At 73.5% G+C, this 55,392-nt stretch carries 50 protein-coding genes and 1 pseudogene (1 of these 51 only partly in view); 20 read left to right on the top strand and 31 right to left on the bottom strand.

From position 1 onward, the window contains the following. A protein-coding gene (gene aroQ / locus Q5694_RS32065) for a type II 3-dehydroquinate dehydratase (RefSeq protein WP_333937026.1) crosses the window boundary here: on the bottom strand, positions 1-217 show its 5' end (the start). Its footprint begins 257 nt before the window's first position; 217 of the gene's 474 nt are visible here — the first part of the coding sequence; the start codon lies at positions 215-217; its stop codon lies off the left edge, out of view. Positions 218-319: 102 nt separating this feature from the next. On the opposite strand from aroQ, the gene Q5694_RS32060 reads away from it, so the two are divergent. Further along, on the top strand, positions 320-1,375 hold the full coding sequence (locus tag Q5694_RS32060) for a S66 family peptidase (RefSeq protein ID WP_333937025.1): 1,056 nt from the start codon (positions 320-322) through the stop codon (positions 1,373-1,375). Positions 1,376-1,424: 49 nt separating this feature from the next. Here Q5694_RS32060 and Q5694_RS32055 read toward each other — a convergent pair whose 3' ends face one another. The 7 genes from Q5694_RS32055 to Q5694_RS32025 all read right to left on the bottom strand — a co-directional run bounded on the left by Q5694_RS32055 (position 1,425) and on the right by Q5694_RS32025 (position 10,384). Continuing rightward, the gene (locus Q5694_RS32055) at positions 1,425-2,525 is read right to left on the bottom strand and encodes a calcium:proton antiporter (RefSeq protein ID WP_333937024.1); all 1,101 of its coding nucleotides are present in this window, start codon (positions 2,523-2,525) and stop codon (positions 1,425-1,427) included. A gap of 258 nt (positions 2,526-2,783) precedes the next feature. Continuing rightward, positions 2,784-3,086 carry a hypothetical protein gene (locus Q5694_RS32050; protein ID WP_333937023.1) on the bottom strand — a complete coding sequence of 101 codons (303 nt, stop codon included), beginning with the start codon at positions 3,084-3,086 and terminating at the stop codon, positions 2,784-2,786. Between the two features lie 133 nt (positions 3,087-3,219). Next, a complete protein-coding gene (locus Q5694_RS32045; RefSeq protein ID WP_333937022.1) occupies positions 3,220-4,221 on the bottom strand; it encodes a TerC/Alx family metal homeostasis membrane protein in 1,002 nt (333 codons plus the stop codon). Between the two features lie 223 nt (positions 4,222-4,444). Next, positions 4,445-6,460 (bottom strand): TerD family protein, encoded by a 2,016-nt coding sequence (locus Q5694_RS32040; protein WP_333937021.1) that lies wholly within the window; start codon positions 6,458-6,460, stop codon positions 4,445-4,447. A gap of 73 nt (positions 6,461-6,533) precedes the next feature. Next, positions 6,534-7,112 (bottom strand): TerD family protein, encoded by a 579-nt coding sequence (locus Q5694_RS32035; protein ID WP_333937020.1) that lies wholly within the window; start codon positions 7,110-7,112, stop codon positions 6,534-6,536. Positions 7,113-7,252: 140 nt separating this feature from the next. Next, positions 7,253-9,397, bottom strand: coding sequence for an excinuclease ABC subunit UvrB (gene uvrB / locus Q5694_RS32030; protein WP_333937019.1), 2,145 nt, complete (start codon positions 9,395-9,397; stop codon positions 7,253-7,255). 114 nt (positions 9,398-9,511) lie between these two features. After that, positions 9,512-10,384, bottom strand: a complete 873-nt coding sequence (locus Q5694_RS32025; RefSeq protein WP_333937018.1) for an MHYT domain-containing protein — start codon at positions 10,382-10,384, stop codon at positions 9,512-9,514. Between the two features lie 288 nt (positions 10,385-10,672). Here Q5694_RS32025 and Q5694_RS32020 point away from each other — a divergent pair, with 288 nt between their 5' ends. Together Q5694_RS32020 and Q5694_RS32015 are read left to right on the top strand one after the other, a co-directional pair. After that, positions 10,673-11,545 carry a glycerophosphodiester phosphodiesterase gene (locus tag Q5694_RS32020; protein ID WP_333937017.1) on the top strand — a complete coding sequence of 291 codons (873 nt, stop codon included), beginning with the start codon at positions 10,673-10,675 and terminating at the stop codon, positions 11,543-11,545. Positions 11,546-11,595: 50 nt separating this feature from the next. After that, complete coding sequence (locus tag Q5694_RS32015; RefSeq protein WP_333937016.1) at positions 11,596-12,150, top strand: methylated-DNA--[protein]-cysteine S-methyltransferase; 555 nt, start codon at positions 11,596-11,598, stop codon at positions 12,148-12,150. A 52-nt stretch (positions 12,151-12,202) separates the two neighbouring features. On the opposite strand, the gene Q5694_RS32010 is transcribed toward Q5694_RS32015, so the two are convergent. Then, positions 12,203-12,631 carry a VOC family protein gene (locus Q5694_RS32010; RefSeq protein WP_333937015.1) on the bottom strand — a complete coding sequence of 143 codons (429 nt, stop codon included), beginning with the start codon at positions 12,629-12,631 and terminating at the stop codon, positions 12,203-12,205. Positions 12,632-12,835: 204 nt separating this feature from the next. Here Q5694_RS32010 and Q5694_RS32005 point away from each other — a divergent pair, with 204 nt between their 5' ends. Both Q5694_RS32005 and Q5694_RS32000 read left to right on the top strand, forming a co-directional pair. Next, positions 12,836-13,744 (top strand): pseudouridine-5'-phosphate glycosidase, encoded by a 909-nt coding sequence (locus tag Q5694_RS32005; RefSeq protein WP_333937014.1) that lies wholly within the window; start codon positions 12,836-12,838, stop codon positions 13,742-13,744. Beyond that, complete coding sequence (locus Q5694_RS32000; RefSeq protein WP_443040982.1) at positions 13,741-14,751, top strand: carbohydrate kinase family protein; 1,011 nt, start codon at positions 13,741-13,743, stop codon at positions 14,749-14,751. Before Q5694_RS32005 ends, Q5694_RS32000 begins: the two co-directional genes overlap by 4 nt. A gap of 64 nt (positions 14,752-14,815) precedes the next feature. Here the strand turns inward: Q5694_RS32000 and Q5694_RS31995 are convergent, their stop codons facing one another. Further along, positions 14,816-15,607, bottom strand: coding sequence for a methyltransferase (locus tag Q5694_RS31995; protein ID WP_333937012.1), 792 nt, complete (start codon positions 15,605-15,607; stop codon positions 14,816-14,818). A 401-nt stretch (positions 15,608-16,008) separates the two neighbouring features. On the opposite strand from Q5694_RS31995, the gene Q5694_RS31990 reads away from it, so the two are divergent. Continuing rightward, complete coding sequence (locus Q5694_RS31990; RefSeq protein WP_333937011.1) at positions 16,009-17,136, top strand: magnesium and cobalt transport protein CorA; 1,128 nt, start codon at positions 16,009-16,011, stop codon at positions 17,134-17,136. 45 nt (positions 17,137-17,181) lie between these two features. Here the strand turns inward: Q5694_RS31990 and Q5694_RS31985 are convergent, their stop codons facing one another. Continuing rightward, positions 17,182-17,610 (bottom strand): CBS domain-containing protein, encoded by a 429-nt coding sequence (locus Q5694_RS31985; RefSeq protein WP_333937010.1) that lies wholly within the window; start codon positions 17,608-17,610, stop codon positions 17,182-17,184. 235 nt (positions 17,611-17,845) lie between these two features. Next, the gene (locus Q5694_RS31980) at positions 17,846-18,487 is read right to left on the bottom strand and encodes a uridine kinase (protein WP_333937009.1); all 642 of its coding nucleotides are present in this window, start codon (positions 18,485-18,487) and stop codon (positions 17,846-17,848) included. Positions 18,488-18,655: 168 nt separating this feature from the next. Here Q5694_RS31980 and Q5694_RS31975 point away from each other — a divergent pair, with 168 nt between their 5' ends. The 3 genes from Q5694_RS31975 (at position 18,656) to Q5694_RS31965 (ending at position 21,681) form a co-directional block, all read left to right on the top strand. Beyond that, positions 18,656-19,354 carry a DUF2293 domain-containing protein gene (locus tag Q5694_RS31975; RefSeq protein WP_333937008.1) on the top strand — a complete coding sequence of 233 codons (699 nt, stop codon included), beginning with the start codon at positions 18,656-18,658 and terminating at the stop codon, positions 19,352-19,354. 251 nt (positions 19,355-19,605) lie between these two features. Then, on the top strand, positions 19,606-20,085 hold the full coding sequence (locus tag Q5694_RS31970) for an anthrone oxygenase family protein (protein ID WP_333937007.1): 480 nt from the start codon (positions 19,606-19,608) through the stop codon (positions 20,083-20,085). Positions 20,086-20,190: 105 nt separating this feature from the next. Then, the gene (locus tag Q5694_RS31965; protein WP_333937006.1) at positions 20,191-21,681 is read left to right on the top strand and encodes a glutamate synthase subunit beta; all 1,491 of its coding nucleotides are present in this window, start codon (positions 20,191-20,193) and stop codon (positions 21,679-21,681) included. Between the two features lie 174 nt (positions 21,682-21,855). On the opposite strand, the gene Q5694_RS31960 is transcribed toward Q5694_RS31965, so the two are convergent. Then, a complete protein-coding gene (locus Q5694_RS31960) occupies positions 21,856-22,341 on the bottom strand; it encodes a carboxymuconolactone decarboxylase family protein (RefSeq protein ID WP_333937005.1) in 486 nt (161 codons plus the stop codon). A 46-nt stretch (positions 22,342-22,387) separates the two neighbouring features. Between Q5694_RS31960 and pdxR the strand changes: the two are divergent. Next, positions 22,388-23,799 (top strand): annotated as a pseudogene (gene pdxR / locus Q5694_RS31955) (MocR-like pyridoxine biosynthesis transcription factor PdxR). 24 nt (positions 23,800-23,823) lie between these two features. Here the strand turns inward: pdxR and Q5694_RS31950 are convergent. From Q5694_RS31950 to Q5694_RS31940, 3 genes are all read right to left on the bottom strand, one after another. Continuing rightward, entirely contained in the window at positions 23,824-24,636 is an 813-nt protein-coding gene (locus tag Q5694_RS31950; protein WP_333937004.1) for an SAM-dependent methyltransferase, read from the bottom strand. A 93-nt stretch (positions 24,637-24,729) separates the two neighbouring features. After that, positions 24,730-24,984 carry a DUF397 domain-containing protein gene (locus Q5694_RS31945; RefSeq protein ID WP_030246665.1) on the bottom strand — a complete coding sequence of 85 codons (255 nt, stop codon included), beginning with the start codon at positions 24,982-24,984 and terminating at the stop codon, positions 24,730-24,732. Further along, entirely contained in the window at positions 24,985-25,845 is an 861-nt protein-coding gene (locus Q5694_RS31940; RefSeq protein ID WP_333937003.1) for a helix-turn-helix domain-containing protein, read from the bottom strand. It lies immediately after the preceding gene. 211 nt (positions 25,846-26,056) lie between these two features. Here Q5694_RS31940 and Q5694_RS31935 point away from each other — a divergent pair, with 211 nt between their 5' ends. The 3 genes from Q5694_RS31935 to Q5694_RS31925 all read left to right on the top strand — a co-directional run bounded on the left by Q5694_RS31935 (position 26,057) and on the right by Q5694_RS31925 (position 29,491). After that, the gene (locus tag Q5694_RS31935; protein WP_443040981.1) at positions 26,057-26,887 is read left to right on the top strand and encodes an ATP-binding protein; all 831 of its coding nucleotides are present in this window, start codon (positions 26,057-26,059) and stop codon (positions 26,885-26,887) included. Continuing rightward, positions 26,884-27,318 carry a hypothetical protein gene (locus tag Q5694_RS31930; RefSeq protein WP_333937001.1) on the top strand — a complete coding sequence of 145 codons (435 nt, stop codon included), beginning with the start codon at positions 26,884-26,886 and terminating at the stop codon, positions 27,316-27,318. Before Q5694_RS31935 ends, Q5694_RS31930 begins: the two co-directional genes overlap by 4 nt. Before the next feature lie 208 nt (positions 27,319-27,526). Continuing rightward, a complete protein-coding gene (locus Q5694_RS31925; protein WP_443040980.1) occupies positions 27,527-29,491 on the top strand; it encodes an ABC transporter ATP-binding protein in 1,965 nt (654 codons plus the stop codon). An 8-nt stretch (positions 29,492-29,499) separates the two neighbouring features. On the opposite strand, the gene Q5694_RS31920 is transcribed toward Q5694_RS31925, so the two are convergent. From Q5694_RS31920 to Q5694_RS31910, 3 genes are all read right to left on the bottom strand, one after another. After that, the gene (locus Q5694_RS31920; RefSeq protein ID WP_333937000.1) at positions 29,500-29,682 is read right to left on the bottom strand and encodes a hypothetical protein; all 183 of its coding nucleotides are present in this window, start codon (positions 29,680-29,682) and stop codon (positions 29,500-29,502) included. A 155-nt stretch (positions 29,683-29,837) separates the two neighbouring features. Beyond that, positions 29,838-30,527 (bottom strand): DUF899 domain-containing protein, encoded by a 690-nt coding sequence (locus Q5694_RS31915; RefSeq protein ID WP_333936999.1) that lies wholly within the window; start codon positions 30,525-30,527, stop codon positions 29,838-29,840. A 108-nt stretch (positions 30,528-30,635) separates the two neighbouring features. Further along, the gene (locus Q5694_RS31910; protein ID WP_333936998.1) at positions 30,636-32,000 is read right to left on the bottom strand and encodes an amidohydrolase; all 1,365 of its coding nucleotides are present in this window, start codon (positions 31,998-32,000) and stop codon (positions 30,636-30,638) included. 134 nt (positions 32,001-32,134) lie between these two features. On the opposite strand from Q5694_RS31910, the gene Q5694_RS31905 reads away from it, so the two are divergent. Further along, the gene (locus Q5694_RS31905; protein WP_333936997.1) at positions 32,135-33,097 is read left to right on the top strand and encodes an endonuclease/exonuclease/phosphatase family protein; all 963 of its coding nucleotides are present in this window, start codon (positions 32,135-32,137) and stop codon (positions 33,095-33,097) included. Positions 33,098-33,133: 36 nt separating this feature from the next. On the opposite strand, the gene Q5694_RS31900 is transcribed toward Q5694_RS31905, so the two are convergent. Further along, positions 33,134-35,119, bottom strand: coding sequence for an FUSC family protein (locus tag Q5694_RS31900; RefSeq protein ID WP_333936996.1), 1,986 nt, complete (start codon positions 35,117-35,119; stop codon positions 33,134-33,136). Positions 35,120-35,274: 155 nt separating this feature from the next. After that, positions 35,275-36,051, bottom strand: a complete 777-nt coding sequence (locus Q5694_RS31895) for a nucleotidyltransferase domain-containing protein (RefSeq protein ID WP_333936995.1) — start codon at positions 36,049-36,051, stop codon at positions 35,275-35,277. Positions 36,052-36,204: 153 nt separating this feature from the next. Here Q5694_RS31895 and Q5694_RS31890 point away from each other — a divergent pair, with 153 nt between their 5' ends. After that, positions 36,205-36,606 carry a RidA family protein gene (locus Q5694_RS31890; protein ID WP_333936994.1) on the top strand — a complete coding sequence of 134 codons (402 nt, stop codon included), beginning with the start codon at positions 36,205-36,207 and terminating at the stop codon, positions 36,604-36,606. A gap of 37 nt (positions 36,607-36,643) precedes the next feature. Here the strand turns inward: Q5694_RS31890 and Q5694_RS31885 are convergent, their stop codons facing one another. The 3 genes from Q5694_RS31885 to Q5694_RS31875 all read right to left on the bottom strand — a co-directional run bounded on the left by Q5694_RS31885 (position 36,644) and on the right by Q5694_RS31875 (position 39,430). Further along, a complete protein-coding gene (locus tag Q5694_RS31885) occupies positions 36,644-37,345 on the bottom strand; it encodes a uracil-DNA glycosylase (RefSeq protein ID WP_333936993.1) in 702 nt (233 codons plus the stop codon). 82 nt (positions 37,346-37,427) lie between these two features. Further along, on the bottom strand, positions 37,428-38,762 hold the full coding sequence (locus tag Q5694_RS31880) for an MFS transporter (protein ID WP_333936992.1): 1,335 nt from the start codon (positions 38,760-38,762) through the stop codon (positions 37,428-37,430). Continuing rightward, complete coding sequence (locus Q5694_RS31875) at positions 38,759-39,430, bottom strand: ArsR/SmtB family transcription factor (protein ID WP_333936991.1); 672 nt, start codon at positions 39,428-39,430, stop codon at positions 38,759-38,761. The genes Q5694_RS31880 and Q5694_RS31875 overlap by 4 nt, the downstream gene beginning before the upstream one ends. A gap of 125 nt (positions 39,431-39,555) precedes the next feature. Between Q5694_RS31875 and Q5694_RS31870 the strand changes: the two genes are divergently transcribed. Both Q5694_RS31870 and Q5694_RS31865 read left to right on the top strand, forming a co-directional pair. Beyond that, positions 39,556-40,278, top strand: a complete 723-nt coding sequence (locus tag Q5694_RS31870) for an RNA-binding S4 domain-containing protein (RefSeq protein ID WP_333936990.1) — start codon at positions 39,556-39,558, stop codon at positions 40,276-40,278. A 152-nt stretch (positions 40,279-40,430) separates the two neighbouring features. Continuing rightward, positions 40,431-40,706: a DUF6343 family protein gene (locus tag Q5694_RS31865; RefSeq protein ID WP_333936989.1), complete on the top strand. Its 276-nt coding sequence runs from the start codon at positions 40,431-40,433 to the stop codon at positions 40,704-40,706. Between the two features lie 14 nt (positions 40,707-40,720). Here Q5694_RS31865 and Q5694_RS31860 read toward each other — a convergent pair whose 3' ends face one another. The 4 genes from Q5694_RS31860 to rpsA form a co-directional block, all read right to left on the bottom strand. Beyond that, the gene (locus Q5694_RS31860) at positions 40,721-41,101 is read right to left on the bottom strand and encodes a tetratricopeptide repeat protein (protein ID WP_333936988.1); all 381 of its coding nucleotides are present in this window, start codon (positions 41,099-41,101) and stop codon (positions 40,721-40,723) included. A gap of 50 nt (positions 41,102-41,151) precedes the next feature. After that, complete coding sequence (coaE, locus tag Q5694_RS31855; RefSeq protein ID WP_333936987.1) at positions 41,152-41,829, bottom strand: dephospho-CoA kinase; 678 nt, start codon at positions 41,827-41,829, stop codon at positions 41,152-41,154. Between the two features lie 132 nt (positions 41,830-41,961). Further along, positions 41,962-42,900 carry a PAC2 family protein gene (locus Q5694_RS31850; RefSeq protein WP_333936986.1) on the bottom strand — a complete coding sequence of 313 codons (939 nt, stop codon included), beginning with the start codon at positions 42,898-42,900 and terminating at the stop codon, positions 41,962-41,964. A gap of 152 nt (positions 42,901-43,052) precedes the next feature. Next, on the bottom strand, positions 43,053-44,546 hold the full coding sequence (gene rpsA, locus Q5694_RS31845) for a 30S ribosomal protein S1 (RefSeq protein WP_114251453.1): 1,494 nt from the start codon (positions 44,544-44,546) through the stop codon (positions 43,053-43,055). Positions 44,547-44,861: 315 nt separating this feature from the next. Here rpsA and Q5694_RS31840 point away from each other — a divergent pair, with 315 nt between their 5' ends. Together Q5694_RS31840 and hrpB are read left to right on the top strand one after the other, a co-directional pair. Further along, entirely contained in the window at positions 44,862-45,722 is an 861-nt protein-coding gene (locus Q5694_RS31840; protein ID WP_333936985.1) for a class I SAM-dependent methyltransferase, read from the top strand. A gap of 83 nt (positions 45,723-45,805) precedes the next feature. Then, positions 45,806-48,322 (top strand): ATP-dependent helicase HrpB, encoded by a 2,517-nt coding sequence (gene hrpB, locus Q5694_RS31835; protein ID WP_333936984.1) that lies wholly within the window; start codon positions 45,806-45,808, stop codon positions 48,320-48,322. A gap of 89 nt (positions 48,323-48,411) precedes the next feature. Here hrpB and Q5694_RS31830 read toward each other — a convergent pair whose 3' ends face one another. Further along, entirely contained in the window at positions 48,412-50,184 is a 1,773-nt protein-coding gene (locus Q5694_RS31830) for a lytic transglycosylase domain-containing protein (RefSeq protein ID WP_333936983.1), read from the bottom strand. A 362-nt stretch (positions 50,185-50,546) separates the two neighbouring features. Here Q5694_RS31830 and Q5694_RS31825 point away from each other — a divergent pair, with 362 nt between their 5' ends. Further along, a complete protein-coding gene (locus Q5694_RS31825) occupies positions 50,547-51,404 on the top strand; it encodes a DUF4184 family protein (protein WP_333936982.1) in 858 nt (285 codons plus the stop codon). Here Q5694_RS31825 and Q5694_RS31820 read toward each other — a convergent pair. Both Q5694_RS31820 and polA read right to left on the bottom strand, forming a co-directional pair. Further along, complete coding sequence (locus Q5694_RS31820; RefSeq protein ID WP_333936981.1) at positions 51,373-51,978, bottom strand: hypothetical protein; 606 nt, start codon at positions 51,976-51,978, stop codon at positions 51,373-51,375. The two genes, Q5694_RS31825 and Q5694_RS31820, sit on opposite strands and share 32 nt — an antisense overlap. A 461-nt stretch (positions 51,979-52,439) precedes the next feature. Further along, entirely contained in the window at positions 52,440-55,106 is a 2,667-nt protein-coding gene (gene polA / locus Q5694_RS31815; protein ID WP_333937044.1) for a DNA polymerase I, read from the bottom strand. Positions 55,107-55,392: the final 286 nt, after the last annotated feature.

Here is a 55,392-nt window from a genome sequence, read left to right as displayed (position 1 = left end):
GCAGTCGCGCCTCGTGGATCCAGTCGACCAGCTCTCCCTCGTGGTTGGACTGCCGGAAGTCGACCGTGCCGCCGTGCGCGGCCGCCGCCTCGACGCACAGGGCCTCGACGTCGCCGAGGGTGTCGGAACCGTAGATCTCCGGCTGACGCCGGCCGAGCAGGTTCAGGTTGGGGCCGTTGAGGATCATGATCGGGGCGTTGGCCAGGGTGCGGGGCACGGTTCCTCCGGTCCGGACGGGGTCGGCGGCCCGTGGCGGACCGCTGCTCACAGCCGGTTTATCACGGTGCGCCGACGGCCCCACCGGCCGTAGCCTCCGGGCATGACGCCCGCGATCGGCCCGACCTACCCGCCCAAGCCGTCCCCGGGGGACCGCATCGCCGTGATCTCCCCCTCCTCGGGTCTGCCGGCCCTCTTCCCGCTCCCCTACGAGCTGGGGCTGGAGCGGCTGCGCACGGAGTACGGCCTGGAGCCGGTCGAGTATCCGGCGACCAGGACGATGGAGGCGACACCCCGGGAGCGGGCCGACGACGTCCACGCCGCCTTCGCCGATCCGTCCGTCAGGGCGGTCATCGCGTCGATCGGAGGCGACGACCAGATCACCGTGCTGCCGTATCTGGACCGGGAGCTGATCCGGGCCCACCCGAAGCCGTTCTTCGGGATGAGCGACAACACCAACCTGCTCGCCTTCCTGCGCACCTGCGGCATCGTCGGCTTCCACGGCGCGAGTGTGATGGCGGAGCTGGGCCGTCCCGGCGCCATGCACCCGCAGACCGCCGAGTCACTGCGTGCCGCCCTCTTCGCCTCCGGGCCGTACGAACTGCGACCCGCCGATCGGTGGCGGGACATCGACCGCGACTGGGCCGACCCGGCGACCTTCGAGGCGGAACCCGACACCCGGCCGGGGACCGGCTGGATCTGGGTGAACCCCGGCCGGGTCGTCGAGGGCCGCACCTGGGGAGGCTGTCTGGAGGTCGTCGCCTGGCTGCTGATGGCCGACCGCGAGGTCGACCACGACCTCTCCCTGTACGACGGCGGTGTACTGCTCCTGGAGACCTCGGAGGACATGCCGAGTGCCCGGGAGGTCCACTGGACGATGCGGAGCATGGGCGAGCGCGGACTGCTGGGGCGCTTCGGCGCCCTGCTGATGGGCCGGCCGAAGACCTGGTCCCTCGACCGCCCGACCGGTCGCGAGGAGGCCGCCCGGTACGCCGCCGACCAGCGCGAGGCCGTGCTGCGCGCGATGCGCGCCTACGCCCCGGACGCCACGGTCGTCCTCGACGTGGACTTCGGGCACACCGACCCGCAGCTGGTGATCCCGTACGGCGGCACCGTACGCGTGGACGGTCCGGGCCGGCGCATCACGGTCACGTACTGAGTCGCCCGCCGTCCGGTGGCGGGGCCGGGACGGGGTCTGCCGAGCCGGCCTACGGGTTGATCGCCAGCTCCAGGTAGGCCGCGAACAGCACCAGGTGCACCCCGCCCTGCAGCGGAGTGGCCCGCCCCGGCACGACCGTCAGGGAGGCCACCACCACGGTGAGGGCGAGCAGCACCATGTGCGTGGCGCCCAGGCCGAGCACCAGAGGGCCGGAGAGCCACAGGGACGCCAGGGCGACCGCGGGGATGGTCAGGCCGATGCTGGCCATGGCCGAGCCGAGGGCGAGGTTCAGGCTGGTCTGCACCCGGTCGCGGCGGGCGGAGCGCAGCGCGGCGATGGTCTCCGGGAGCAGCACGAGCAGCGCGATGATCACACCGACGACGGCGTGGTGCAGCCCGGCGGCCTCCACGCCCGACTCGATGGTGGGCGACACCCCCTTGGCCAGCCCGACCACACCGACGAGGGCGAGGCCCAGCAGCCCCAGGCTGATCAGTGCGGTACGGGCGGTGGGCGCCTCGGCGTGTTCCTCGGCGGTGATCACCTCGCCGTGCCGGGTGATCGGCAGGAAGTAGTCCCGGTGCCGCACGGTCTGGGTCGCGACGAACAGGCCGTAGAGGACCAAGGAGGACAGGGCCGCGAAGGTCAGCTGGACGGTGGAGAACTCCGGTCCCGGCTTGCTCGTGGTGAACGTCGGCAGCACCAGGCTGAGCGTGGCCAGCGTCGCGACGGTCGCCAGCGCGGCGCCGGTGCCCTCGGGGTTGAAGACGGCCGTGCCGTGCCGCAGCGAGGCGACGAGCAGGCACAGTCCGACGATGCCGTTGCAGGTGATCATCACGGCCGCGAAGACGGTGTCCCGCGCCAGCGTCGCGCTCTTGTCGCCGCCGTCGATCATCAGGGTGACGATGAGGGCGACCTCGATGATCGTGACGGCCACGGCGAGGACGAGCGAACCGAACGGTTCCCCCACCCGGTGGGCCACCACCTCGGCGTGGTGCACCGCCGCCAGGACGGCACCCGCCAGGACGAGGGTCACCAGGGCGACGACCGCCGCCGGCAGATCACGTCCCCAGGTGAGGACCAGGAGCACGGCAGCCAGCAGCGGAACCAAGGTCGTCCACCGTGCTGCGAGCGGCCTGCGCCGAACGGTCATGCGGTGATCTTCCCAGAGGCGAGGGGGCCCCGCACTCCGGTCGCGCCGGGTTCGTGACGGCCTGCCGGCCGGCTGGGGCCTGTCGTCCGGATCAGGTCGCAGGACGGTGACGGTGTTGCTCGTCGCCGGTGAGCGTGGTCCGGTGCGTGCGGCCGCAAAGCGGAGGAGGGAGTCGACGCCGAGCGTCGGGGACCGACGGCGACGCCGCAGACGTGTGTGCCGGACCGCGCGTCTGCGGCGTGAGCCGGACGGCAGGCCCTAGGTGAGGTCGCGCTCGTCCACCACATCGCAGTTGGTGTACCTCCGCTCGCCGATGCTGAGCGCGTCGAGCCGTTCCGCCATTCTGCTCGTCTCCGGGTCGTCACTGTTGCGCATGGCCTCCTCGAACGAATCGAACTCGATCAGCGCCAGGTAGCGGTGGGGCTTGTCCCGGTCCTTGAGCAGCATGCTGCGGGTGGGGCCACCGGAACGGCCGGCGTTGCGCTGCCCCGCTTCCGCGACCGTCTGCTGCATCTCCTCCAGGCGCTCCGTCTCGAAGTCGATGATCTGTACGAACTTCATGGCGTCTCCAGTCGGCCACGGCGTCCCCTGGCGGGGGAACGCGCTTGACCCCAAGCAAACACCGGGGGCGGAGGTCGGCAATTCGCCGCACTCCGCCCCCGGTGGCTGTGGTTCCCTCACGCGCAGGACGCGATCAGACGTCGATGCTGTCCTTCGTGGCGTCGCCGCCCTTGTCCTGCGCCGCCTCGGCCGCCGCCTGCTTCTTGGAGGCGCGCAGGCTGGTGATCGTCGTGACGATCAGAACGGCGCAGATCACGCCGAGCGAGACCGGAATGCTGATCTCGGGGACGTGCACCCCGGACTCGTGCAGGGCGTGGAGCACCAGCTTGACGCCGATGAAGCCCAGGATGATCGACAGGCCGTAGCTCAGGTGGACCAGCTTCTTGAGCAGGCCGCCGATGAGGAAGTACAGCTGGCGCAGACCCATCAGGGCGAACGCGTTGGCGGTGAAGACGATGTACGGGTCCTGGGTCAGGCCGAAGATCGCGGGGATGGAGTCGAGGGCGAACAGGACGTCCGTCATGCCGATCGCGAGCATCACGACCAGCATCGGGGTCATGACCCGCTTGCCGTTCTCCTTGATCCACAGCTTGGTGCCGTGGTAGCGGTCGGCCACACCGAAGCGCCGCTCGACGGCCTTGAGGAGCTTGTTCTCCTCCCACTCCTCGTCCTCCTCGTCCGCGCGGGCCTCCTGGATGAGCTTCCAGGCGGTCCAGATGAGGAAGGCGCCGAAGATGTAGAACACCCACGAGAAGCTGGCGAGGATCGCCGCACCGGCGGCGATGAAGATCGCCCGCAGGACCAGGGCGATGAGCACACCGATCAGCAGCACGCGCTGCTGGTACTGCGAGGGCACCGCGAACTTCGCCATGATCAGGACGAACACGAAGAGGTTGTCGACACTCAGCGACTTCTCCGTGATGAAGCCAGCGAAGAACTCACCGGCCGGCTGCCCGCCCCCGAAGACGAGCAGGCCGAGTCCGAACAGGACGGCCAGGACGATCCAGACGACCGTCCAGATCCCCGCCTCCTTGATGGACACGTCGTGCGGCTTGCGGCCGATGAAGAAATCGACCGCGATGAGGGCGGCCAGGCCCACGATCGTCAGGACCCATAGGGTCACGGAAACATCCACTGCGCCTCCGGCAGTCGTAACGGCAAATGTCAGCGTCGTCGCTGCCGGAGGTCTCTTCCACCCAGGATTGGGCCGACGCCCCGGGATCTGGCCTGATCCGTATTGACGGGTACGCCGCAGCAGACAGGGAGTACTCCCCTCCGTGCCGCCTACAGTACCCCAATCACCAAGAACAGGTAAAGGGGTTGGCAAAAGAAGACCCAAGTCCCCAGGTCAGAGGTCTTTACCAATGCTTGGCACGGGCCGCCGCGACCTGACTCAGGACCTGCTGGAGCACCTGGCTGCCGGGCGGCACGAGCGAAGGCTCGTAGGTCCAGGCATGGCCGACCCAGGGGTCCGCGAGATGATCGTCGGCCACCGGCGTCAGCCGCAGGAGCGAACGCCACAGCGGATCGAGCAGCGGTCCGTAGGCCGAGGACTCCTCGCGGTCGGCCACCATCATGAGGTGGACGCCGAAGGCGGGTCCCTCGTCGGCGAGGTAGCGCAGCTGGTTCACGGCGCGGTCGTCGAAGCCGTGCGGGAAGTCGTTGACGATCAGCAGCTGCTGCGCGGTGTCGAAACCGGGCGGGAGGGCGTCGGCGGCGCCGCCGCGCACGGCCATCTGCACCAGGTCGACCCGCTGGGTGAGCCGGCCCAGCACGTCCGCCACCCCGGCGGCGCCGAGCGCGGGCGGACCCGCCAGCACACCCGTCTGCACCAGCGCGGCCAAGGGCTGCGCCCCCGACCCGGCCGGGTCGATGACGTGCACGGTGAACTCACCCGCCGGGTAGACGGCCAGCAGCCGGGCCGCGTGCGCGACCGCCGTCTCCATGGCCAGGCGCCCCATCGCATGCGCGTCGGTGAGAGAACCGTCGGCGGACGGGGCCCGTCCGCTGTCGATCCACAGGCCGCGCTCCAGCGGCAGCCGGACCAGCATGGGGATCCGGATGTCCTCCGCCTCGGGCAGGTGCAGATCCCCCAGGCGCAGGGCCATGGGGATCTCCATCGGCACCCGGTAGGCGTGCCAGACGGGGCTGTCCCAGCGGGCGTACGCCGCGGGGAGGGCCGGTTCGACGACGTCGGCCTCGGCCTTGAGCTGGGCGAGGTCCCGGTCGAGGGCCTCCCTGGCCTGATCGACGAGGAGGCCGTGACGGGCTCGGGCGGCCTCGCGGGCCGCGTCACCCTGCCCGCCGATCCGGTTGCGCGGATCGGACAGGACCTGTTCGAGCTCCTTGTCCATGCGGGACTCGGCGAAGTCGACGGCGCTGCGGTAGGCGGCGGTCGTGCGGGCCAGGTCCTCGAACATGCCCCAGACCTGGTTGTAGAGCCGCTCGTCCATGGACCAGCCGGTGGCGTCGCCCGCGACGGGCCGGGCGGGCTGGCCGGGTGCGGCCGGAGGCGCGGACGGCGGGGGCGGGGGCGGCGCCGCGTTCTGCCGGCGCGGGTGGCTGTAGTCGATGGGGCCGCCGGCCGAGGGCGCGGACGGCTGGGTGACGGAACCCGGACCGGGCGGGCTTCCGGCGTACGGGTGCTGCGCGGCGGGCTCCCCCGGCCCGCCGGGCAGCTGACCGTCGTACGGGGACCTCGGAGGGACCGGGCCGGGCTGGGGCGCGGTGCCGGCCTGGTCGGGGCCGAGCGCGGGGGTCGCGGTCCGACGCGAACGGTCGCCGTCCGCGGTGCGCGGTGGCGGTGCCTGCACCGACCGCGCCAGGCCCTGGGCGACCGCCTCGTCGATGTCGGCCGCGAGCTGCCGGGCCTGGGGCAGGCCCTGGTCGGTGAGGAGTTCGGCCAGGCCGCCGGCGTAGCCCTGGCCGACGGCGCGCACCTTCCAGGCGCCCTGCCTGCGGTAGAGCTCCAGGGCGACGACGGCCGATTCGGCGTCCAGGCCGGTGAGGGTGAAGCTGGCGATCTCGGTGCCGTCGAGACCGGTGACGGCGGTGAAGGGGGCGGCGACGGCCCCGAAGCGGACCGGTCCGGCCCCGCCCGTGGGCAGTGCGAGGAGCACGCCGACCCGGTGGACGGCCTCCGGCACGGCGTCCAGGTCGACCGCGAGGCGATGCGCCGCAGCGGCCTGCCGGGAAACCTCCAATCCGGGCTGGGTGGGTGCGCCCGGGTGGGCCACCCACTCCACGCCGTGGATCCGGCCGTTCTCGTCGCTGAGCGCGGTCGCGGCCACGATCGGCGTGCCGGCCGAGATCCGGATCTCGAGACGGGCCTGGGAGAGCGGGTGGTTCTGCCCCCGCACCAGCTCGGCCGTCATCGCCTTCGTCCCCCTGTGTCGTTGTGTCTGATGTCGTGTGCTGCCCGCCGGCCCGTCGGTGGCCGGCGTGCCCTCAGAGGAGCGGCAGGATCGCCGGCATCAGGTCCTGGAAGGTGCGGCCGTTGGCCGGGTTGCCCAGGGCCGTCATGGACCAGCCGCTGCCGGAGCGGTGCACCTTGGCCATGATCTGGGCGGTGTACTGGCCGCCGCCGGCGAGCGTGTAGCGGGCGAGCTCTTGGCCGTTGGTCTCGTCGACCAGGCGGCAGAACGCGTTCTGCACCTCCTGGAAGGTCTGTCCCGTGAACGAGTTGACGGTGAAGACGATCTGGTCGATGTGGACCGGGATCCGCGCGAGGTCGACCAGGATCGCCTCGTCGTCGCCGCCCTGGCCGACACCGCCCACGAGGTTGTCACCGGTGTGGCGCACCGAGCCGTCGTCGCTCACGAGGTGACGGAAGAAGACCACGTCGACCGGCTGCTTGTCGGCGAACAGCACGGCGGAGGCGTCGAGGTCGATCTCTCGCGTGCGCGAGCCGAACAGGCCGCGCCGGGGAGCCGCCTGCCAGCCGAGACCCATGCGTACCGCGGTCAGGCTGCCCCCGTCGTTCTTCTGCAGACTGATGGCCTGACCCTTGGTCATGTTGACGGTCACGCGCTGATTCCCCTCTCGAACGTCCCCTGTTGCCGCGCGGTCGCGGTTGACCAGAACCCTACGCAGGGGCACTGACAGTGACGTAGGCCCGGCCGTACTTTGTGTCGGTCTTGCAACACAGCACGTACAGGGCCACGCCGTCAGGCCAGGCCGGCCTCCTTCATCTGGCGCAGTTCCTTCTTCATCTCGGAGACCTCGTCGCGCAGCCGGGCCGCGATCTCGAACTGCAGGTCGGCCGCGGCGGCCCGCATGCGCGTGGTGAGTTCCTCGATCTGCTCGGCGAGTTCGGCCGCGGGGCGGTCGGTCACCGCGGTCTCGGCGGCCTTCCCCTTGCCCTTGACGGCCTTGGCCGGGCCGGTCGCCTTGCCCAGGGAGGGCACGGGGGCCTTGGTGCCGCCGCCGTCCTTGCGGGACTTGCGGTAGCCGGACCCGAGGAGCTGTTCGGTGTCGATGTCCTCGCGGGCGATCTGGGCGACGATGTCGTTGATCTTCTTGCGGAGGGGCTGGGGGTCGATGCCCCTCTCCGTGTTGTACGCGATCTGCTTCTCCCGGCGGCGATTGGTCTCGTCGATGGCCTTCTCCATCGCCGGGGTGATCTTGTCGGCGTACATGTGGACCTGGCCGGAGACGTTGCGCGCGGCGCGGCCGATGGTCTGGATCAGGGAGGTGCCGGAACGCAGGAAGCCCTCCTTGTCGGCGTCCAGGATCGCCACCAGGGACACCTCGGGCAGGTCGAGCCCCTCCCGCAGGAGGTTGATGCCGACCAGCACGTCGTACTCGCCGGCGCGCAGCTCGCGCAGCAGCTCGACGCGGCGCAGGGTGTCGACGTCGCTGTGCAGGTAACGCACCTGGATGCCGAGCTCCAGGAAGTAGTCCGTGAGGTCCTCGGCCATCTTCTTGGTGAGGGTGGTGACCAGGACGCGCTCGTCCCTCTCGGTGCGCTGCCGGATCTCGTGCACCAGGTCGTCGATCTGGCCCTCGGTCGGCTTGACGACGACCTCCGGGTCGACGAGGCCGGTGGGGCGGATGATCTGCTCGACGTAGCCGTCCGCGCGGGACATCTCGTAGGTGCCAGGGGTGGCCGAGAGGTAGACGGTCTGGCCGATGCGCTCCTGGAACTCCTCCCACTTCAGAGGGCGGTTGTCCAGGGCGGACGGCAGCCGGAAGCCGTGGTCGACCAGGGTCCGCTTGCGGGAGGCGTCGCCCTCGTACATGGCGCCGATCTGCGGCACGGTGACGTGCGACTCGTCGATGACGAGGAGGAAGTCGTCCGGGAAGTAGTCCAGCAGGGTGTTGGGCGGGGAGCCGGGCAGGCGGCCGTCGAAGTGCATCGAGTAGTTCTCCACGCCGGAGCAGGTGCCGATCTGGCGCAGCATCTCGATGTCGTAGGTGGTGCGCATGCGCAGGCGCTGGGCCTCCAGGAGCTTGCCCTGCTTCTCCAGCTCCGCCAGGCGCTCGCCCAGCTCCTTCTCGATGTCGTTGACGGCCCGCTCCAGACGCTCGGGGCCCGCGACGTAGTGGGAGGCCGGGAAGACGTAGAGCTGCTGGTCGTCGCTGATGATCTCGCCGGTGAGCGGGTGCAGCGTGGACAGTGCCTCGATCTCGTCACCGAACATCTCGATGCGGACGGCCAGCTCCTCGTAGACCGGGAAGATCTCGATCGTGTCGCCGCGGACGCGGAAGGTGCCCCGGGTGAAGGCCATGTCGTTGCGCGTGTACTGGATGTCCACGAAGCGGCGCAGCAGCTCGTCCCGGTCGATCTCCTCGCCGACCCGGAGGGGGACCATGCGGTCGACGTACTCCTGCGGGGTGCCCAGGCCGTAGATGCAGGACACCGAGGCGACCACGACGACGTCGCGCCGGGTGAGCAGCGAGTTCGTCGCGGAGTGGCGCAGGCGCTCGACCTCCTCGTTGATCGAGGAGTCCTTCTCGATGTAGGTGTCCGACTGCGGGACGTACGCCTCGGGCTGGTAGTAGTCGTAGTACGAGACGAAGTACTCGACGGCGTTGTTCGGCAGCAGCTCGCGGAACTCGTTGGCCAGCTGGGCGGCCAGTGTCTTGTTCGGCGCCATGACGAGCGTGGGGCGCTGCAGCTTCTCGATCATCCACGCGGTGGTGGCGGACTTGCCGGTGCCGGTCGCACCGAGCAGGACGACGTCCTTCTCGCCCGCCTGGACGCGCCGGGCGAGCTCGGCGATGGCCGCGGGCTGGTCGCCACTGGGCTGGTAGGGACTGACGACCTCGAAGGGCGCCACCGAGCGTTCGATCTGGGAAACGGGCCGCATGCCATCAACGGTACGACCCCCCACTGACAACCGGCTCCGACCAGCGGTTCCGCGGGACGCGGGCGCTGCGGTGCCCCGCCGGGGTGCGGAGGGCGGGACGCTCCGGTGCTCGGCTCAGCGGTTCTGGGGCGCGCGGGCGCCGCGGTGCTCCACGGAGCGGCGGGGGCGGAAGCGCAGGCGGCCCGCCGAGTGGCGGACGGTGGTGCGGGTGTGGGCGGGGACTCCGGGCTTGCGCTCGGCGGTGACGGCGGCGGGCCGGCCCATGACCATCATCGGGTCGAACATCACCACGACCCCGGCGAGCAGGAGGAAGGCGAGCGGGCCGATCATCATGGGGGCGAGCAGGGCCGCGGGCGACTCCCCCGCGACGGGTCCGGCCGCGCCGTGCAGGTGGACGTCGAGGGCGGCCATCCCCGTGTAGTGCATGCCGGTCACCGCCAGGCCCATGACGAGGCTCGCGCCGACGCTCCACAGCCACCCCCGGACCTGGCCGGCCGCCCACAGGGCGGCGGTGGCGGCGCCCATGGCGATCGCCACGGACACGCCGACGGTGAGGGTGTCGTACGCCAGCTGCCCGCGCAGTCGCATTCCGGCCATGCCGAGGTAGTGCATGGAGGCGATGCCCAGGCCGGTGAGCGTGCCGCCGGTGAACAGGGCCGTTCCGCGGGCGCCCTTGTAGCCGACGATGAAGATCCCGACTCCCACCATCACGATCGCGACGGCCAGACTCGCGAAGGTCATCGCCATGTCGTAGTGGATCGGGCTGCCGTGGACGGTGAAGCCCATCATGGCGACGAAGTGCATGGTCCAGATGCCCGAGCCGATGGCGGCGGAGCCGAGGGCGAGCCATCCGGGGCGCCAGGACTGGGCGACGAGCATGGATCTGGTGGTGCAGCGCAGGCCCAGCGCTCCACCCAGGCAGGCCATGAGGTAGGCCACCAGGGGTGTGACCAGGCCGTAGCTGAATCCGTCGACCGTGCCGTGCATGCGCGGCTGCCCTTCCCGCCGTTTGCTTCCCGCAATACCTGTTGTGCGCCCCCTCCCAGGACCGCACGGGCGGTCAGGGTCGACGCGAAGAGTATGACCCCCACCGGAATGGTCGAACGACTTTCCGGCAAAGAAACACGGCCCCGCCGCACTTGTGCGGTACCAGTGAGCGCAGTTGGGCCCCCGCTGTTCAGCAGGTGGCCATCTCCCACCCCTCTGCCGGCGACTCTCTGCTGTCACAGTGGTGCTGTCCGTGATGCCGCCGATCGCTCGACACGAGGAGTACGCATGCACGCGCGCGCTGTCGCCGCCTCGACCACCGCACTCCTGGGGACCGCCGCCCTCCTCTTCCCCCACTCACCGGCACGGGCCGCCGACGACGGTCGGCCGCCCCTGGTGATCGCACACCGGGGGGCCTCCGCCTACGCACCCGAGAACACGCTGGCCGCCGTGGACAAGGCGGCGGAGCTGGGCATCCGCTGGGTCGAGAACGACGTGCAGCGCACCAAGGACGGTGAGCTGGTCGTCATGCACGACGACAACCTGCGGCGCACCACCGATGCCGAGGAGGTCTTCCCCGGCCGCGCCCCGTGGAAGGTGAAGGACTTCACCTTCGCGGAGATCGCCCGCCTGGACGCGGGGAGCTGGTTCGACCCCGCGTACGCGGGCACGCGCGTGCCGACGCTGGAGCAGTTCGTGGACCGTCTGGAGCGCCGTCACCTGAAGCTGGTGCTGGAGATCAAGCACCCCGAGCTGTACCCGGGCATCGAACGGGAGACGCTGAAGGTCCTCAGCAACGAGGGCTGGCTCGACCGGTCGCACGTGTCGGCCCGGCTGATCGTGCAGAGCTTCAGCCCGGACAGCGTACGGACGGTCCATGAGCTGAGGCCCTCGGTGCGGACCGCGATCCTCGGGACTCCGTCCATGTCCGACGTGCTCGACTACGCCCGCTTCACCGACCAGGTCAACCCTTCCGTGGGTTCGCTCTCCCCGGCCTATGTGGCCTCGGTACATGCGTTCACCGGACCGCACGGCCGGCCCCTGAAGGTCTTCGTGTGGACGGTCGACGACGCGGCGACGGCCCGGCGGGTCGCCGGGTACGGCGTCGACGGGATCCTCACGAACCGGCCCGACGTGGTGCGGGACGCCGTGGGCGGATGACCGGGCGTCCGGCGCCCGGCGTTGTCGGTGGCGGCACGTACGGTGGGCGCATGGACAGTCAGGGGCAGGCCGGGCCGCGGGTGGTGTGGACGGTCGTCGAGAGCCGGATCGGGCCGTTGCTGCTGGCCGCCGGCCGGGACGGCCTGGTGAACGTCGTCTTCCACGCCACGGACGCGGTCCGGGACCGCGCGGTCGAGCGGCTGGCGTCGCGGCTGGGCACCGAGCCCGTCGAGGCGTCCGGTTCCCCGCTGCTGGCCGAGGCGATACGCCAGTTCGAGAGCTACTTCGCCGGTGAGCGGCGCGTCTTCGGCCTGCCGCTCGACTGGTCGCTGATCTCCGGCTTCAACCGCGAGGTGCTGCGCGAGCTGGCCTCGGGCGTCCCGTACGGCACGGTCGTGGGGTACGGGGAGTTGGCCGGGCGGGTCGGACAGCCCGGTGCGGCCCAGGCCGTCGGCATGGCGATGGGCGCCAATCCGCTGCCGGTGGTGGTGCCCTGCCACCGGGTCGTCGAGAACGGCGGGGGCATCGGCGGCTTCGGGGGCGGTGTGGAGACCAAGCGGCGGCTGCTCGCCCTGGAAGGGGTCCTCCCCGAGCCGCTGTTCTGAGCCTGTGCGCGGTCCGGGCGCATGCGCGGGTGCGCTCCGGGCGTGTGCGCGGTCAGTCGTAGTGCCGGGCCTCCAGGACGTTGCCGTCCGGGTCGCGGAAGTAGAAGCTGCGCGTGGCGTGGCCCCGGGCGCCGAAGGAGTCGTACGACGGATCCGACACGGGGACGGTGTGTTCGCGGAGCCGGCCGAGGAGGGCGTCGAAGTCGCCGCGCGGCAGTGAGAGGCACACGTGGTTCACGGGGTGCCCGGAACTCTCGACGGAGCCAGGCAGCATCGTCATGCGGTCCGTGAAGGTGAGCGGCATGAGGTCGAGGAGCGTGTCCGCGTTGACGCGCACGGACGGGAAGGGCGCCTCGCCTGCGGTGAACTCGTCCAGGCGCACCGCTTCGAGACCGACCGCCTCCTGGTAGAAGCGCGCGGCGGCGACGGGGTCGCGTACCCAGAGGACGACGTGGTCGAGACGTGGCGTGTGAACCGTCATGCGTTCCAGGCTCCTGACCGCGAGGCCGGCCCGCAAGGGCGCGGTCCCGGCGGCGAGGGTCGTGACGACGGCCAGGGCCGGTCCGTCCGGGCTCGGCGGGTCGTCCGAACGCGGCGGGCCCGTCCGGGCGCGGGGGTTTGGCCCGGGGTGCCGCTCGCCAGGGATGAGGGTGGACCGACTGGCCGACTGACAGGAGGCAGGCGCGTGGTGCTGGTGGTGTCGGATGAGGTGCGGACGGCGATCGAGGAGCGGCGTCCGGTGGTGGCCCTGGAGTCCACGATCATCGCCCACGGCCTGCCCCGGCCGCGCAACCTGCAGGTGGCGCTGGAGCTGGAGTCGCTCGTGCGGCAGGAGGGCGCGGTGCCCGCGACGATCGCCGTGCTGGACGGCCGGCCGCACGTCGGGCTCGACAAGGAGCAGCTGGAGCGGGTCGCGAACGAGGACGGCATCCGCAAGCTCGGCCACCGGGACCTGCCGCCGGCGGTGTCCTCGGCAGCGAGTGGGGCGACCACGGTGTCCGCGACGGCGCTGCTCGCCTCGCTGGCGGGCGTACGGGTGTTCGCGACGGGCGGGCTCGGTGGGGTGCACCGGGAGTGGACGGCGACGCAGGACGAGTCGGCCGACCTGGGGCTGCTGGCGCGCACGCGGATCACCGTGGTGTGCGCCGGAGTGAAGTCCATCCTGGACGTGCCGGCGACCCTGCAGCGGCTGGAGACGCTGGGCGTCACGGTCGCCGGTTACGGCACGGACCGCTTCCCCGGTTTCTACCTCTCCGACTCGGGACATCCGGTCGACTGGACGCTGCGGACGCCGGAGGAGGCGGCCGGCGTGATGAGGGCCCAGGACGCGCTGGCGGGGCCGGAGTCCGCGCTGATCGTCGCCAACCCGGTCCCGGAGGAGGAGCAGCTCGACCCGGACCTGCACGCGCGCGTGCTCGCGGAGGCGCTGCACGCGTGCGAGGCCGAGGGCGTCACCGGCCAGGCGGTGACGCCGTTCCTGCTGGACCACCTGGTCCGGCACACCGACGGCGCGTCCCTGAGGGCCAATCTGGCGGCGGTCCGCGGCAACGTACGCCTGGCGGCACGGATCGCGGCGGCCTGGGCGCGGGGATGAGCGGGGTCAGCGGCCCGGCGGCGTCCGGCACCCCGGGCTCCCGGAGAGCCGGCGCGGGTGGTGCCGGCCCGGTGGCGGTCGGCGAGGGTGCCGGCGCCCGTGGGCGGGGACGGGGCCTGCTGGTCGTCGGGGACGTCGTCACCGACGTGGTCGCGCGACACCGCGGGCCGTTGGCAGCCGGTACGGACACGGCCGCGTCGATCCTGACCGTGCCGGGCGGGGCCGGGGCCAACGTCGCCTGCTGGGCGGCTCACCGGGGCACGGCCGATGTGCGGCTGGTGGGGCGCGTGGGTGCGGACGCAGCCGCCTGGCACGAACGGGAACTGGTGGCCGGCGGGGTGCGTCCGCTGCTCGTCGTCGACCCCCGCCTGCCCACCGGCACGGTGATCTGCATGGTGGACGAGAGCGCTGCGGCGGAGCGTACGTTCCTGACCGACAGCGGTGCCTCGTTGCGGCTCGACTCCGCCGACTGGTCGGACGCGCTGCTCGACGGGGTGGCCCGGCTGCACCTGTCGGGCTACCTCCTGTTCTCCGAGTCGAGCCGCGCGCTGGTGAGGGTGGCGCTCCGGGCCGCACGCGCGCGTGGAGTGCCGGTGAGTGTGGACCCCGCCTCGGCCGGATTCCTCGCCGGCCTGGGCCCTGCGCGGTTCCTGTCGCTCGTCGACGGCGTGGACGTGCTGCTGCCCAGCCGGGACGAGGCGTGCCTGCTGACAGGACTGCGTGACGCGTCCGACGCGGCGGCCGAGCTGAGCCTGCGCGTGCCGTTGGTGGTGACCAAGCAGGGCTGCGAGGGGGCGCTCGTGGCGCGTGCGGGCGAGGTGACCGCGCGCGTCCCGGCCGTACCGGTGACGCCCCTGGACACCACGGGTGCCGGTGACGCGTTCACCGGTGGGTTCCTCGCCGCCCTGCTGGCGGGCGCCGGGCCGGAGGACGCCGCGGCGCAGGGGTGCCGGGCGGGTGCGCTGGCGGTGGCGCGGGTCGGTGGCAGACCGCCGACGACCGGGTGAGACGGACGTCCGGGTGCTCGCGTGCCGGGGCGGCGAGTGTTCCTCGGCCCCACCGGCGACGTGCCTACGGCTTGCGTCCCCACGCCGTGATCATCGGAGCCGTCGTCAGGTCCAGCGCGCCGGACGTGACGTTCCGGAGGTGCCGGTCGATGTCCTGTTCCGTGGCGAGGCCGGCGCCGACGAGCCGGTCGCGGATCTGGCGGATGGTGACGGCCTCCAGCGCGGCGCAGTCCGGTGAGGTGAGGGGGAAATAGGCGTCGGCGTGGACGCGGCTCAGTCCCGCCTGGCGCAGGAGGCGAGGCAGGGTCCGGCCGCAGGGGAGGTCGGTGCCGCGGTCGGCGAGCAGCTTGCGGAACCCCTGGCGCAGCCGGTTCGCGAGCTGCTGTTCGGGGCCGTACTCGTCGGGGCAGGGCAGGGGCTGCAGGGCGGGGTCGGCGTCCTCGACCAGGAGTCGGCCACCGGGGCGCAGGGCTTCGACCATGGACCGCAACGCCCGTTCCCGGTCGGTGACCTGGACCAGGGCGAGGCGGGCGTGCACCAGGTCGAAGCCCTCCCCCGGAGGCTCCTGTGCGCCGAGTTGGTGGGCGCGCACCTCGACCGGTGGCCGGGCGGCCGACGCGAGCCGCGCGGTGTCGGTGTCGGTCGCCACGACGCGTCCGGTCGGGCCCACCTTCTTGGCCAGCCAGGAGACGACGGTGGTGCCGGCACCGACCTCCCAGCACCGCCAGCCCGATCCCACGCCGAGTGCGTCGAGGTGCCGGAAGGTCGTGGGATCGAAGAGGGCGGCGAAGGCGCTGAAGTGTGCCGCCGCCTCGTGCTGCCGGTCGTCGAGGAGGTACTCGTCGGTTCGCGTCATGCCGGGATCATCCCATTCGGCCCGACTTGTCGTACCGGTCGACGCTCCGGGACGGGAAACCACGCGACACCCACAGAACGTCGATGTCTGGTGCGCCGTCGACGTGGTCGGCGCACGGTCGACGTGTTCGGTGCGGGGTCGACGTGCTCGGTGCGGGGTCGACGTGCTCGGTGCGCGGTCGACGTGCTCGGTGCGCGGTCGACGTGGTCGGTGCGCCGTCGGTGCGGTCGGTGCGCCGATGAGGGTGTTCGGCGGCCCCGGCCGCTGCGACCTGGCCGTCCACAGGCGGGAACCAAGCGGAACGAACCGCTTCCACAGGCTCGCGCACCGCTCGCACGAGACTGGCAGACTGGCGCGCCAAGGCGCAGGACGGCGCGAGAAGTCCACGCAAGGAGATCCGGATGTCCATGGCAGGGAATCTGCGGAAGGTGACGAGCCTCGGCGGGGTCGGCGGCCTGCGCAAGGTGGCCCGTCTGGCCCGGCGGCGTCCGCGTGTCGACCTGAGTCACCCCGCCCGGTCCCCGCTGGGCTCCTCGGTGGTGAACTGCGTGACGTACCGGGACGGCGTGCGCGTCACCGCGCGCGGCGATCTGGTGGAGACCGTGGAGCGGGTGCGCAAGCACCGGGAGGGATTCGTCTGGCTCGGTCTGCACGAGCCCACGGACGCCGAGTTCGCGGGCATCGCCGAGCTTTTCGACCTGCACCCCCTGGCCGTGGAGGACGCGGTCGAGGCCCACCAGCGCCCCAAGGTGGAGCGGTACGGCGACACGCTCTTCGCGGTGTTCAAGACGGTCTGCTACGTGGAGCACGAGCAACTCACCGCCACCAGCGAGGTGGTGAACACCGGCGAGATCATGGTGTTCGTCGGCCACGACTTCGTCGTCACGGTGCGGCACGGCCGGCACGGCTCGCTCGGGCCGCTGCGCGAGGAGCTGGAATCCGATCCGGAGCAGCTGGCCAAGGGCCCGTCCGCGGTGCTGCACGCGATCGCGGACCACGTGGTGGACGACTACCTGATCGTCACCGACGCGGTGCAGCTGGACATCGACCAGGTCGAGACGGACGTGTTCGCCGGGAACGGCGCGCGGGCGGACCCCGGGCGCATCTACCAGCTCAAGCGTGAACTGCTGGAGCTGAAGCGGGCGGTGGTGCCGCTCAGCCGGCCGCTGGAGGATCTCGCCACCCGGCCGATGCGGGCGGTGGACCCCGAGATACAGGCGTACTTCCGCGACGTGGCCGACCATCTGCTGCGGGCGAAGGAGCAGATCGCCGCCTTCGACGAACTGCTCAATTCCATCCTGCAGGCGCATCTCGCGCAGGTCACGGTCGCGCAGAACGAGGACATGCGGAAGATCACCGCATGGGCCGCGATCATCGCCGTGCCGACGATGGTGTGCGGCGTGTACGGCATGAACTTCGACCACATGCCGGAGCTGCACTGGCGGTACGGCTACGGCATGGTCATCGCCGTCATATCCGTCGCGTGCCTCGCGCTGTACCGGGCCTTCCGCCGCTCCGGCTGGCTCTGACCGGCCGCACCGCGGGGTGCTCGCCGGGGGCGACGGCGCCGTCGGTCAGGTCGTGGTGGTCCTGGCGTAGACGCTCTCCGCCCAGGAGGCCATCTGGTCGTCCGTCAGGTGCCGGGCCAGGTCGGATTCGCTGATCATGCCGACCAGGCGCTTGTCCCGGATCACGGGCAGCCGGCGGATGCGGTGCTCCTGCATCTCGTGGAGCACCTCGCTGACATCGGCGTCCGCGTCGATCCAGCGGGGCGTGCCCTTGGCCAGGTCGCCCGCGGTGACCCGGGCGGGATCGTGCCCCATGGCGACGCAGCCGACGACGATGTCGCGGTCGGTGAGGATGCCGCAGAGCCGCTCGTTCTCGTCGCTGATGGGCAGGGCGCCGACGTTCAGCTCGCGCATGAGCTGGGCCGCGCGGTCGAGGGTTTCGTGGGCGGGGATCCACTGGGCGCCGCGGTGCATGATGTCTCCGGCGGTGGTCATGAAGTGCCTCCCGGTGCCGGACGGCCGGCGCGGCGCGGGACGCACCGCGAGTCCCGGCCCTCCATTCTCGCCGCGCCCGGAGGTGCCCGCACACGGAGCCCGTCGGCACCTCAGCCGATCAGCGCCCCGGCCGACGGCGGCCCTGCCCGTCGGCGCCCCGGCCCGGCGCGCCTCCGGGCGCGGGACGTCGCCACACCGGTGCCCGCGACACCGGAACAACCGGCTCCGGATCCGCTCAGCCACCCCAGGCGGGGCGCCGCGGATCGTCCGCCCTGACCAGGACGTCGGCCGTGTGGACCGGGTCGTTCTCGTGCTCGTAGCGCTCGAAGGCCGGGAGGGTCCAGTGCTCGTCCTCGGGCGTGCGGCGGCGCAGGGCGCCCGGGGAGAGGAGGACGTGGACGCTCAGATCGAAGGGGAACCAGTGCCGAAGGAGGAAGGGGCCGTGCAGCAGCAGGACGCCGCCGGGCGGGAGCCGGACGTAGGGGGTACGGGTGGCGCGGTCGGTCGCCGGGTCCCACAGGTCGGGCAGGATCCGGCCGTCGCCCTCGGCTTCGAGGGGGCCGAACACCTCGCGCCACAGGGCGCCGGTGTCGTACCAGCTGCCGTAATAGGCCTCCACGTCCCGGTGGCCGTACTCCAGACGTACGGAAGCGGGGCGCAGGAAGCCCTCCGTGCCGACGACGAGCGAGGACCGGCCGCGTACGCGCAGTGCCTCGCCGACCCGCCGGGCAAGGTCACCGGGGCGGGCGGCGGGGGCGCCGTCGAAGGCGACGCGCGGCCAGCAACTGCCGTCGGCGGGCCTCAGTTCGAGCAGGCGCTCGGCGAGAAGGTCGCCGAGCCGGTCCCAGGTGATCGCTTCGAGTCGCACACGGCCCATGATGCGTCAGGGCGCGGCAGGGGAGGCATCGCGCACCTCACCCGACCCACCACCTGCGGAGGGACTTCACGGGCGGCCGGGAGGGCGGTGACCGCGCCACCCATCCTGTCCGGCCGGGTCTTGCGCCAGGGACGTGGCGCGCACCGCGTCGGAGGGAATGAAGTCCTCATGGTCCCCCGCGTGACGCTGCCGCCCCTCGGCGGACTTGTCGTCTTCCAGCCTCTCAAGCGGCGGTACTGCGCCGAGTGCCGGCGCGGTCCCCTGCCACTGCTCGCCCTCGAAGAGGGTGCCCCGCGCTGCCTCGACTGCGCCGATCTCGGGCACCTGGTGTTCCTGCCGAGCGGCGACACCGCGCTGACCCGCCGGTCGCGGGAGGAGAGTGCGCTGTCGGCGGTGGTGGTGCGGTTCAGCCGGCGCAAGAACCGGTACGAGCGGCAGGGTGTCCTGGTCGAGGATGCGGCGCTCGCCCGGGCCGAGCAGCGGTGTCTCGCGGACGCCGAGGCACGGCGGCGCCGCCGTGTGCGGGACGCGCGGCGGCGGGCGGCGCAGGACGCGCTGTTCGCGCGGGCGTTCGCGGCGGAGATACGCCGGTTGTTCCCGGGGTGCCCGGCCGACCGGGCGGCGGCCGTGGCCGCCCACGCCTCGGAGCGGGGCAGCGGCCGGGTCGGCCGCAGTGCGGCGGGGCGGGCGTTGTCCGAGGACGCGGTGACGGCGGCGGTCGTGGCGTCCGTACGGCATCTGGACACGCCCTACGACCGGCTGTTGATGAGCGGGGTGCCGCGGCAGGAGGCCCGGCGGCGGATCGCCGCCGCGGTGGAGACGGTGCTGAGGAGCTGGTCGGGGGCGGGGCTGGGTTCGGCGGGGTGAGGGCGGCCGGGGCGCGGCCGGCGCACCTTCGCCCGCCGCGGATCCGTGCAGCCAACGCATCGGCCGTCGTTCTCGGCCCTTGGCAGGCGCCAGGTGGCCGCCTGTCCTGCCCGGCTTGAGCGAAGCCGCCGGGCGGTGGACGCCGGCGTATGCCTTCGCGCGGCTCGGCCATGGTCGCGGCGGTCATCCGGGAATTCACTGGCGTTCAGGCGGGGCGCCGGAAGCATCCGGCCCGACGGGTGGGAGAGGACATGATCGACGGACCGTACTTCGCGCTGACGGTGCTCGGGGTGCTCGGGACGGCTCTGGTGGCCGGCGTGTTCTGCGGCTTCTCGACCTTCGTGATGCGGGGCCTCGCGGCGCTGGCGCCGGCGCGGGGAGCCGCCGCGATGCAGGCGATCAACAGGGCCGCGGTGCGACCGCCCTTCATGATCGTGCTCCTGGGCTCGGCCGTGCTGTGCGCGGTGATCGCCGTGGTGACGTTCGTGCTGTGGCCGGACCGGGGAGCGGTGGAGTTGCTGCTGGGCAGCGCCCTGTACCTGTTCGGCTCGTTCGGGCTCACCGTGACGGCGAACGTGCCGCGCAACGACGCGCTGGCCCGGTTGGAGCCCTGCTCGGCCGAGGCGGCGGCGTACTGGCCGGTGTACCTGCGCGAGTGGACGGTGTGGAACCACGTCCGCACGGTCGCCTCCGCGGGAGCGGCCCTGTCGTACGTGCTGGCCCTCACCTGACCGCTCGCGGCGACGGGCACGGGGACCGACACGGACGTATCGTGACGAAAGGAGTGCCGCCCGACGACGCACGGCCTGTTCCCCGCGCACGCAAGGAAGACGGCCATGGCCGATCCCAAGGGTTTCCTGACCACCCCCCGGCAGGACTGGCCGCGCAGGCCGGTGGAGGAGCGGGTGCGGGACTGGGACGAGGTGTGCGTCCCCGGAGCACTGCTGCCGATCGTCGGCGCGCAGGCCGGCCGGTGCATGGACTGCGGCATCCCCTTCTGCCACGACGCCTGCCCGCTGGGCAACCTGATCCCCGAGTGGAACGACCTGGTGGCGCGGGAGGACTGGCGGGCGGCCGCGGACCGGCTCCACGCGACCAACAACTTCCCCGAGATCACCGGCCGGTTGTGCCCCGCGCCCTGCGAGGCGGGCTGCGTGCTGGCGATCAACCAGCCGGCGGTCACCATCAAGAACGTCGAGTGCGCGATCGCCGACCGGGCCTGGGAGGAGGGCTTCGCGCCGCCGAGGCCGCCGGAGCGGCTGTCCGGCAGAACGGTCGCGGTGATCGGCTCGGGCCCGACGGGCCTGGCCGCGGCCCAGCAGCTCACCCGGGCCGGGCACACGGTCGCGGTGTACGAGCGGGACGACCGGCTGGGCGGGCTGATGCGGTACGGCATCCCCGAGTTCAAGATGGGGAAGCACCATCTGGAGCGGCGGCTGGAGCAGATGCGGGCCGAGGGCACCAAGTTCCGTACCTCGACGGCGGTGGGACGTGACATCGGCGCGGACGGGCTGCGGAGCCGTCACGACGCCGTGGTCGTCGCCACGGGTGCGACGGCGTGGCGCGAACTGCCCGTGCCCGGGCGGGAGCTGGCGGGCATCCACCAGGCGATGGAGTACCTGCCGCTGTCCAACCGGGTGCGCGAGGGGGACCTGGAGGCGTCCCCGCTGTCGGCGGCCGGCCGGCACGTCGTCATCGTGGGCGGCGGCGACACGGGGGCGGACTGCCTGGGCACCGCCGTGCGGGAGGGCGCCGCGTCGGTGACACAGCTGGACATCTACGCGCTGCCCGGCCCGGGGCGCGACGAGAGCACCGAGCCCTGGCCGACGTACCCGGTACGGGTCTACCGGCTGTCGGCGGCCCACGAGGAGGCTCGTGACCTGCGCACGGCCCCGCTCGCGGACGCGGACGCCCGGCTGTTCGCGGCGTCGACCCTGCGCTTCGAGGGCGACGGGAGCGGGCACGTGCGCGCGCTGCACCTGGTCGAGGTGGACGGGCGGCGCCGCCCGGTGGAGGGCACGGGGCGCACCCTCCCCGCCGACCTGGTGCTGCTCGCCCTCGGCTTCACCGGCCCCGACCGGCACGACGGCCTCGTCGACCAGCTCGGGCTTGAGCTCGACCCCCGCGGCACGATCGCGCGGGACGCGGGTTTCGCCACCAACGTGCCCGGCGTGTTCGCCGCGGGTGACGCGGCCCGGGGGCAGTCGCTCATCGTGTGGGCGATCGCGGAGGGGCGGGCGGTGGCGGCCGCCGTGGACCGTCATCTGACGGGCAGTTCGGTCCTGCCGGCCCCGATCGGGCCCCACGACCGGCCCATGACGGTCTGAGCCCTCCCCGCACCACGCCCCTCCCCGCACCACGCCCCTCCACGCACCACGCCCGTCCACCCGCACAGCCGGCGCCCGCGCACACCCGTCATCACCGTCCGCCACGCTGCCCACCCGGCGATCCCCCCACCCGGAGGTCCGCTCACCCGGCGGTCCTCTCACCCGGCGGTCCGCTCACCGCTCGTCCGTGCCCGCCACCTTCCCGGTGGCCAGGGCCACCCGGTTCCAGGCGTTGATCGTGCAGATCAGAGCGATGATCCGGGACAGTTCGCGCTCGTCGAACCGAGCCGCGGCCTCGGCGTGGACGTCGTCCGGGACACCCGCGTCGGCCACGAGCGTCACCGCGTCCGTGAGGGCGAGGGCCGCCTGCTCGCGCGCGGTGAAGAAGTGGCGGGCCTCACGCCATACGGCGACCATGTGCAGCCGGTCCTCGCTCTCGCCGGCCTTGCGGGCGTCGTCGGTGTGCATGTGGAGGCAGTACGCGCAGTGGTTGAGGTGCGAGGCGCGGATCTGGATCAGTTCGACGAGGCCGGGGTCGAGCCCCTCGCGGGCGGCGGCGTCGAAGGCGACGAGCGCGCGGAAGGGTTTCGGCGCGGACTTCGCGAACTCCGGCCGGGGCGCGGTGACTTGGATGGTGTGCGTACTCGGGTTCGTCGTCATGCGTTCAACCTAGGCGCCACAAAGGCCCCCGGTAGGGTGCAGTTCCGTGACGGATTCGTGGGTCAATTCGGCGGAACGGATCGGGGCGGACCTGCACCTGGAGCTGTCCGGCCCGGGTGGCCGGCGCGCGGCGCTGATCCGCGCGCTGCGGGACGCGGTGCGCGAGGGCCGGCTGGCCCCGGGTACGCGGCTGCCGCCGTACCGCTCGCTCGCGGCGGACCTCGGAGTCGCCCGGAACACGGTGGCGGACGCCTACGCGGAGCTGGTCGCGGAGGGCTGGCTGACCGCCCGCAGGGATCGGGCACGCGCGTCGCGGAACGGGCCGCGCCGCCGCGGCCCACCCCCCGCACACCGGAGCAGGAGCCGCCCCGCGCGCGTGGCCCCCGGCACGACCTGCGTCAGGGCAGCCCGGACAGCTCGGCGTTCCCCCGCACCGCCTGGCTGGCCTCCTGCCGGCGGGTCCTCCGGCACGCGCCCAACGAGGTGTTCGGCCCGGGTGACCCGGCGGGGCGGGCCGAACTGCGGGAGGTGCTCGCCGAGTACCTGGCACGCGCGCGTGGGGTGCGGACCGAGCCCGGCAGGATCGTGATCTGCTCCGGATTCGCGCACGCGCTGCGGCTGCTGTTCGGCGGGGGTGTCCTGCGCGGGCCGCTGGCCGTGGAGGCGTACGGGCTGGGGTTCCACCGGCAGCTGCTGGCCGCGGCCGGGGTGCGCACGGTGCCGCTCCCGCTCGACGAGGACGGCGCCCGGGTGGACCGGCTGGGACGGGAGCGGGCCGTGCTGCTCACCCCGGCGCACCAGTTCCCGACCGGCGGGCCACTGCACCCCGAGCGCCGGGCCGCCGTCATCGACTGGGCACGCACGCGTGGCGGGCTGGTCCTGGAGGACGACTACGACGGCGAGTTCCGCTACGACCGCAGGCCGGTCGGCGCCCTGCAGGGCCTCGACCCGGAGCGGGTGATCCACCTCGGTTCGGTCAGCAAGAGCCTGTCGCCGGCGCTCCGGCTGGGCTGGATGGTGCTGCCGCAGCGGCTGGTCGGCGCCGTGCTGGCCGCGAAGGGCGAGCGCGAGGCCTGGGCGAGTGTCCTGGACCAGCTGAGCCTGGCGGACTTCATCGCGTCGGGTGGGTACGACCGGCATGTGCGGCGGATGCGGCAGCGCTACCGTCACCGACGGGACCGGCTGGCCGCGGCGCTCGCCGGGCGCGCGCCGCACATCGAGGTCACCGGCGTCGCGGCGGGCCTGCACGCGGTGCTGCGCCTGCCGCCCGGCAGCGAGGCGTCCGCGGTCGAGGCCGCCGCCCGGCAGGGCGTCGCCCTCGACGGCCTGGCCGCGTTCCGGCACCCGGGGACGGTCATGCCGGTGACCGACGGCCTGGTCGTGGGCTACGCGACGCCTCCCGAGCACGCCTACGGGCCGGCCCTGGAGGCGCTATGCGGTGCACTGCCGCCGCCGTGACCGGCCCGTGGGGCGCGCATGGGGCTACGGCTTGCGCGCCACCGCCCCGTAACCGGGGATGATCCCGTCGTCCTGACCGGGCACCGCCTCGCCCAGCTCGGGGTGCCACAGGTGCGGCACCTCGATGCCGGGCTCGACGAGTTCGAGGCCGTCGAAGAAGCGGGTGAACTCCTCGCGGGTGCGCAGGGCGAGGGTGACTCCGGCGGCGCGCATCTTCTCGGTGGCGGCCCTGGACTCCTCCGGGGTGAAGTCGGAGGTGGCGTGGGTCATCACCAGGTAGCTGCCGGAGGGCAGTTCGGCGAGCAGCCGGCCGACCAGCTCGTGCGCGCCGTCCTCGTCGGAGACGAAGTGCAGCAGCGCGATCAGTGACAGGGCGACGGGCCGCGTCAGGTCCAGCACCTTCCGGGCGCCCTCCAGGATGGCGTCCGGGTCGCGGGCGTCGGCCTGGAGGTACTCGGTCGCCCCCTCGTCCGTGCCGCGCAGCAGGGCGGCCGCGTGAGCCAGGACGATGGGGTCGTTGTCGCAGTAGACGACCCGGGCGTCGGGGGCGATCCGCTGGGCCACCTGGTGGAGGTTCGGCTCGGTCGGGATGCCCGTGCCGACGTCGAGGAACTGGCGTACGCCCTCGCCCGCGAGCCAGCGTGTGGCCCGCTGCATGAACGCGCGGTTGACGCGCGCCATCACCGGCACCCTCGGGTCGAGGGTGAGCATCTGGCGGCCCATCTCCTCGTCGACCGGGTAGTTGTCCTTGCCGCCGAGGTACCAGTCGTACATCCGCGCGGGATGCGGCCTGGTGGTGTCGATCCGCGCGGCCGACGTGGGGTCCTGCCCGGTCATGAGGCACTCCATAAGGCACAGAGGGTGGTCAATTCAGCACCAGCGATTCAGCAAGGGTGGAAGAAAGGTCGAGCGGGAGCAGAGGCGGTCGCGTCAGGACAGCAGGAAGTCCGCCTCCCCGGCCTTCGCCCCTTCGATGAAGGCCGTCATCTCGGCGGTGGTGTAGATCAGCGCCGGACCGTCCGGGTCGGTGGACTGGCGGACTGCGATGCGGCCGTCGGCGAGCTTCATCGCCTCCAGGCAGTTCCCCCCGTTCCCCCCGCTCCACGGCTTGTGCCAGCCTTCGCTGCCCAAGTCGCGCGCGGGCATGCCGTTGTAGACGTGTTTGCGCGGCTTGATGCGATCCATTCACAGCTCCTTGCGGAGATCCCGGAGGATCTCCTTCGTGCGATGTGCCGTAGCGGCCTGCGCCGCCATGCGGTCCATGACCTCGAGGTGGGTCGCCACCTCGGCGCGCGCGTCGAGGTAGACGGCGCCGGTCAGGTACTCGCTGTAGACCATGTCCGGCAGTTCGGGCATGGCGAATCGGAACAGCACGAACGGCCCGTAGGTCCCCGGGTGCGGTCCACCGGCGAAGGGCGCCACCTGCAGCGTCACGTTCGGCAGCCGCGTGGCCTCCAGCAGCCGGTCGATCTGGGCGCGCATCACCTCCGGGCCGCCGACCGGACGCCGCAGCGCGGTCTCGTCCATCACGACCCACAGCCGGGGCGCGTCCTCGCGGGTGAGCAGGTCCTGGCGCTGCATGCGCAGGGCGACGTGACGCTCGATGTCCTCGGGCCGGGTCTGGCCTATAGCGCCAGAGCGCAGGACGCCGCGCGCGTAGTCCTCGGTCTGCAGCAGGCCGGGGACGAAGTGGGGCTCATAACTGCGGATGACGCTGGCGGCGCCCTCCAGGCTCACGTACATCGAGAACCAGCCGGGCAGGATGTCGTGGAACCGCTGCCACCAGCCGGGTTTGTTGGCCTCCTCGGCCAGCAGGACGAATGCCTCGGCCTCCTCGTCGGAGATCCCATAGGCCTTCAGCAGCAGCTGCAGGTACGGGATCTTGAGCGCGACCTCGGCCATCTCCATACGGCGGACCGTGGCGGGGGCGACGCGCAGGATGCGGGCGGCTTCCTCACGCTTCATCCCGGCGCGTTCACGCAGGTCGAGCAGGCGCCGGCCGAGGACGACCTGGCCGACCGTCGGTGCGGACCGCGGTTCGCTCACGCCCCACCTCCACGCTGTTGACGAATCGGCCGTTCGAGCACGCTGACAGCCCGGCGGCGCCCTTCGAGAACCCGTCGAAGATCCGTTCGACACAGGCGTATCGAACGGATCTTCGACGATCTCAACTGGCGCCGCGCGGGGTGCTGTTGCGAGCAGTGTGCCACGCCCTTCCAGACCGTCACACAGCACTCTGCATTTTTCAGAGTGACACTTGCCAAGTGTTCACGCCGGGGAGATAGTGGCAAGCGTGATTCCGTCCGCGCCCTTAGGAACAGACGCCGCCGCAGGCCTTCCCGGCCTCGGTGCCGGAGCAGACCCCCTCGGGGCCGCTGCCCCGCGCCGGTTCCGCTTCGAGCTGGCCGCACATCCGGGTTCTCCCGCCCAGGCCAGACGCCTGACGCGGGCCCGGCTGACCGGCTGGTCGGTGTGCGAGGACACGTGCGACAGCGCGGCCCTGGTGGTGTCCGAGCTGGTCACCAACGCCATCGTGCACACGGCGAGCACCCACATCGTGTGCGAGCTGCACGACGGCGACGACCTGGTGCGCATAGCCGTACGTGACGAGGGCTGCGCCCCGGGCCAGCCGCACGCGGCCAGCCGGACCCGGCCCGAGGAGGAGCACGGGAGGGGATTGCTTCTCGTCGACGCCCTGTGCCACGCCTGGGGCGCGCACGAGCACGGCCCGGGGCTGCTGGTCTGGGCGGAGCTGCCGCGCAAGGCGGACGCCTCCGCCGACCCGGCCGGGCCGTGGAACGACCTCGGCTGGGGGGAGACCGGCCAGGACGGCACCGCGGACGCCCCGGGCCGCGGCGAACCCGGCCGCCACCGGACGGGGTCACCCCGCGGCGAACCCGACGGCCACCGCACGGCTCCGCCCGGCGAGGCGCCCCGCAATGACCTCGGCTGGGGCACCCGCCCCAAGCGGGGCACCTCCGACGACCCGGAGGACGGGGAGGGCCCCGCGCCCGAGGCGTCGCGTCGCGCGCCCGGTGCCCGGGAGGTACCCGCACAGGAGCGCCGCACGGGCCGGGGGCCGGCATGAGCGCCCCGCACGGCGGTCCCGTGCTGAGCCTGGACACGCTGGTGCGCCTCGGCCGCGGCCTGCGCACCCCGGGTCCCCTCCGGCGGCTGCCCGTGCCCGAGGGCATGACGGCCCCGCTCGGCTGCGACGCGGTCGCGATGCCCGCCCGTCTCGGCCACTGGGTCATGCCCCGCCTGCCGCGCGTGGGCTGCGTCTACGCCGACGGGACGCACTGGTGGTGGCTGGTGCCGGCCGACTCCGACCAGGCCCTGGAGTGGCCCGCCCCCGTGCACTACGCCACCGGTGCGGTCCTCCCGGACGCCGAGCGGCTGCCCGGTCTGCTCCACCGCCCGGAGGGCACCCTCCCCTACACCCCCCCGATCCCCCTGTATCTGGCCCTGTGCCGCGTGACGGGCACGGCCCCGTCGTGGTCACGGCAGGTCAGCGCGTAGGACCGCCCGGCGGCGGGGCCCCGCGACGCCCCGGCTCTGCCCCCCGCGCCGCCCCGTGCCTCCCCCGGCGAGGTCGTGCGCCCGCGCGCCTCCGGCGCCCCGGACTGCGCCCTGCACGGGCACGTTCCGTCCTCGCGATAGTGACCGTCCGTCCGCGTGACGAGCGGGCGCGGATGCGAACGGACCACGAGGGGGAGGTCGGTCGACGGTGGCGAAGAAGCGGACCGCGCCGGAGGTGTCCGAGTCGGAGCGGCTGCTCTTCGGCGGGCCACTGCGCTACGACATGGGCTGGAACCAGCACGCGGACGCGTTCCTGGAGCTGGGCTTCCGGGCCATGATCCGGCGGCTGCCGTCCCTGCTGGCGTCCAGCCTGAAGCTCGCCCGGCAGGCCGACCCGGGTGCCGCGCGGACCGTCCTGGCCGCCGAGGCGGGCCGGGGCGTGGCGCAGGCCGTGAGCCTGCTCGCGGTGAACAGCGTGCTGGCCCGGCTGATGGGCGGCGGCCCGATCGGGGCGCGGCTGCACGGAGCCGTCCCCGCCCTGGTCACCGTGGCCGCCGTGATGCTGGTCGCGGCCCTGCTGCGGGCGGCCAGCACCTACGCCACCGGCCGCCTGGAGCCCAAGGTGGAACGGGTCGCCACCGAGCGGTACCTGGAGCGGGCCGCCGCCGTGGAGCTGTCCGCGATCGAGGACCACGCCTTCCACAAGCTGCTGGACACCGCCCAGTACGGCGCCGCCTCCGCCCGTCGGATGATCTCCTACGGGACCCGCGTGATCAACGCGATGATCTCGCTGACCGCGGCGGCGGGCGTACTGACCGTGCTGCACCCGGCCCTGCTGCCACTGTTGGTCACGATGACCCTGCCGAGCGCCTGGAGCGCGCTGACCGTCGCCCGTCGGCGCTACGAGTCCTTCCACGCCTGGGTGCAGCACGCCCGGGCGGGCCGGCTGCTGGGCAACCTGCTCATCGAGCCGGAGGCGGCCCCCGAGATCCGCGTGCACGGGGTGGGCGGCTTCCTGCTGCGGCACTTCCGCGCGATGTCGGAGACGGCCGAGGCCGAGCAGGCCCGGCTGGCCCGGCTCGCCGCGCGGACGGGACTGATCGCGGCGGCGTGGACCGGCGTCGCGACGGTGGCGACGTACGCCACGCTCGGCGGGCTGCTGCTGGCCGGGGCCATGGCCCTGTCCGTCGCGGGGACGGCCGTCATCGCGATCCGCACCGGTTCGCAGAGCCTGGACACCCTCGTGGTCGAGGTGAACGCGCTGCACGAGGAGGCCCTGTTCGTCGGCGACCTGCACCGGCTCTACGCGGAGGCGGCGCAGCGGGCGATCCCCGTGGGCGGCCGGGCCCTGCCGGAGGAGCCGGGCGAGATCCGCTTCGAGAACGTCACGTTCCGCTACCCGGGCGACTCGGCCCGCCCCGCGCTCGACGACGTGTCGCTCACCCTGCCGCTCGGCCGCATCGTCGCGCTGGTCGGGGAGAACGGCTCGGGCAAGACGACGCTGGTGAAGCTGCTCGCCGGGCTCTACACGCCGGACCGGGGCCGGATCATGTGGGACGACGTGGACGCGGCCACCGCCGACCGGCACCGGCTGGCCGAGCGGATCGCGATGGTGGCGCAGGACTTCAAGCGGTGGCCGTTCACGGCCCGGGTGAACATCGCCCTCGGGCGCACCTCCGCCCCGGTGAGCGAGGAGCGGCTGGCCGCGTCGATCGCCGAGGCCGGGGCCGAACCGGTGGTGGCGGACCTGCCCCGGGGCCTGGACACGCTGCTGGCCCGCAACTTCAGCGGCGGTCACGAACTCTCGGGTGGCCAGTGGCAGCGGCTGGGCATCGCCCGGGCGGCCTACCGGCGGGGCCGCATCCTGATCGTGGACGAGCCGACGGCGGCCCTGGACGCCCGGGCCGAGCTGGAGGTCTTCGAGCGGATCCGCGCCCTGGCCGACAGCGGCCAGACGGTCGTGCTGATCACGCACCGGCTGGCGTCCGTGCGCCACGCCGATCTGGTGCACGTCCTGGACGAGGGCCGGCTGGTGGAGTCCGGCACCCCGGACGAGCTGCTCGCGACGGGCGGCCTCTACGCCGAGCTGTACGCGCTGCAGGCGGAGCAGTTCTCCCCGTCGGCCACGGCGGTGCCCCCGGTACGGAAGGTTCCGTCACCCAAGGCGGGCTGAGGCGCGCCTCAGGCGGTGGCGTCGGGGCCGTCTCCCCGGCGCACGATCACGAGGAACATGTCCGTGGCCAGATCCATCACGACCTCGGCGGGCATGCCCTCCAGACGCCGCGCCTGCGCGAACTCCTCCGCAGGCCAGGAGCCTCTCGGTCCGCCGGCGGGGAAGCGCTCGAGCACCGTTCGCCCGTTCACCCTGCACCTCCATGTAGCGCTGTACTCGTAGAGTTAAACGCCAACGGTGGGGTGAACGGCTCGCGAAGTGACGGTTCTGAGACGTTATCGACACGCGTTCACCGTGAAGTGTGAGGAAGTTATCAGCCGCTTGGCTGATTTGCTCACTCTCGGTGTCAGTCGTCGTACTCGTCGTGATACCTGATGCGCGCACTTCCCGCAGGCGCCCCACAGGCGGACGCGCGCCCCTTGGGTTCCTCCCACTCCTCCTGGCGGCCGAGCGCGGTCAGGTCGAGCAGGCTGGTGGTCGAGCCGAGCCCGTCGAGGCCGCGCTCGTACGTCGAGTAGGTGTGGAAGACCCGGTCGCGGTCCCGCAGGAAGCAGCTCAGGCCCGGCCGCTCGACCGGTTCGCCCTCATGCTCCAAAGTCACCTCGAAGTCCCGGTTGAAGTCGTTGCCGTGTGAGGAGTACCAGGGCAGCATCCAGCCCATCCGCGCCTTGAAGGGCAGGATCTTCGGGTACGGCGCCCGGGACACGACCGCGAAGGACGTACCGCGGGCGTGCAGATGGGCGAGATGCCCGATCTGGTCGAGGAACGCGGAGCAACTGCGGCAGCCCGCCTCCCACTCGGGCGCGAACATGAAGTGGTAGACGACGAGCTGGGGCCGGCCCTCGAACAGGTCGAGCAGGGTGGCCTTGCCGTCCCCGCCCTCGAAGACGTACTCCTCGCCGACCTCCACCATGGGCAGTCCGCGGCGCTCGGCGTTGAGCGCGTCCCGCGCGCGGGTCGCGGCCTTCTCCCGGGCCAGCAGTTCAGCGCGCGCCGCACGCCACTGCTCGCGCGAGACGATCTCCGGAAGCGACATGGGCCCTCCTGTGACAACGGTCCGTCCGCAGTGCAGACCGGGCGCGGCGGCGGAACTCATCGCCGCCCGGGGAAAGTTCTCCGCGCGGCCCGCGCCGCCCCCGGGAGATCAGGTGTCGTACTCCTGGATGCGCCGGCCGTGACCGCGGTCGGTGAGCGCGGGCAGCCGTTCGGTCAGCTCCCGCACGACCTCCGGGACGTCGACCGTCAGCAGTTCCCCGTCGCGCATCAGGATCCGGCCGTCGACGATCGTGGTGCGCACGTCCGCGGACCGGGCGCTGTGCACGAGGGTCGCCGCGAGGTCGTGGACGGGCTGGGTGTGCGGGCCGGTGAGGTCCACCAGGACGATGTCCGCCCGCCGCCCCGGGGCGATGCTGCCGATGCTGTCCCCGAGTCCCACGGCCCGGGCGCTCTGCAGGGTGGCGTGGTGCAGGGCCTGGCGGGACGTCAGCCAGCGCGGGTCGCCCTCGGCCGACTTCTGCAGCAGCGAGGTGAGGGCCATGGACTCCCACACGTCGAGGGAGTTGTTGGAGGCGGCCCCGTCGGTGGCGAGGCCGACGTCGACACCGACGTCGCGCAGGGCACGCACGGGCGTGGTGCTGGGCCAGGCGAACTTGAGGTAGCCGCGGGGCGCGCTCGCCACCGCCGTACGGCCGTCCGCCCGGCCCAGCAGGGGCAGATCGCGGTCGGTGATGCCGGTGCCGTGGGCGATGAGGACGTCGGTGCCGAGGATGCCGGTGCGTTCCAGCACCTCGACGGGGGTGACGCCGTGGCGGGCGAGGCTGGTGTCGGTCTGGTCGCGGTTCTCGGCGGCGTGCAGGTGCACGGGCAGGCCGTGTTCGTGGGCGAGCCGGGCGGTGGCGGCGAGGTCGGCGTCGTCGACCGTGTAGGGGGCGTGCGGCGCGAGGGCGGTCGTGATGCGTCCGTCGGCCGAGCCGCGGTGGCCGAGCGCGAACCGAAGGGACCGCTCCCGCCCTTCGGGCCCCTGCGAGGAGAAGAAGGCCTCCCCCAGCAGGGCGCGCAGTCCGCACTCCGTGACGACCCGGGCGACGGCGTCCATGGCGAAGTAGTGGTCGGCGAAGCAGGTGACGCCTGCCCGGATCATCTCCGCGCAGGCCAGCCGCGCCCCCAACTCCACGTCCCGATCGGTGAGGTTGGACTCCACCGGCCACACGACGTCGTTGAACCACTCCTCGGTCGGCAGGTCCTCGGCGAGCCCGCGCAGGGCGACCATCGGTGCGTGCGTGTGACAGTTGATCAGGCCGGGCAGGGCGACCTGGCCGCGGGCGTCGATGCGTTCCGCGGCGGGCAGGTGCGCGGCCGCCGCGGTGGTGGTGACGGTGTCGACCAGCCCGTCGCGCACGACGATCGCGGCGTCCTCGGCGAACCCGGCCCGTTCTTGATCGTCGTGCACGAGGACCGTACATGCGCTGATGATGAGCTCGGCGGGACCGTCCGCGGCAGAAGGCGTCATCACGCCAACGTACGACTGTGTCGTGGGGCGGCATGAGCCGAACCGCGCATCCCGTCACGGCTCTGTCGCGGGGCGGGCCGGGCGCGCACCCTGGGCCCACCACCCCGTCTGTCGGCTTCTGAAAGGAGCCCGGCATGCTCGTCGGCACCTGGAACCTGGAGAACCTCTACCGCCCCGGCGGTCCGTACGGCCCGGAGGACGAGGCCGCCTACGAGGCCAAGCTCGCCGCGCTCGCCGCCGTGATCACGGAACTCGACCCGACCCTGCTCGGCGTGCAGGAGGTCGGGGACCCCGAGGCCCTGGAGGACCTCGCGGGGATGCTCGACGACGGCTGGCAGTTCGCCCTGTCCGAGCACGCGGACAGCCGCGGCATACGGGTCGGTTTCCTGAGCCGCCTGCCGCTGGCGGTGGTGGCGGACACCACCTCCTTCCCGGCGGAACTACGGCCCGTGCAGGCGGACGACGCGGGGGCGACGGCGGCCGGAGCGGGGCGGGGCTTCCTGGCCGTGGAGGCCGGGGAGGCCGGTCCCACCGGGAGCGGGCCGCTGCGGGCGGCGGTCTGCCACCTCAAGTCCAAGCTGCTGTCGTACCCGGACGGCCGCTTCCAGCCGCGCGACGAAGGCGAACGGGCCCGCTACGGCGCCTACGCCCTGTACCGGCGGGCGGCCGAGGCGGCGGCGCTGCGCGCCCTGGCCGACGAACTGCTGGCCGGGGACGGGCAGGGGCGGGACGTGGCGATCGTCGGCGACCTGAACGACGGGGTGCAGGCGGCCACGACCCAGATCCTGCTCGGTCCGCCGGGCTCGGAGATCGGCACGCCGGGTTACGGCCGACCGGACCGGGGCGACGCGACACGGCTGTGGGACGTGGCCCCGCTCATCCCGCCCGGGGAGCGCTACTCCCGTGTGAACTCGGGGCGCCGCGAGCTGATCGACCACGTGCTGCTCAGTCACCGCCTGGTCCACCGGGTGACGGCGGCGGGCACCGGACTGCCGGACGAGGGGCCGCCCGGCCTCCCGTCGGTCGGCCCGGACCCGGCGGACCGCAGGGGCGTGGCGGGCTCGGACCACGCGCCGGTGTGGGTGCGCATCGGGTGAGCGCCGCCGCGCGGACTCCGGGCGAGGGTCCGTGCGCTATCCGGCGAGGGGCGTCGGGGGCCGACGCAGGCCCAGCCGCGCGCCGGGCCCGGCGAGTTCGCCGAGCAGCGCGGCGAGCCGCTCGGTGTGTCCCGGGCCGATGCGGCCCGTGTCGTCGAGGTGGACGGCGCAGGCGGTCGTGGTGTCGACGAGGCGTTCGAGCAGATCGGCCACCTCGTCGGCGCCCTCGGTGTGCCGGGCCAGGGCGGGCAGTTCGTGGGCGGCCAGGGTGATGGCGGACCTGGCCTCGGCGAGGGTCCGGTAGGCCTCGCGGCGCAGGGTCCAGCGGGCGGCACGGTGGTCGCAGGCGGTGAGGGGCCCCGGCGGTGCCTGGCGTCGGCCGGCGAGGGTCCCACCGGCGGGAGCGCCGGCGCAGGGGCGAGGGCCCCCACCCTCGGCGGCCGTCGCCGCCGGGCCGATGCGCGGGGTGCGGGCCTCGGCCAGGACGTGGGCGAGATAGGCGTACGCGGCGTCGGCCGCCGCCGAGAGCCGCCCGCGTACGCCCCCGCCCTTCTGCCCGGGCATGGTCAGGTGCCCGACGACGAGCACGATCGCGCAGGCCAGCAGCGTCTCCCCGATGCGGCCGGCGGAGGCCTGCGGCTCCCCGCCGACCATGACCAGGGCGAGGACGAGGACGGTGACGACGGCGGTCTGGGCGGCGAAGTGCCGGGTGGCGACGGGGATGAGCGCCCCGCTGAGGGCGACCAGCGCGATGAGGCCCTCGGGGCGGGGCAGAACGGCGGCGAGCCCCGCGAACAGCAGGGCGCCGAGGACGGTCCCGGCGGCCCGGTTGAGCACGCGTGAGGCCAGCGGCCCCAGGTCGGGCTTGACGAGGAAGACGGCCGTGGCGGGCAGCCAGTACCAGTGTTCGTGCTGCCCGTACCACTGGGTCCGGTGCAGGGCCTGGGCGACCGCCGCGGCGGCCCCGAAGCTCAGGGCGACGCGCAGCCCGTACTCACGTCCCGCGCTGCCGAGGGCGGCGCGCAGACGGACCCGGGCGATCCGGGGCCGCGTGTGCAGGTCGCCGCCCCGGCCCTGGTCGAAGACCTCGGCGGCGTGCAGCAGGGCGTCGTCGAGGGCGCGCAGGGCGGGCGCCGACCGGGCGGGGGCGGGCAGCGGCCCGGTGTGGACGTTGTCCCGCACGGCGGCCGCGAGTCGCCGGGGCCCTTCGGAGGCCCGTCGGGCGACGGGTTCACCGGCCCAGGCGAGCGCGGTGGCGGCCTCGGCGAGGGGCAGGGCGGCGGCGTACCGGGCGTGCAACCGGCGCTCGGTCGAGGAGGACGCGTACCGGCGCAGCCGGGGCCCGGCCAGGGCGTCCTGCGCGTGGTCCAGGGCGGCGGTGAGCGCGGCGCGGCGGCGAACGGCGTCCGGGCCCCCGACGGCGTCGAGGAGTCCGGCGACGGCGTCGTAGACCCCGGCGACGGCCTCGCGCTCCCCGTCGAAGCGGAAGTCGCCGCCGAGGGAGCCGGGCGTGGGCAGGGCCAGCCGCAGCACGAGCAGCCAGCCGGCTCCGGCGAGGAACGCGAGCGCGCGCTCCCAGCCGGGTTCGGGCAGGGGCATCCCGGCCCCGACCGCGGCGCCGACGAGCAGCTGCGTGCCGGTGGCGGAGGCGACCGGCCCGACGGCACTGATCGCGCCGGCGACCAGGCCCACGAGCGTGAGAATCACGGTCAGCACGACCGCACCGGTGCCCTGCCCGGCGTACGTCCCGACGACCAGCCCCGCGGCACCGCCCAGGGCGGGCACCCCGAGGCGTTCGACGGAGGCCCGCCGGCTGCCGGGCCGGTCGTTGATCCCGGCGAGCATGGCGGCGACGGCGGCGACGACACCCAGCGACGTGCGCCCGGCCTCCACGGCCACCAGCAGCAGCGGACCGGCCGACAGGGCCCCGCGTGTCACCGCGCTCCAGGGCACGGGCCCCCGCTGGGCGCGCAGCGCGTGCGCGAGCCAGGGCGGAAGATGCGGGGTGGTGCGGCGGGACACGGGGCTCCAGTCGTCTCGGCACAGGCGGGGACGAGCCTTCGGACGCCGGCGGCCGGGGCGGGGTGTGGGGATCCACGGTAGGCCGGGTTTCCCGCCGGGAGGTTTCCGGAACGTGTCCGAGGACCCCGAGGCGCGGGTTCTTTATGAACGCAACCTCAGGTGCGAGCTGTCTCCACGGCCCGGGTGAGCAGCGCCTCCACTGCGGCGAGAGTCCGGGCGAGCCCGGCCGGGCGGACGGTCGGCCGGGCGACGAGCGTGTCGACCTCCTCCAGTCCCGCTCGGGCCACCAGGCCCTTCTCGTTCGTCACCCACTCCCCCCGGGCCGCCAGAACGGCGTGGGCCGTCTGGGTCGTGGCCAGGGCGATCGCGCCGGCGACCTGGGTGACCGCGCCCCTCGGGGCGTGTCCTGCCGTGGCGTAGGCGAGGGTGGCCGTGGCCATGCCGTGCCAGTGCGGTGGGGCGTTCTCGCGCAGGGCCCGGGGGTAGGCCGCGGGGCGAGGCAGGTCGCCGCGCAGGACCCGGTTGATCGCCAGTTCGGCGACCAGGAGGTACGTGGGGATGCCCGCCAGGTGGAACATCAGGGGCTCGACCCGGAAGCGGCCCGCCTCCGCCTCGGCGAGCTCTCGTTCGACGACGTCGAGGTCGCGGTAGTGGATGTCCACCCTCCGGCCCTCGACGGTGAGCCAGGCCCCGCCGTTGAAGACGCCTCCGCCCCATGCCCCGACGTCGGACACCTCGCCCTCCCAGCCCACGGCGCGCAGCTCGGCCGGGTCGAACGCGCCGCGGTAGTACACGGCCAGGTCCCAGTCGCTGTCGGGGCGTGCGGTGCCCTGCGCGCGGGAGCCGCCGAGGGTGACGGCCCGGACGGTGGGCAGGGCGGCGAGGCGGTCCGCCGTGGTGTCGAGGAAGGTCCGGTCCGCAACGGTGGGCACGACTGGCTGGCTCCTCGGCAGTCGGAGGTCCGGGCAGGGGCAGGGTAGCGGGAGCGTCCTTCCCGCGGGAAACGAAATACGGGTGCGCCCGGCCGCCGGGGCCGCGCATGATCGGCGGGTTGCCCAGCCGCCGCCAGAGATCGGAGATCCCCCGTGATCCGCCGTGTCACCGTCCCGGGCCTGTTCCCGCCGCCCGCCTACTCCCACGTGTCCGTCGTCGAGGCCGGTACGCGGCTGGCGTTCCTCGCCGGGTCCGTGCCGCTGGACGCCGAGGGCGACCTCGTCGGCCCGGGGGATCCGGTGCGGCAGGCCGAGCAGGTCATCGCCAATCTGCGGGAGCAACTGGACGCCGTCGGCAGCGATCCGGCGCACGTCGTGACGACCGACGTGTACGTGGTGAGCGCCGACCCGGCCGTGCTGTCCGCCGTCTGGGCCGTGGTCGAGGCGTCGGGCCTCAGCGCCGGTCCCCACTCGTCGACGCTGATCGGCGTGGCGTGCCTCGGATACACGGGACAGCTGGTGGAGATCACGGCGACGGCCGTCGTGCCCGACTAGGGGCGGCGCGTGTCCGGGGCCGTTGCCGGCGCGCGGGTCAGTCGTTCACCGGCAGGTCCGCCGCACGCGCCGCCGCGCGCAGCACGTCCCGCAGCATCGCCGGGGTGAGACGGCCGGTGAAGGTGTTGCGCTGGCTGACGTGGTAGCAGCCGAACAGCTCCAGCCCGTCCAGGCGGACCCGCCCCCCGTGGGTGAAGGCGGGACGCGGTCTCGGCACCGGCCAGCCCGCCTCGGCGAAGGCGGGCAGTGCGGCCTGCCAGCCGAAGGCGCCCAGCACGAGCGCGGCCCGCAAGCCCGGGCGCAGCAGGCGCAGTTCCTGCACGAGCCAGGGGCGGCAGGTGTCCCGCTCCTGAGGGGTGGGCTTGTTGGCGGGCGGGGCGCAGTGCACCGGTGAGGTCACGCGCACGCCGTACAGCTCGAGCCCGTCGTCGGCGTGCACGGCGGTCGGCTGGGAGGCGAGACCGACGTCGTACAGCGCCTCGTACAGGACGTCACCCGAGCGGTCCCCCGTGAACATCCGTCCCGTGCGGTTCCCGCCGTGCGCGGCCGGGGCGAGACCCACGATGAGCAGCCGCGCGTCGGCCGGCCCGAACCCGGGGACCGGCCGCCCCCAGTACGTCCAGTCCGCGAAGGCCGCCCGCTTCACCCGGGCCGTCTCCTCACGCCAGGAGACCAGCCGGGGGCAGGCCCGGCACTCCGCGATGCGCCGGTCGAGAACGGGAAGGCCGCTGGTGTCCATCACTCCACCGTAGGGGGAGGCGGGGCCGGGTCTCTCGGGGGGCGCGGTCTCGGCACGGGCAGTCGCGGAGGAGGTGCCCGCCTCAGCCGGTGGCGGTCGCCCGCACGGCCCGTTCGTCGGCTCGCCGCAGCCACAGCAGCGCACCGGCGAGCAGGACGGCCCCGGTCAGCAGCCACGGCAGCGGCCCCGGCCGCAGCACTCCCACGGCCAACCCGGTGAGCGCGCCGGCCAGTTGCTGGGCCAGGGACTGCACGGACAGGGCGGTGGCGCGGCCCGTGCCGGAGACGCGGCGGTGCAGCAGCTCGTTCTCGTTCGGTGACGCGGCACCGAGGCCGAGGTAGACCAGGCAGAACCCGGCGACGGCGCACGCCGTGGCCATCGGGTGCACGGAGGTCGCGGTGATCCCGAGCAGGAGCAGTCCGGCCGCCCCGGCCCCGAAGCCGGCCAGCACGGCCCGCTCACCGCTGCCCGCGACCCGCGCGGTGAGGGGCGCGAGGTGGCTGCCGGCACCACTGCAGAGGAAACCGGCGCAGGACAGGGCGGCGTAGGCCATCGCCCCGGAGTCCGGCGTCCCGGTCACCTCGGCCGTGCGCCCGGGCACGAGCAGCTCGACGGCGGCCAGCGCGCTGCCGGCGGCAGCGGCGCTGAGCAGCACCCGGCGTACCAGTGCGTCCTGCCCGCCGAGTCGCAGTCCGTCCAGGACGGTGGCCGGGACCCCGCGCAGCACGGAACGCGCGGTGGCCGCCGGCCGCGGCGGCTCCCGCAGTACGGCCAGGACGTACCAGACGAGGACGATCCGCACCACGGCGCCGAGCAGCAGGGGGACGGCCAGGGGCAGCACCACCGAACCGGTCGCCGCGCTCAGCCGGGCTCCGAGGCCGGGCCCCAGACCGAGCAGCCAGGGCAGCGCGCCGCCGAGCAGGATGCCGGCCGCGAGGGCGGCGGAGGTCGCGGAGCCGCCCCGGGCCAGTCCGGTGCGCAACTCGGCGTCCGGCCCGGAGCATGCGTGGACGGTGTCGACGTACCAGGCCTCCGCCGTGCCGCTGGACAGCGCCCGGGCCGCGCCCATGAGCACCATGCCGGCGGTGAGCGGCCAGATCGTGCCGCCGAGGCCGAGCAGGACGCAGGCGGCCACGTTCAGCACACCGGCCGCGGCGAGCACCGGCCTGCGCCCGAGGACGTCGGACAGCCCGCCCGTGGGCAGCTCCAGCACCGCCACGGTCAGCGAGTGGACCGCGAACAGCCCCGCGATCGCGGCCAGGGACATGCCGCGTTCGCTGAACAGCAGCACCATCGAGGCCATGCCCAGACCGGGCGGCAGCCAGAGGAGCGCGCAGAGGGTGACGTACCGGCGCCGAGCGGTCCGCACCCCGGAGGGACCGGACGCACCGGCGGTGTCGGCGACGCGCCCCGTCACGAGGCGCCCTCGTCCTCGCTGCCCCCGGCGCTCGCCGGACCCGGGTGGTCCCCGGCGTCCTCCGCGTCCCGGCCGCCGTCCTGCTCGTGCCGGGCAACCGGCAGCGCCGCGGTGAGGAGCACGACCCGTTCCGCGGCCGGGTCCTCCGCGTCGCGCGCCGTCAGTTCCTCCAGCTTCGCCGTGACGGTGGCCCAGAGCTCGGAGACCGAACCGGGCGTCAGCCGGGGCATGAGGTCGCTGATCCCGGAGGGCTCCACCCACTCGGGGCCCAGCCGTCCGGCGGCCATGTCCGACTCGTGCCGGGCGAGGGACGACTCCAGGTGCTCGATCTGCTTGCGCCGCGCCAGGCTGACGAACGCGCGTCCCGCCGAGGACGACTCCATCGACTCGTTGCTCCACGACGTCACGGTGTGCAGCGCCCGCCAGCGCCGCTCCCGGCCGTCCCGGTGCTCGGCCTCGGCGATGAACCGGTACTTCGCCAGCACCCGCAGGTGGTAACTGGCCGACGCCGACGACTCCCCCGTCCGCGCCGCCAGTTCGCTGGCCGTCGCCGGCCCGTCCTGGCGGAGCAGCCCGAGCAGCCGGATCCGCAGCGGGTGCGTGAGGGCCTTCAGGGCGGCGGTGTCGTGCTCCGGGTCGAGTACACGCCTGTGCTCGTCGCTCTCCATGCCGGGAGGGTAGGCCGAGCGAGGCAGTAGACAAAAGACTTTTTGCAAAACTTCTTTTGGAGAGGAGGGGCCGGAGGCGGAAAATGCGATCCGGTGGATCCACCGGGAGGACTAAGGTCGGAGGCATGGCTTCACGAGGTGCGGAGTACGGCAGCACGGACGCGACCACGGACACGGCGTCCGGGGGAAAGGTCCCCGGGCACGACGCGCCCGACGACACGCCCTCCCCGGGCACCTCCGCCGGTCCGTCCGCCGACGCGCCCGCCACCGGCACCGCACCCGCGGGGCCCACCGACCGGCCGGGCCCAGGCCGGGCCCAGGCCGCGGACCGGACCCTCGACCCCAAGGTCGCCGCGGCCATCGCCGCCGCCGAGGCCGCCGGTCCGGGCACCGGCCAGACCGTCCGCGTCGACAGCTGGATCTGGTCCGTACGCCTGGTCAAGACCCGCTCCATGGGCGCCACCGCGTGCCGGGGCGGCCACGTCCGCGTCAACGGCGAACGCGTGAAGCCGGCCCACGCCGTGCGCATCGGTGACGAGGTGCGCCTGCGCCAGGAGGGCCGGGAGCGGGTCGTCGTCGTCACCCGGCTGATCCGCAAGCGCGTCGGCGCTCCCGTGGCCGCCCAGTGCTACGTCGACAACTCCCCGCCGCCCCCGCCCCGCGAGGCCGTCGCCCCCGCCGGCATCCGTGACCGCGGCGCGGGCCGCCCGACCAAGCGCGACCGCCGCGAACTGGAACGCCTGCGAGGACTGCCCGGTTTCGGCGGCGCGGCCGCCGGTGGAGGCTTCGGCAGCGGCTCGGGCCGGGCTCCCGGCCCGAGCAGGGGCCGGGGCAGGCCCGAGCCCTGAGTCCGCGGCGCCGCGCCCGGGCGATCAGGCCGAGCGGCGCGAGGAGGATCAGCGTCCGACCAAGGAAACGCACGGGTCCGGGCGGGCTCGGGGCTCCCTTGCTGGTCAGCACCCGCGGCGCGGAGTACGTTGCAGGCGGGAGTGGTGATCGGATGCGTACAGGCAGTGAACCGAGGACCGCGCGCAGTGCCCTGCGGGCGCGCTTCTGGCTGAGCGTGTGGGGGCTGGTCTGGGCGCTGTTCGGCACGGTGGCGTTCGCCCTGGTGGGACGGACCGGCTGGGCCCTCGCGTGCGGAGTGCTGCTGCTCATCGTGACGATCGACCTGGCGGTCGTCCTCAGGCGCATCCGCCAGGGCCCCCACTACCAGCCGGGACCCGACATCCCGCCGTACGAACCGCCGCACGGGCCGCCGGACGACCGCCGCTGAGGCGATACGGCCCGCTATGAGTCGAAGTGCGCCGCCTTCAGGAACTCCGGGTTGGGGTCCAGCGCGGCCGCCAGACGGAAGTGGCGTTTTGCCTGCTCAGGACGGTTCTGCCGTTCGTAGGTGCGCGCCAGGGCGAAGTGCGCGAACGCGTTGTCCGGCTCCCGCTCCAGCACGATCGAGAACTCCAGCTCCGCGGGCCGGAGCTGCGCCGCCGCGAAGAACGCACGGGCGCGCAGCAGCCGCGCGGCGGTGTTCTCGGGGTGCGCGGCGATGACCGTGTCGAGCAGCTTCACCGCGCCCCGCGGGTCCCGGGCCGCCAGCAGCTGCTCGGCGGCGCGGAAGTCGATGACATGGGTCTCCGGGGTACGTCCGGCGGAACCGCTGGTCTCGGGCACGGCAGAGTCCTTCCCTCACTCACGCGGTTCAACGCCCCGTGAGACGGCTGCTATTCCGCGTGGGGCGGCTGCCGCCGTTCCTCGCGAGGTGGCCGCTCTTGTGTCCGGGGCTGCCGCGGTTCCGCGCGGTGCGCCCCGGACCTGCGCACCAGCTCCGACCACACCTCCCGGACGCGCTGCTCCAGCTCCGGCAGCGGGACGTCGTTGTCGATCACGATGTCCGCGATCGCGCGGCGCTGCTCCCGCGTGGCCTGGGCGGCCATCCGCGCGCGAGCGTCCTCCTCGGTCATGCCGCGCAGCCGGACGAGCCGGTCGAGCTGGGTGTCGGTGGAGGCGTCGACGACGACCACCAGGTCGTACAGCGGGGCCAGGCCGTTCTCCGTGAGGAGCGGGACGTCGTGCAGGACGACCGCGTCCTCGGCGGCAGCCTCCTCCAGTTCCCGGGACCGCTCGCCCACCAGCGGGTGCACGATCGAGTTGAGAGTGGCCAGCTTGGCGGCGTCCGCGAAGACGATCGAGCCGAGCCGGGGGCGGTCCAGGCTGCCGTCCTCGGTGAGGATCTCCTCGCCGAAGGCGTCGACGACCGCCGCGAGACCCGGCGTCCCCGGCGCGACGACCTCCCGGGCGATGCGGTCCGCGTCGATCAGCACCGCTCCGCATTCCACGAGCAGCCGCGACACCTCGCTCTTGCCGGCGCCGATACCGCCGGTCAGGCCCACCTTCAGCATGAGCCGCAGCCTAGACGCTCCACGGGGGGCGCCGTGGAGAAGGGTGCCCTTCGGTGTCCCGTGGGGATCCGGTCCCGCGACGGGCCCGTGGGGACCTCCTCGCGCCGTCTCCCCGGGCCCGGGAGAGCGTGCTCAGTTCTCGCCTTCTCGTTCCGCCAGGAACTTCTCGAACTCGCGGCCGATCTCGTCCGCCGAGGGGATGTCCACCGGCTCGGCCAGCATGTTGCCGCGGGTCTCGGCACCGGCGACCGCGTCGTACTGGTGCTCCAGCCCTTCCACGAGCGCCGTCAGGTCCTCGTCCCCCTCGCGGATCTGCCGGTCGATCTCCGTCTGGGTGCGGTGGGCGTCCGAGCGCAGGGCGTGGGCGATCCCGGGCAGGACCAGTCCGGTCGCCGCGGTGATGGCCTCCAGCACGGTCAGCGCCGCGTCCGGGTAAGGGGAGCGGGCGATGTAGTGCGGGACGTGGGCGGCGACGCCCAGGACGTCGTGGCCGGCCTGGAGGAGCCGGTACTCGACGAGGGACTCGGCACTGCCGGGCACCTGGGCCTCCTCGAACGGGCTGCGGTGCCCCGGGACGAGGTCGGTGCGGTTGCCGTGCGGGGTGAGGCCGACCGGGCGGGTGTGCGGGACGCCCATGGGGATGCCGTGGAAGTTCACGGACAGGCGGACGCCGAGCCGCTCCACGATCTGCCGCACCGCGGCGGCGAAGCGCTCCCACTCCACGTCCGGCTCGGGACCGGACAGCAGCAGGAAGGGCGCGCCGGTGGCGTCCTGCACGAGCCGCACCTCGATGGCGGGGTCCTCGTAGTCGCTCCAGCGATCGCGCTTGAAGGTCAGCAGCGGGCGGCGGGCACGGTAGTCGACGAGCCGGTCGTGGTCGAAGCGGGCCACGACCTGGTTCGGCAGCGAGTCGAGCAGGCGGTCGACGATCTGGTCCCCCGTCTCGCCCGCGTCGATGTATCCGTCGAAGTGGTAGAGCATGACAAGTCCGGCCGACTCCTGGGCGAGCGCCATGTCGACGGCGGCCAGGCCCTTCGGCTCCCATGCGTACAAATCCTGCGGATCAAGCACAGTGACCGCTCCTCCTCGTGTTCACCGTCCACAACGCGGTCGCGGGCAAGGGCATTCCCGGCGGAGGAGATCGATGATCTTCGGGATACGCCGAAGGCCCGCACCCTGTGCGGGTGCGGGCCTCCGGTCAGGAGCTAGTGCTCAGCGGGCGTTCAGCTCTGCCCACCGGCCAGCTTCTCGCGAAGCGCGGCCAGCGCCTCGTCCGAGGCCAGCGCGCCGGAGTTGTCCGGGCCCTCGGAGGAGTACGAACCGCCACCGGACGCGGCCGGAGCGGCGGCCTCGCCACCCTCGGCAGCGGCCTTCTCGTCCGCCTCGCGGGACTTGATGACCTGCGCCTGGTGCTGCTCGAAGCGCTGCTGCGCCTCGGCGTACTGGCGCTCCCACTCCTCGCGCTGCTTCTCGTAGCCCTCGAGCCAGTCGTTGGTCTCGGGGTCGAAGCCCTCGGGGTAGATGTAGTTGCCCTGGTCGTCGTAGGACGCGGCCATGCCGTACAGGGTCGGGTCGAACTCGACCGCCGACGGGTCGGCACCGAAGGACTCGTTGGCCTGCTTCAGCGAGAGGCTGATGCGACGGCGCTCGAGGTCGATGTCGATGACCTTGACGAAGATCTCGTCGTTGACCTGGACGACCTGCTCCGGGATCTCCACGTGGCGCTCGGCCAGCTCGGAGATGTGGACCAGACCCTCGATGCCCTCGTCCACGCGGACGAACGCACCGAACGGAACCAGCTTCGTGACCTTGCCGGGCACGACCTGGCCGATCTGGTGGGTGCGGGCGAACTGCTGCCACGGGTCTTCCTGGGTCGCCTTCAGCGACAGGGAGACACGCTCGCGGTCCATGTCGACGTCGAGGACCTCGACGGTGACCTCCTGGCCGACCTCGACGACCTCGGACGGGTGGTCGATGTGCTTCCAGGACAGCTCGGAGACGTGGACCAGACCGTCGACGCCACCCAGGTCCACGAAGGCACCGAAGTTGACGATCGAGGAGACGACGCCGGAACGGACCTGACCCTTCTGGAGGGTGGTGAGGAACGTCTGGCGGACCTCGGACTGGGTCTGCTCCAGCCAGGCACGGCGGGACAGGACCACGTTGTTGCGGTTCTTGTCCAGCTCGATGATCTTGGCCTCGAGCTCCTTGCCCACGTAGGGCTGGAGGTCGCGGACGCGGCGCATCTCGACCAGGGAGGCCGGGAGGAAGCCACGGAGGCCGATGTCGAGGATGAGACCACCCTTGACGACCTCGATGACGGTACCGGTGACGATCCCGTCCTCTTCCTTGATCTTCTCGATGGTGCCCCAGGCACGCTCGTACTGGGCGCGCTTCTTCGAGAGGATCAGGCGGCCTTCCTTGTCCTCCTTCTGGAGGACGAGGGCCTCGATCTCGTCACCGACGGCGACGACCTCGTTCGGGTCGACGTCGTGCTTGATCGAGAGCTCGCGGCTCGGGATCACACCTTCGGTCTTGTAACCGATGTCGAGCAGGACCTCGTCCCGGTCGACCTTCACGATGACGCCGTCGACGATGTCGCCGTCGTTGAAGTACTTGATCGTCTCGTCGATCGCGGCGAGGAAGGCTTCCTCGTTACCGATGTCGTTGACCGCTACCTGCGGGGTGGTGGCGGTGGTCTCGGTGCTGCTCGTCATGTGGGAAAGGGCTCCGGTACGGACATTGAAGTCGTAGGTACTGCTACGCCGGGAGCCCGTTTCGCTCTGCAGAAGCCGGACAGCCAAGGAAGCGCCACACAGGAACGGTGGCGCCTCGACAACCGAGGGGACATACATACAGATGCGAGCGCAGCCTGCTACGTCTGAGGTGCGCAGGCCCGCAGCGCAACTTGTAGCATACGGGGGCAGCCGGGCAGGGTCAATGCGCGAAGCCGCCCACCCGGGGCGGAACGGCGCATACCCGGCACAACTCGTGTCGTCCGAGGCCACGCGAGGGCGTACGACGCCCCGTTTGTGACGTCGCCGGGACCGGCTGGACGGAAGAGTACGACGAGGGAGCCGATCATCCAAGAGCCCGAAGCGCCCGAACCCGAGGCCACCCGCCGCGCCGCCGGGGCCGCGGAAAGCTCCCGCGCCAATCGTGGCTGGTGGGACCGGAACGCGGACGAGTACCAGGTCGAGCACGGCACCTTCCTCGGCGACGACCGCTTCGTCTGGGGTCCCGAAGGGCTGGACGAGGTCGAGGCCGAGCTGCTCGGCCCGCCGGAGGAGCTGAAGGGCCGCGACGTCCTGGAGATCGGTGCCGGTGCCGCCCAGTGCTCGCGCTGGCTGGCCGCCCAGGGGGCGCGTCCGGTCGCCCTGGACATCTCCCACCGGCAGCTGCAGCACGCGCTGCGCATCGGCGGCTCCTTCCCCCTGGTGTGCGCCGACGCCGGCGCCCTGCCCTTCGCGGACGGCTCCTTCGACCTGGCCTGCTCGGCGTACGGAGCGCTGCCCTTCGTCGCCGACCCGCGTCAGGTGCTGCGGGAGGTGCGCCGCGTGCTGCGCCCGGGGGGCCGTCTCGTCTTCTCCGTGACGCACCCGATCCGCTGGGCCTTCCCGGACGAGCCGGGGCCCGAGGGGCTGACCGTCTCGGCGTCGTACTTCGACCGCACGCCCTACGTCGAACAGGACGAGGAGGGCCGGGCCGTCTACGTGGAGCACCACCGCACGCTCGGCGACCGCGTCCGGGACGTCGTGGCGTCGGGCTTCCGCCTGGCCGACCTGGTGGAGCCGGAGTGGCCGGCCTGGAACACCTCCGAGTGGGGCGGCTGGTCACCGCTGCGCGGCAACCTGATCCCGGGGACGGCCGTCTTCGTCTGCGAGCGCGACTGACCCCTGAGCGGCCGGCCTCCTGAGGGCGAGGAACGGCGCACCCGCGCGTGGGAGGTGTCTCACGGGCGTACGACACTGAGGGCGTGATCCGTTACGACGCCCTGGACGCCCTGCCCGTAGCCGGTGCCCTGCCCGCGCTGGTCGACGCGCTGGAGGGGCACGGCACCGCCGTGCTCGTCGCGCCGCCCGGCACCGGCAAGACGACCCTGGTGCCCCTCGTGCTGGCCGGGCTGGTCGGAGGTGGCGCGCGGCGGCGGGTCGTCGTGGCCGAGCCGCGGCGGATCGCGGCCCGGGCGGCGGCGCGGCGGATGGCGTGGCTGCTGGGCGAGAGGACCGGCGAGAGCGTCGGCTACACCGTGCGCGGGGAGCGGGTGGTCGGGCGGCACACGTGCGTGGAGGTCGTCACGACCGGTGTGCTGGTGCAGCGGCTGCAGCGCGACCAGGAGCTGGCCGGTGCCGACGTGGTGGTCCTCGACGAGTGCCACGAGCGGCACCTGGACGCGGACACGGCGGCGGCGTTCCTGTGGGACGTGCGCCAGGCGCTGCGTCCGGAGCTGCGGCTGGTGGCCGCCTCGGCGACGACCGACGCGCAGGGCTGGGCCGCGCTGCTGGGCGGGGCGACGGTGGTGGAGGCGCAGGGCACCGCGCATCCGGTGGAGGTGGTGTGGGCGCCGCCGGCGCGTCCGGTGCGGCCGCCGCACGGGATGCGGGTCGATCCGGCGTTGCTCGCGCACGTGGCGTCGCTGGTGCGGCGCGCGCTGGCCGAACGCGAGGGGGACGTGCTCTGCTTCCTGCCCGGCGTCGGCGAGATCGCCCGGGTCGCCGCGCAGCTCGGCGCGCTCGACGGGGTGGACGTGCTGCAGGTGCACGGCCGGGCTCCGGCGGCGGTGCAGGACGCGGTGCTGGTGCCCGGGGAGCGCCGGCGCGTGGTGCTGGCGACGTCCGTCGCCGAGTCGTCGCTGACGGTGCCGGGCGTGCGGGTCGTCGTGGATTCGGGCCTGGCGCGTGAGCCGCGGGTGGACCACGCGCGCGGGCTGAGCGCGCTGGCGACGGTGCGGGCGTCGCAGGCGGCCGGGCGGCAGCGGGCGGGCCGTGCCGGCCGTGAGGCGCCGGGGGCGGTGTACCGGTGCTGGGCGGAGGCCGAGGACGCGCGTCTGCCGCGCTTCCCCGCCCCGGAGATCAAGGTGGCCGACCTGACGGCGTTCGCGTTGCAGGTGGCGTGCTGGGGGGATCCGGACGCTTCCGGGCTGGCGCTGCTGGATCCGCCGCCTCCGGGGGCCATGGCGGCGGCACGGGGTGTGCTGGAGGCCGTGGGGGCCGTGGATCCCGCAGGGCGTGCCACCGAGCGGGGAGCCGTGCTGGCCCGGCTGGGGCTCCACCCCCGGCTGGGCAGGGCCCTGCTCGACTCCGCGCCCCTCGTGGGGGTGGAGCGGGCCGCGGAGGTCGTCGCGCTGCTCAGCGAGGAGGCTCCGCGGGAGTACGGGGACGACCTGGCCGGTGCGCTGCGCCGGGCCCGGCGCGGGGGTGACGCCTACTCCTCGCGGTGGCGCAGTGAGGTGCGGCGGCTGCGGGCCGTCGGCTCGGGGCCGTCCGGCTCGCCCGCGGCCGGGGCCCGGCAGGGGCTGCCGGAGGACCGGCAGGTCGCAGTGGTGGCCGCGCTCGCCTTCCCCGAGCGGGTCGCCCGGGCCGACGGCGGGTCCTACCTCATGGTCTCCGGCACACGTGCCGAGGCCGGTGACGCGAGCGCCCTGCGCGGGGCCCCCTGGGTCGCCGTCGCCGTCGCGGACCGGCCCGTCGGGAAGGGGCACGCGCGCGTGCAGCTCGGGGCCGTCGCCGACGAGGAGACGGCCCGGCTGGCGGCGGGTGCGCTGCACCAGGAGAGCGACGAGGTGCGCTGGGACGGCGGGGACGTCGTCGCGCGGCGGGTGGAGCGGCTCGGGGCGGTGGAGCTGGCGGTGCGGACGCTGAAGGACCCCGATCCGGGGCTCGTGCGCGGGGCGCTGCTCGACGGGCTGCGGCGGGAGGGGTGGGGGCTGCTGCGGTGGCCGGCGGAGGCCGTCGTGCTGCGGCAGCGGCTGGCGTTCCTGCGGCTGCATCTCGGTGAGCCCTGGCCGGACGTGGCGGACGAGGCGCTCCACGCGCGCGTGGACGAGTGGCTGGAGCCGGAGCTGAGCCGGGCGAGGCGGCGCGCGGATCTGGCGCGGATCGACGCCGGGCAGGCGCTCGCCCGGCTGCTGCCCTGGACCTCCGGGGAGGCCGGACGGCTCGACGAGCTGGCCCCGGAGCGGCTGACCGTGCCCAGCGGGTCGAGGATCCGGATCGACTACACGCGGCCGGAGCAACCGGTGCTCGCGGTGAAGCTGCAGGAGATGTTCGGGCTGCAGGAGTCGCCGCGGGTCGCCGGGGTGCCGGTGCTGGTGCACCTGCTGTCCCCGGCGGGGCGCCCGGCGGCCGTGACCGCCGACCTGGCCTCCTTCTGGCGGGACGGTTACCGGGGGGTGCGGGCGGAGCTGCGCGGGCGGTATCCGAAGCACCCGTGGCCGGAGGACCCGGCCGCGGCGGAACCGACCCGGCACACCAACGCGCGGCTCCGGCGCTGACCGGGCCGCGTGCGCTGGAACGCCCTCCGGCACGGCGTTCGCAGACGACGACGCCCCTCCCGGGCGGGGAGGGGCGTCGTGCCGGTGGGCTACGCGGCCGGTTCGGCCGAGGGGCTCGGCGAGGAGGTCCCGGCGGCCGCCACGGTCAGTTCGACGGTGAGGGTCGCACCGCCCGCGGTGGTGACGCGGAGCAGGAACGTGCCGCCGGCGTCGTCCGCGTACAGCTTCGGCAGCGTCAGCAGGCCCTTGGCGTCCGTCTTCAGGCCCGCGAGGGTGCGCACGGGCTTGCCGTCGGCGCCCTTGAAGTAGGGGCCCTTGTCGTTGGCGGTGGCGTCGTCCGCCGACTTGACCAGGGTGGCCGTGACCGCGACGCCGTCGGCCACGGCGCCGCCGTACGTGGCCTTCACCTGCACCCGGTCGGCGAACTCGCCGCCGGGGGCGCAGGTCAGGGCGGCGTCGCCGGTCCGGGTGAGCTTGTCGGCGGCGCGCTCGGTGACGGTGGCCTTGTAGTCGAGGCCCGGGACCGCACGGCCCACGACGGTGGCGCGGACGGTGACGGTGCCGGTCTTCTCCCCTGCCTTCAAGGCGGGCGCGACGGCGACCCCGGAGCCGTTCGTGGAGACCGTGGCGACGCTCTCGCCGCCGGCGAAGGTGGTGTCCGTGTCGCCGAGGATCGTGAAGCGGACGCGGACCTTGCCGACGGCCTTGCCGGCCCGGGTCTCGGCGCGGGTGCTGATGCGCTGGGCGAACGCGTCGCCGGCCATGGCCGTGAGCTTCGCCGTCCCGGCGTCCTCCAGGTGGTGCACCGTGTCGGTGGGGGTGGGGGGCGTCGTGGGCGGGGTGCTCGGGTTGCCCGTGCCGGGCGGGGTGGTGGGCGGCTTGGGGGTGGGCGTGCCGCCGCCGGGCTTGTCCGGGCCGGGTCCGGGCTCGGGCTTGGACGTGGCCGGGGGCTTGGTGGCGCCCGGGGTGCCGGGAGTGCTCGGGGCGCTGGGCGTGCTCGGGCTCGTGCGGCCGGTGCCCGTCCCGGTGGCGCCGTCGCTGCGGTTGCCGGGCAGCGTGCCCGTGCCGTCGGGGACCTCGTGGGCGCCCTTGCGGTAGTAGTCCAGCCACCTCATCACGAGGTTGAGGTACTCGCGCGAGTTGTTGTAGCTCAGGATCGCCCGGTCGAGGTCGGTCTGGTCGGACAGGTCCCAGTTGTTGCGGCACAGGTAGTGGCCCGCCGCGAGCGCGGCGTCGTAGATGTTGTTGGGGTCCTTCTTGCCGTCGCCGTTGCCGTCGCGGCCCGCCCAGGCCCAGGTGGACGGGATGAACTGCATGGGGCCGACGGCCTGGTCGTAGGAGCTGTTGCCGTCGTGGGCGCCGTTGTCGGTGTCCTTGATGAGGGCGAAGCCGTTGCCGTCGAGCTGCGGGCCCAGGATCCGTCCCAGCGTGGTGCCTTCGGCGTCGACGCGGCCGCCCCGGGCCTGGCCGGACTCCACCCGGCCGATGGCGGCGAGCAGTTGCCAGGGCAGGTTGCAGCCCGGCTTGGCGTCGCGCAGCGCGGCCTCGGCCTTCTTGTAGGCGTCGAGGACGGTCGCGGGGATGCCGGACTCCGTGCCGCCCTGGGCGGTCGGCCCGGTTCCGCTGGACGGCGACGGGTTGGGACTCTTGAGCGGAGGCAGGTCCGTGTAGTAGGGGGAGTTGCCCGTGGCGCTGTCGTCCGAGGCCGCGGCCTCCGGTGAGGGGAGGGCGTCAGCGGCCGTCTGTCTGCCGTGGTCGTTGACGCCCGGAGCCTGGGAAGCGGACAGAGCCGCGACCGCTGCCGCGGCCACGGCGGTGGTTGCCGCTCCCTTGCGCAGCCTCCTGCCGAATTGCGCCGCCATAGAGTGAACCCCTCCCGTGGACGCCGTGACGTCCGATCTCCGCCTGCAGTGTTCGCCCTGTTGTGACGATCGGCCCGCCCGAGTGGTTGCCCCCGGACGGTCACCTCTCTGTTCTCCTGCGCGCTCTGCGTTCTCTCGTGCACCTGCTCCGCGCCGCGTCCGAGCGGTGTGAGGCGCTCCGGCGCGGCGACTGTGGCGACCCTACGACAACTTCGTTTCCCCGGGCACCCGTTCGTGACCGGTCTTCACCGATCGGTCATGTGCGATCGTGACGGTGCCGGCGCACCGGTGTCCCGCGCGCCGGGCCGCCGGCCGCCGGGCCCGTTCCGCGGGTCGCCCAACCACCCTCGCGAGGAGCCGAGTTGCCGTTCACGCTGAGCCATGCGGCCGCCGTACTGCCCGCCGTGCGCGCCGACGGGACGGGCCGGGGCGGGCTGGTACCGGCCGTCCTGGTCGCCGGGTCCTTCGCGCCCGACATGACCTATTACGCGGCGAGTGTGCTGTCCGGGGCGATGGAGTTCGGTGACGTCACGCACGGCCTGCCGGGGGTGTTCACGGTGGACGTGCTCATCGCCTGGGCGCTGGTGGGGCTGTGGCTGCTCGTGCGGGAACCGCTGGTGGCGCTGCTGCCGCGACCGGGACAGGGGCGGGTGGCGGTTCTGCTGCGGTGCGGGGTGCCGCGTGCGCGGGTACGGCCGTCGCTGGTGGCGTGGTGGTACGTGTCCGCCGTGCTCGGGGCGCTGACCCACGTGGTGTGGGACGCGTTCACGCATCTCGACCGGTGGGGCATGCGGGTGTTCCCGGTGCTCGGCCGGGAGGTGGCGGGCTCACCGCTGTACTGGTACCTGCAGTACGGCGGTTCCGCCCTGGCCGCGGTCGTGCTCGCGGTGTTCGTGGCGCGGGCGCTGCGGCGGGTGCCGCGAGGGGAGCCGGTGGGCGTGCCGGTGCTGTCCGGGCCGGACCGGTGGACGGCCGCCGCCGTGATCGGCGGCTTCGCGCTGGCGGGGGCGGTGCAGCGGGCGTCGCGCTGGTGGGCGTACTGGAGTGCCGTGGCCAAGCCGTGGGAGATCGTCCCGACGGTGTGCTTCGGCGCGGGCGCGGGGCTCGTCCTCGCGCTGCCGCTGTACGCCGTGGGGGTCAGGCTGTGGCGTCCGGCTCCGGTCCTCGCGGATCGTGACCGCGACGTCGCTACGGAGCCGAGCCGTCCTGCCGCTCGCTGAGCGGCTCGCCGGGCGTCGTGATGTACACGGTGATGGTGGTGGTGTGCGCCGGGCGGGGCCGCGGGAGCAGGGTGAGGACGTAGGTGAGGCAGGCACGGGCCCGCCGGGTCCAGGGCCGGACGGGCCGGCCCCGGGCCGTACGGGTCCGCGGCGGCCGGGCCGGGCGACGGGCTTCGGTACGGCCGCCGCTGGGGGCGCGGCCCGGGCCGGTCCCGCCGTGCGGGGCGACGGCGCCCGGCGGATCGCACGCGGGGCCGAGGGCTGCGGGCAGGCTCCCCGGAACGGTGAGGCCGAGGGCCTCGGGCAGATCCCGCGGGTCGTCGAGACCGAGCAGGGCGGCCAGGTCGCGGGGGCCGGTGATGCCGGGAGCGCCGGCGGGGGTGGCGTCGGCGCGGGCCGGGTCCGCGGCGCGACCGCCCCGGGTCAGGCGCCGCCGCAGGTCCGCCGTCGCCTCGCGCAGGGCCGTGGTGAGGGTGAAGGGAACACGGACCGTGCTCGCGGCGGCCTCGAACGCCGGTACCGGCGCGGGCGCCACGCCCGCTGCCGTGCGGCTGAGGAGCGTACGTATACCCATGCCCCGCATCCTGACCAGGCTCGGGTCCGCGGGCGCCTTGTCGGGGTCCAGGCGAGTGACGGGGCGGGCGGGGTGCGGGAGGCGGTCGCGCCGGAGTGACCCGACCCCCCGCGACGCCTCCGACCTGGCATGCCGGGGCTCCGACACGGAGCGGACCCGACGACTCTCGGCAGGGGCGAAGGCCCAGGGCACAGTCGCGTGGACGGAGACCGCAGGCCCCCAGGGCACGGTCGCGGAGGAGGGGACCGCGGGCGTCCGGCTGTCGCTCGGGCCGGCTGGCGGGCGCCGCCGGCCCGTTCGCCGGGACGCCGTCAGCCGCCTCTCGGCCGGGGCGTGGCCGCGGGCCGGGCGAGGACTTCGTCCCGCCCGGCCGAGTGCGGCCCTTTCACCACCGGCGGTGTCTCGGTGACGCCTCGTGGGAGTGGCGGGCGGGTACTCCCCCGCCTTCCCGCCACAAGCAGTCAGTGGGCTGCCGACTCCCAGTCGGAGCCCGCTCCGACCGAGACGCCCAGCGGGACGCGGAGGTCCACGGCGCTGGACATCTCGCGGCGGACCAGTTCCTCCGCGGCCGCCCGCTCGCCCGGGGCGACCTCCAGCACGATCTCGTCGTGGACCTGGAGGAGCATCCGGGAGGCCAGGCCCGCCTCCCTCAGCGCGTCGTCCACCTTCAGCATGGCGATCTTCACGATGTCGGCCGCCGTGCCCTGGATGGGCGCGTTGAGGGCCATCCGCTCGGCGGCCTCGCGGCGCTGGCGGTTGTCGCTGTTGAGGTCGGGCAGGTAGCGGCGGCGCCCGAACAGCGTCGCCGTGTAGCCCGTGGCGCGGGCCTCGTCCACCGCCCGGCGCAGGTAGTCCCGGACACCGCCGAACCGCTCGAAGTACGCGTCCATCAGGGCGCGGGCTTCGGCCGCCTCGATGTTCAGCTGCTGGGAGAGGCCGAAGGCGGACAGGCCGTAGGCCAGGCCGTACGACATGGCCTTGATCTTGCGGCGCATCTCGGCGTCCACCGCGGCCGGCTCGACCGCGAAGACCTGGGAGGCGGCCGTGGTGTGCAGGTCCTCGCCGGAGGTGAACGCCTCGATCAGGCCCTCGTCCTCGGAGAGGTGGGCCATCACGCGCAGCTCGATCTGGCTGTAGTCGGCCGTCATGAGGGACTCGAAGCCCTCGCCGACGACGAAACCGCGGCGGATCGCCCGGCCCTCGTCGGTACGGACCGGGATGTTCTGCAGGTTCGGGTCCGTCGAGGAGAGGCGGCCGGTCGCGGCGACGGTCTGGTTGAACGTCGTGTGGATGCGGCCGTCCGCGGCGATCGTCTTGATCAGGCCCTCGACGGTGACGCGGAGCTTGGCCTGCTCGCGGTGGCGCAGCATGATCACCGGAAGCTCGTTGTCCGTCTGCGTGGCGAGCCAGGCGAGGGCGTCGGCGTCCGTCGTGTAGCCGGTCTTGGTCCGCTTGGTCTTGGGCAGGGCCAGTTCGCCGAAGAGGACCTCCTGCAGCTGCTTGGGCGAGCCCAGGTTGAACTCGTGCCCGGCCGCCGCGTGGGCCTCCTTCACCGCCTGCTGGACGGCGCCCGCGAACATCTGCTCCATGGCCTCCAGGTGGGCCCGGTCGGCCGCGATGCCGTGCCGCTCCATCCGGGCCAGCAGGGCGGACGTGGGCAGCTCCATGTCCCGCAGCAGGTCGGCGGCGCCCACCTCCCGCAGGCGGCCCTCGAAGGCCTCGCCGAGGTCGAGAACGGTACGGGCCTGGATCATCAGGGCCTCGGCCTCGGCGCCCTCGTCCGCGCCGAAGGCGAGCTGCCCGTCGGCCGAGGCGGCCGGGGTCAGCTCGCGGTGCAGGTACTCCAGGGACAGCGCGTCCAGGTCGAAGGAGCGGCGGCCCGGCTTGACCAGGTACGCGGCGAGGGCCGTGTCCATGGTGACGCCCTCGACGCTCCAGCCGTGCTCGGCGAAGACCCGCATGGCGCCCTTGGCGTCGTGGAACACCTTGGGCCGGCCGGGGTCGGCGAGCCAGGCGGCGAAGGCCCTCTCGTCGGCCTCGTCCAGCTGGGAGGGGTCGAACCAGGCGGCCGCACCGCCCGGGGCGGCGAGCGCGACCTCGGCGACCGAGCCGGTGCCGAGCGCCCACGCGTCGACCGTGGCGACGCCGAGGGGCTGCGTGGCGTGCTCGGTGAGCCAGCCGGTCAGCTCGCCGGTGGCGATCACCGTGCCGTCCAGTTGCACGCCCTCCGTGCTGATCGGAGTGGCCTCGGCCTCCTCGGCGCCCGGGTCGACGGCGAAGAGCCGCTCGCGCAGCGAGGGGTTCCTGATCTCCAGCGTGTCCAGGACCATCGCGACGGCCTTGCGGTCGTACGGGGCCCGCTCCAGGTCGGTGACGCCCTTGGGGAGCTCCACCCGTCGCTCCAGCTCGGTGAGGCGGCGGTTGAGCTTGACGGACTCCAGGTGGTCGCGGAGGTTCTGCCCGGCCTTGCCCTTGACCTCGTCGACCCGCTCGACGAGCTCGGCGAAGGAACCGAACTGGTTGATCCACTTCGCGGCCGTCTTCTCACCGACACCGGGGATGCCGGGGAGGTTGTCCGAGGGGTCGCCGCGCAGTGCGGCGAAGTCGGGGTACTGCGCGGGCGTCAGCCCGTACTTCTCGAACACCTTCTCGGGGGTGAAGCGGGTCAGCTCGGAGACGCCCTTGGTCGGATACAGGACCGTGGTGTGCTCGCTGACCAGCTGGAAGGAGTCCCGGTCCCCGGTGACGATCAGGACCTCGAAGCCCTCGGCCTCGGCCTGCGTGGCGAGCGTGGCGATCACGTCGTCGGCCTCGAAGCCCTCCACGGCGAAGCGGGCGGCGCCCATCGCGTCGAGCAGCTCGCAGATCAGCTCGACCTGGCCGCGGAACTCGTCCGGGGTCTTGGAGCGGTTCGCCTTGTACTCCGTGAACTCCTGCGAGCGCCAGGTCTTGCGGGAGACGTCGAAGGCGACGGCGAAGTGCGTGGGCGCCTCGTCGCGCAGCGTGTTGGCCAGCATCGACGCGAAGCCGTAGATCGCGTTCGTCGGCTGGCCCGTCGCCGTGGTGAAGTTCTCCGCGGGCAGCGCGAAGAACGCGCGGTAGGCCAGCGAGTGCCCGTCCATGAGCATCAGTCGCGGCCGGCTGCCGCCGGAGGTCTTGTCGGTCGTCTTCGATGCTGTCTCTGCTGCCACGCCCCCGATCCTGCCACGCCCCACTGACACTCCGCCCCGCCCCGCCCCGGCGCACGCGAACGGCCGGCGGCCGGTCCCGCACGCGAGGGGGCCGGCGGACGCCCTCCTGCCCCCGGGGGGGGGACCTGATGCCTGCACCTCGTCGAGGGCGGGGCCGAGCCCGACGACCCGGAGGACCGGCACCGCCCGGCGTGGGGCGGGGCCGAGCCCGACGACCCGGAGG

This window comes from Streptomyces sp. AHA2 (assembly GCF_036857595.1).
Classification (GTDB): domain Bacteria; phylum Actinomycetota; class Actinomycetes; order Streptomycetales; family Streptomycetaceae; genus Streptomyces.
The sequence above is the reverse complement of the archived record's forward strand: the minus strand, read 5'-3'. Positions and strand labels throughout refer to the sequence as shown.

What these genes read in the sequence shown, in the direction of transcription:
- Q5694_RS32060 (WP_333937025.1), top strand. Translation starts at nt 320, where the DNA reads ATGACGCCCGCGATCGGCCCGACCTACCCGCCCAAGCCGTCCCCGGGG.
- Q5694_RS32055 (WP_333937024.1), bottom strand. Translation starts at nt 2,525, where the DNA reads ATGACCGTTCGGCGCAGGCCGCTCGCAGCACGGTGGACGACCTTGGTT.
- Q5694_RS32050 (WP_333937023.1), bottom strand. Translation starts at nt 3,086, where the DNA reads ATGAAGTTCGTACAGATCATCGACTTCGAGACGGAGCGCCTGGAGGAG.
- Q5694_RS32040 (WP_333937021.1), bottom strand. Translation starts at nt 6,460, where the DNA reads ATGACGGCCGAGCTGGTGCGGGGGCAGAACCACCCGCTCTCCCAGGCC.
- uvrB (WP_333937019.1), bottom strand. Translation starts at nt 9,397, where the DNA reads ATGCGGCCCGTTTCCCAGATCGAACGCTCGGTGGCGCCCTTCGAGGTC.
- Q5694_RS32025 (WP_333937018.1), bottom strand. Translation starts at nt 10,384, where the DNA reads ATGCACGGCACGGTCGACGGATTCAGCTACGGCCTGGTCACACCCCTG.
- Q5694_RS32020 (WP_333937017.1), top strand. Translation starts at nt 10,673, where the DNA reads ATGCACGCGCGCGCTGTCGCCGCCTCGACCACCGCACTCCTGGGGACC.
- Q5694_RS32015 (WP_333937016.1), top strand. Translation starts at nt 11,596, where the DNA reads ATGGACAGTCAGGGGCAGGCCGGGCCGCGGGTGGTGTGGACGGTCGTC.
- Q5694_RS32010 (WP_333937015.1), bottom strand. Translation starts at nt 12,631, where the DNA reads ATGACGGTTCACACGCCACGTCTCGACCACGTCGTCCTCTGGGTACGC.
- Q5694_RS32000 (WP_443040982.1), top strand. Translation starts at nt 13,741, where the DNA reads ATGAGCGGGGTCAGCGGCCCGGCGGCGTCCGGCACCCCGGGCTCCCGG.
- Q5694_RS31995 (WP_333937012.1), bottom strand. Translation starts at nt 15,607, where the DNA reads ATGACGCGAACCGACGAGTACCTCCTCGACGACCGGCAGCACGAGGCG.
- Q5694_RS31990 (WP_333937011.1), top strand. Translation starts at nt 16,009, where the DNA reads ATGTCCATGGCAGGGAATCTGCGGAAGGTGACGAGCCTCGGCGGGGTC.
- Q5694_RS31985 (WP_333937010.1), bottom strand. Translation starts at nt 17,610, where the DNA reads ATGACCACCGCCGGAGACATCATGCACCGCGGCGCCCAGTGGATCCCC.
- Q5694_RS31980 (WP_333937009.1), bottom strand. Translation starts at nt 18,487, where the DNA reads ATGGGCCGTGTGCGACTCGAAGCGATCACCTGGGACCGGCTCGGCGAC.
- Q5694_RS31975 (WP_333937008.1), top strand. Translation starts at nt 18,656, where the DNA reads ATGGTCCCCCGCGTGACGCTGCCGCCCCTCGGCGGACTTGTCGTCTTC.
- Q5694_RS31970 (WP_333937007.1), top strand. Translation starts at nt 19,606, where the DNA reads ATGATCGACGGACCGTACTTCGCGCTGACGGTGCTCGGGGTGCTCGGG.
- Q5694_RS31965 (WP_333937006.1), top strand. Translation starts at nt 20,191, where the DNA reads ATGGCCGATCCCAAGGGTTTCCTGACCACCCCCCGGCAGGACTGGCCG.
- Q5694_RS31960 (WP_333937005.1), bottom strand. Translation starts at nt 22,341, where the DNA reads ATGACGACGAACCCGAGTACGCACACCATCCAAGTCACCGCGCCCCGG.
- Q5694_RS31950 (WP_333937004.1), bottom strand. Translation starts at nt 24,636, where the DNA reads ATGACCGGGCAGGACCCCACGTCGGCCGCGCGGATCGACACCACCAGG.
- Q5694_RS31945 (WP_030246665.1), bottom strand. Translation starts at nt 24,984, where the DNA reads ATGGATCGCATCAAGCCGCGCAAACACGTCTACAACGGCATGCCCGCG.
- Q5694_RS31930 (WP_333937001.1), top strand. Translation starts at nt 26,884, where the DNA reads ATGAGCGCCCCGCACGGCGGTCCCGTGCTGAGCCTGGACACGCTGGTG.
- Q5694_RS31915 (WP_333936999.1), bottom strand. Translation starts at nt 30,527, where the DNA reads ATGTCGCTTCCGGAGATCGTCTCGCGCGAGCAGTGGCGTGCGGCGCGC.
- Q5694_RS31910 (WP_333936998.1), bottom strand. Translation starts at nt 32,000, where the DNA reads ATGACGCCTTCTGCCGCGGACGGTCCCGCCGAGCTCATCATCAGCGCA.
- Q5694_RS31905 (WP_333936997.1), top strand. Translation starts at nt 32,135, where the DNA reads ATGCTCGTCGGCACCTGGAACCTGGAGAACCTCTACCGCCCCGGCGGT.
- Q5694_RS31885 (WP_333936993.1), bottom strand. Translation starts at nt 37,345, where the DNA reads ATGGACACCAGCGGCCTTCCCGTTCTCGACCGGCGCATCGCGGAGTGC.
- Q5694_RS31875 (WP_333936991.1), bottom strand. Translation starts at nt 39,430, where the DNA reads ATGGAGAGCGACGAGCACAGGCGTGTACTCGACCCGGAGCACGACACC.
- Q5694_RS31870 (WP_333936990.1), top strand. Translation starts at nt 39,556, where the DNA reads ATGGCTTCACGAGGTGCGGAGTACGGCAGCACGGACGCGACCACGGAC.
- Q5694_RS31865 (WP_333936989.1), top strand. Translation starts at nt 40,431, where the DNA reads ATGCGTACAGGCAGTGAACCGAGGACCGCGCGCAGTGCCCTGCGGGCG.
- coaE (WP_333936987.1), bottom strand. Translation starts at nt 41,829, where the DNA reads ATGCTGAAGGTGGGCCTGACCGGCGGTATCGGCGCCGGCAAGAGCGAG.
- rpsA (WP_114251453.1), bottom strand. Translation starts at nt 44,546, where the DNA reads ATGACGAGCAGCACCGAGACCACCGCCACCACCCCGCAGGTAGCGGTC.
- Q5694_RS31830 (WP_333936983.1), bottom strand. Translation starts at nt 50,184, where the DNA reads ATGGCGGCGCAATTCGGCAGGAGGCTGCGCAAGGGAGCGGCAACCACC.
- Q5694_RS31820 (WP_333936981.1), bottom strand. Translation starts at nt 51,978, where the DNA reads ATGGGTATACGTACGCTCCTCAGCCGCACGGCAGCGGGCGTGGCGCCC.
- polA (WP_333937044.1), bottom strand. Translation starts at nt 55,106, where the DNA reads ATGCTCATGGACGGGCACTCGCTGGCCTACCGCGCGTTCTTCGCGCTG.